Here is a 56362-nt window from a genome sequence, read left to right on the forward strand (position 1 = left end):
CTATCCGGGCAACAACAACTCGTTCTTGATGGGTGGCCCCGACTACGTCACCGGCGTCAACAACATCCAGTACACCGCTCAGTTCGGAAACGGCGTGTCGGCCACCATCGGCCTCGATGATCCGACCCAGTACGGCCGTACCTCCCTGCTGAACCTCGGCGTGGCCGCCACACCCGCAGGGTTTGCATTGGGTGCTGTCCAGGCCACGGCCGCTGGTGCTAACGCCTACGGCGGAACGCATGCTCCCGACATCGTCGGCAACATCCGCGTCGACCAGGCCTGGGGTCTGTTCCAGATTTCGGGTGCTGCGCATCTCGTGAACGCTTCCTACAACATCCTCAACGTTGGCGGCACTCCGAACAATCTGTCGGAAATCTCCGGTCACCCCGACGACAAGTGGGGCGGTGCGGTGATGGCAGCCTTGCAGATCAAGAACCTGCCGACCGGCGCGGGTGACGACATCAAGATCGATGCCACCTACTCCAAGGGTATGACGAAGGCCGTGGTCGCCACGAGCGGTACCTCGCCGAACTTCGCGATGTTCGGTTCAACCGGCCTTGCGGGCGGTTACCAGAGCATCGGCTTCGGCCAAACGGCTGACGGGGTTTTCCTGCCCGGGTTTATTACCGGCGGTCTTACCGGCGACATCAAGCTGGTGGATGCATGGGGTATCCGTGGTGCGTTCAACCACAACTGGGATCCCTTCTGGTCGACCAGCCTCTGGGGCAGCTACGGTTCGGTGCGCTACGGCGGCGACGCTCTGGACATCCTTACCGCCAAGGGTCAGTTCTGCGCGAGTTTCAACTTCGGCAAGGTCGTGTCTGCAGACTATAGCTGCAACCCCGACTTCAACTTTGCCCAGGTTGGTGTGGTCACCCGCTGGACTCCCGTTAGGAACCTGACCTTCTCGGCTGAAGTCGGCGCGTTCTTCCTCGACCAGAAGTTCACGGGCTCTGCCATTCTGACGCCGGCGGCTCCGAAGCCGACCGCTGTGTACGAGTTCAGGGACCAGAGCACCGTCTTCCTGAACGTTCGCGCTCAGCGTAACTTCTGATCCTGAAAGACTTGAAACACTAGGAGAACCCCCGGCAGGCAACTGCCGGGGGTTTTTCATTGTGGGTATGGTTCGTGGCACGGACAAAGGGCGGCGCATGCCTTATCCGCGCTTCAGCACTTATTGCGAAAGATAGCTGCTGCCCGCAGGCTCGTTCTGGGCCCTGGCTCAATATTCAGGTCAAGTCGGGTTCGTTCCACGGCGTCATAATCGCTCAAACCCCTCATCTCAGGAATAAGCGCACTTGCGCTTATTCCGAAGGAGCCCGCGAGAAGCGGGCGTCTCGAAGGATGTAGGCCACAGACGGGGCCTCATGGTTCGAGACGCGCGTTCCAGGCTCCTCACCATGAGGGGCTTATGACGCAGTATGATTATTCGATGCTCGCGCCGCGATGCAGGTCGGCCTCGATCTGGAGCTTGGTCCCGCCGCCGAACCGCGCGCGATAGACCTGCATGTTCTCCATGATCCGTTGCACGTAGTTGCGCGTCTCGGAGAACGGGATCAGTTCGACCCAGTCGACGGCGTCGACCTTGGGATCGCGCGGATCGCCGTAACGCTCGATCCATTTCTTCACGCTGCCACGACCGGCATTGTAGCCGGCGAAGGTCAGGATGTAGGAGCCGCGATAGTCCTCGAGCAGCCCGCCGAGCTCGGCGGCGCCGAGCATGGCGTTGTAGACCGAATCGGTCTTCATCCGGTTCAGATCGAAGCTGACGCCGGCCCGCTTGCAAACGTAGCGTCCGGCATCCGGCGTCACCTGCATCAGCCCGTAGGCCTGGGCCGGCGAGACCACGGCCGGATTGAAGGCGCTTTCCTGCCGCGCGATCGAGTAGATGACGCTTCGCTCGACCTCGGGGCCAAGCTGCTTGAACGAAGGGATGCCCATGACGGGATAGGCGTAGTGCTCGAACGGCAGGCCGCGGTTGAGCGCGGCCTTGCCAAGCAGCAGCATGCCGCGGGCATCGTTGTAGCGCGCCGTGAGTTCGCCGATGCCGGCCACGGCATCCGGATCGCCGTTCTCACCCATGTCGCCGAAAATCGGAAGCGCAAGTTCGCGCTCATCGAGCTCATAGAGCAACTGGACGGCGCGAACGATCTCCAGTCGTTCGGCTCCGCGGCCCCGCGGCGCGCCATTCAGATCGAGCTGCGGCAGGCCGAGTTTTGCGCGTGCCAACTGGCCGTAATAGCTCGTCGATTGCTCGGCGGCGCGGCCGTACGCTGCGCGCGCTTCCTGGGCGCGGCCCGCGGCTTCCGCGGCGCGGCCCTGCCAGTAGCCGGCGCGCGCGAGCGCGGTCGGGTTTGCGCTGCCGACGCCGATGCGGGCGAAGTGCTGGGCGGCGATGGCTGGATCCTTCAGGAAGCGCAACGCGATCCAGCCCGCGGTGAATTCCTGCTCGGTTTTGTAGATGTCACGCGTCGGCAGCGCCGCATCCCGCGCGATCAGGTAGGCGTTGCGATACTCGCCGACATCAATCATCTTGCGCGCCAGGAGGCGCCGCTCGATCCACCATTCGTTAAGATTGTGCAGGCGATTGGGATCTTTCGGCGCGCTCAGCATGAGCTGCGCGGCTTCGTTGAACTTGTCTTCGCGGCGAAGCAGTTGGATTCTTGCGAAGAGATAGCCGGTTTCGCCATGCAATTCGCGCGGCACCGCCTCGAGCAGGGCCCTGAGGTTGGAGGCCTTCTTGTTGGCCGCAATGCGCGCCTTGGCGAGCGCGACATGACCTGAGCCGAGCCGTTTCGCGGCGCGCATGCCTCCGGCTTCCTGTTCGGTGCCGTAAAGCAAAGATTCCATCCGCGCCTTGTGGTCGCCCGCGGTCAGTAGCGCACCGAACATATCGAGCGCCGCGTTCTCGGTATCTTCCGACATGCCATCGCGGCGCCAGGACTCGCGGACCAGCCGTTCGGCATTGTTGCGATCGCCGCGCGCGAGCATCGCCTTCGCCAGCACGAACTTGCCCTTGCCCGAGATCGGCGATTGGTTTTCAAACCAGGACCAGACCGCCGCATCGTCGCGGCGGTCGTCCCAAAGGGCCGCCTCGATGCGCCGGCGCAGAAAGGTTTGCGAGGGCCAGCTCGGATTGGCGGAAATGAACGCACGATAGCGTTCGACCGAGGCGTTGTTGTTGTCGCTGCGCAGGATCAGCCATTCTGCAAGCTTGCGGGCGACAGGGTCCGAGATCGTGGCCTGCACTTGCGTCGCATCGCCGTGCTTCTGCTTGCGCACCAATTCGATGACGTTCTCCAGCGCGTCCTTGTCGGCCTGAGACGTCGAGGAGGTCGCGGCCACTGCGGCTGGGGCGTGTCTGCGCGGCGGCGGCGCGACAGCATGCTGGCGGGTCGCAGGCGCCAGAACAGGCGGCGGCGGGGCCGGCGCTGCATGGGTCGGCGCAGCCGGGGTGCTGGTATTGGCTGTCGGCGCGGACTTGGGCAGGGACTTGGGAACGACGTTGCGGGCAATCGGTCGCGGCTTCGGGACGGGAACTTTTGACTTGGCCCAGCTTTCCAGAGGGAAGGAAGTCAGTCCGACCGCCAGCGCCAGGCCTGTGGCCAGTGCGGTCGATCGCAACGCGGCGGCGCGGGCGGAAGGGATCACGGCTTTCCTCTGCGGCGGCGAATCATTCAATCGCTCCAGCCTTGGTCTATTTTGATTGAATATGTGGACAAAATGCTAAAAACGTCGCGGTGGACCTGTTTGCGCCATCACCACGGCAAAATCGCGGCTATCAGCGTTCGAGGATGGCAGATATTGGCCCGCGGCAGGAAAGAGCGTCGGAACAAGGCGCTAGCGCCTGATGCACGGCCCTTTCGCCTGGTCGCCAGACCCGATATGAATTGAAATCCAGTTTCGGTCGTGCCGTTTCTTAAGCGTTTGGAGGAAGTCCATGGCAGCCAAGACAAAATTCCGGGGGTCGTTTACCGCCTTGGTCACGCCATTCAAGAACGGCTCGGTCGACGAGGCCGCCTTCCGCGGCTTGGTGAACTGGCAGATCGCCGAAGGCACCCACGGCTTGGTCCCGGTGGGCACGACCGGTGAAAGCCCGACGCTGAGCCATGACGAGCACAAGCGCGTGGTCGAATGGTGCATCGACGAGGCCAAGGGCAAGGTGCCGGTGATTGCCGGCGCGGGTTCCAACTCGACCAAGGAAGCGGTCGAGCTTGCCGAGCATGCGGAGAAGGCGGGAGCAGATGCGGTGCTGGTGGTGACGCCGTACTACAACAAGCCCACCCAGGAAGGCATGTACCAGCACTTCAAGGCGATCAACGATGCCATCGGCATTCCGATCATCATCTACAACATTCCCGGCCGTTCCGTGATCGACATGTCGGTCGAGACCATGACGCGGCTGTTCGCGCTGAAAAACATCGCCGGCGTGAAGGATGCGACCGCCAGCATGGTGCGGGTATCGCAGCAGCGCGCGGCGATGGGCGAGGACTTCAACCAATTGTCGGGCGAGGACGCCACCATCCTCGGCTACATGGCGCATGGCGGCCATGGCTGCATCTCGGTCACGTCCAACGTCGCGCCGCGGCTGTGCTCGGAATTTCACGCGGCATGGCAGAAAGGCGATCACGCCACCGCGCTCAAACTGCATGACAAGCTGATGCCGCTGCACAACAACCTCTTCATCGAAAGCAATCCGGCGCCGGTGAAATACGCGCTCTCGCTGCTCGGCAAGATCGACGAGAAGCTGCGGCTGCCGATGGTGCCGGTGTCCGAGCCGACGCGCGTCGCCGTGCGCAGCGCCATGGTCCATGCCGGCCTGATCAACTAGGGCGGTTCCGCTTCGCCTGAAGAACGAAGAGGGGAAGCCAGCATGCTGAAGGAATTCCGCGAATTCGCGATGAAGGGTAACGTCGTCGACCTTGCGGTTGGCGTCATCATCGGTGCGGCCTTCGGCGCGATCGTGACCTCGTTGGTCGGCGACGTCATCATGCCGGTGATCGGCGCGATCACCGGCGGTCTTGATTTCTCCAACTATTTCACGCCACTGTCGAAGGCGGTAAACGCCAGCAACCTGGCGGACGCCAAAAAGCAAGGCGCCGTGCTGGCTTGGGGCAATTTCCTTACGCTGACGCTGAACTTCCTCATCATCGCCTTCGTGCTGTTCGTCGTCATTCGCGCGATGAACAAGCTGAAGCGCAAGGACGAAGCCGCGCCCGCGCCGCCGAAGCTGACCAAGCAGGAAGAACTGCTGATCGAGATCCGCGATCTCCTCAAGAAGGGCTAGTGCCGCCGATTTGAGGTCCCCACAATGTTTGCCGCGTGTCCGCGTGGGGACCTCAAATCGAAAAGCGGCACTAGCGATCATAAGTTTGCTAGTGCCCTTTGTCTTCCGAAGTTCGTATAAGGGCTCAGCAATCACTGTACGAACTTCGGAAGAGGGCACTAGCCGTGGCCGAAAAAAAAGAACGCCCGACCAAGGTCGTCGCCGAAAACCGCAAGGCCCGATTCAATTATGCAATCGAGGACACGGTCGAGGCTGGCATCGCGCTGACCGGCACCGAAGTGAAGTCGATCCGCAATGGCAAGACCACCATTGCGGAGTCCTATGCGGATTCCAAGGACGGCGAGATCTGGCTGATCAACGCCAATATTCCGGAATATCTGCAGGCCAACCGCTTCAACCACGAGCCGAAACGGCCGCGCAAATTGCTGTTGCACCGAAAGCAGATCAACAAGCTGATGGGCGCAGTCGATCGCGAAGGCATGACGCTGATTCCGCTAAAACTCTATTTCAACGAGCGCGGCCGCGCCAAGCTGTTGCTGGCGATCGCCAAGGGCAAGAAACTGCACGACAAGCGCGAGAGCGAAAAGAAGCGCGACTGGGGCCGGGAAAAAGGCCGCCTGATGCGGGCGAGAGGATAGGGGTGAATAGCGAATAGGGAAATTCTCTGAAGCCGACCCTTCCATTCGCTATTCGCGAACGAGAGGAAGACGAGATGGCTCAATCCAATCTGCATGAAGTCGACTGGAGCAAGATCCCTCCGCCGGTCGACGACGGCGCGTCTGCGCATCTCGTCGGCATGGCGATTCCGCCGGTCACGCTGCTGGCCACCGATGATAGTTCGGTGACGCTCTCGGCGCTTCCCGGCCGCACCGTGGTGTTCGCCTATCCCCGCACCGGGTCGCCGGGCAAGATCAGCCTGGTCGACGACTGGGACATGATCCCTGGCGCGCGGGGCTGCACGCCGCAAACCTGCTCGTTCCGCGATCTGTTTGCGGAATTGAAAGCGGCCGGCACCAGGCAGGTGTTCGGTCTATCAACCCAGGACAACGTCTACCAGACCGAGATGGCGTCACGGCTGCATTTGCCGTTTCCGGTTCTGTCGGATGAAAAGCTTAGGCTCACCCGCGCCCTGAACTTGCCGACCATGGAAGTGGCGGGACTGACGTTGATCAAGCGGCTGGCGCTGATCGTCGACGATGGGCGCATTGCTCACGTGTTCTATCCAGTTTTCCCGCCCGACCGGAACGCCGCCGACGTACTGGCATGGCTGAGGGAAAATCCGCGGTAGGCATTTTGTAGGGTGGGCAAAGGCGCTCTTGCGCCGTGCCCACCATCTATCGAACCGCGACACTGATGGTGGGCACGCTTCGCTTTGCCCACCCTACGATTCTACGACTCCAAATCGTTCCGCACTTTTGCAAACACGTCGCGAAACATCTCCGGTGTCAGCACCCGTGTGTTGGTGTTGTAGCGCGAGCAGTGATAGCTGTCGTAGAGTCTGATCGCGCCGGCTTTATGCACGGCGCCGTGCGCAAAGGGGGCGGCGCCATTGCGCAGGCCGAGCGCCTTCAGGGTCGAGTCATGTGCAATGCGGCCGAGCAGCACGATCGCGCGCAGTTTGGGCATGGTCGCAATTGTCGTCGCCAGAAATTGCCGGCAGGTGCTGATCTCGACCGGCAGCGGCTTGTTTTGCGGCGGCACGCAGCGCACCGCGTTGCTGATCCGGCAGTTGACGAGCTTCAGTCCGTCGTCCGGTCGCGCCTGGTAGACGCCCTTCGCAAAGCCGTATTCCAGCAAGGTCGCATACAAGAGATCGCCGGCGTAATCGCCGGTGAACGGGCGTCCGGTCCGGTTGGCGCCCTGCAGGCCCGGCGCCAGCCCGACAATCAACAGTTGCGCGGAGGCATCGCCGAACGAAGCGACCGGCGAGTTGTGCCAGCCCGGCTCGCGGGCACGTGCCTGCGCGCGAAATTCGGCGAGCCTCGGGCAGAGCGGGCAGTTGCGGTCGGGTTCGGCAGCCGCAGGGGCGGGGAGATTAGCCATCAGTCCAATGCGTTTTCGAGCGAAATTGAGTCACGGACCTGATCCGGCGTCGATACCGGTTCGCGTCAGATGCGCGCGCCAAAACAAAAAGCCCCGGTTCTGTTTTCAATCAGAACCGAGGCTCTAGCAGTGTACTGGCTCATGCTCAATCGTCGAAATCGTCGTCGCCGGCCCGTGGCGCCACGGTGGTCGCGCGCTGCAGGAATTGCGGCGAGTGGTGACGCGGCTCGCGCGGGGCAGGGCGCTCGGAGGGATCACGGCCCAGCTTTGATTGCAGTTCGACGAGATCGGTGAAGACATCGGCCTGGCGGCGCAGTTCGTCGGCGATCATCGGCGGCTGGCTCGAAATGGTCGAAACGACCGTGACGCGAACGCCGCGGCGCTGCACCGCTTCCACCAGCGAGCGGAAATCGCCGTCGCCCGAAAACAACACGATCTGATCGACATGCTCGGCGAGTTCCATGGCATCGACGGCGAGTTCGATATCCATATTGCCTTTCACCTTGCGGCGGCCGGATGCGTCGATGAATTCCTTCGTTGCCTTGGTGACGACGGTGTAGCCGTTGTAGTCGAGCCAGTCGATCAATGGACGGATCGAGGAGTATTCCTGATCCTCGATGATTGCCGTGTAGTAAAACGCACGCAACAGCGTTCCCCGGCTCTGAAATTCCTTGAGAAGGCGCTTGTAATCGATGTCGAAGCCGAGCGTCTTGGCCGTTGCGTAGAGGTTGGCGCCATCGATGAAGAGCGCAATCTTGTTGGAAGCTGGTGACATCAAATGGTTCTCACGTTGTTGTTAGCTTTTCTAGCGCAGCGGCTAACGACCGCGCGCACTTTCCGGTTCTGTTGCCTAAAGTTCGGTGAATCGTGCCCCACGACAGTCACCACTGCAATTATGGTGAGGCGAGGGCGAAAAACCTATACTTTGGACAGTGCAATGAAGAGATTTACTTGTCCTGTACGGCAACCCTGCCGCGTCTGGACGCTCCGGCCGTTCCTGTCCCCGTTCCGGCCCCAGAGTTGGCGTACCAGAGCCCATTGGGAAGGCAAATCACAATTTAGTCTTGCGAAACGGCCTCAGCCGCTATAACTAGCGCCGATAACCGACATATTGGCCCCCATTAACGGAGCGACAGTCTATGGCGCGCGTCACCGTGGAAGATTGCATTGACAAGGTCGACAACCGGTTCGACCTGGTCCTGCTGGCGGCGCATCGCGCCCGTATGATTTCGTCCGGATCGCAACTCACGGTTGATCGCGATAACGACAAAAATCCGGTCGTTTCGCTGCGGGAAATCGCCGATTCCACGATTTCCCCGGAAGACCTCCGCGAGGAACTGGTTCATTCCCTGCAGAAATTCGTCGAGGTCGACGAGCCTGAGCCCGATACCGTGCCTTTGATCGGCTCGGCCGGTGCCAGCGTGGATGCCGACGACACCGAGGTTGCGGTCGAGCGCATGACCGAAGAAGAGCTCCTCAAGGGGCTGGAAGGCCTGGCGCCGCCGGAAGAGCAGCCCGAAGAGGACGAGTAACCCGGAACCTTCTGGTCCGTCCCGAACTCCCGATCTGTCAAAGGCCCGGACGTCAGTCCGGGCCTTTGCTTTTGTTGACATTTTTGCGGTTACAATGCGTCCTTGGCCGGCGCGGCCGAAAACGGCTGACCAGGCGGGCTGACAGGACGTCGGGTTGGGCGTTGGACGGCCGCAGGCCCAAGCGAAATTGAACCGTATCGCGGCCAGCGCGGCGTGCATCGCCGTTCGAAAACGCATTAGATACGTAAACGAGATACATAACGGCGGGACCCGTCCGGGTCTGTTGGAAGAAGGTAGTGATGTGATGGCGTATTGGCGCCGCAGCTCCCGGCAAATGCAGGCCGCGACCGGCCAGGTCGCGGTGGCGCCGGGGTCGCCCGTGGCGGAGAAGCCGAAATCGCCGCGTTCGCGCATGATGCGGCAGTACGATCTGGTCGAGCGCGTCCGCACGTATAATCCGGATACCAACGAAGACCTGCTCAATCGCGCCTATGTCTACGCCATGAAGGCGCATGGCACGCAGACGCGCGCGTCCGGCGATCCCTATTTCTCGCATCCGCTCGAGGTCGCGGCGATCCTGACCAATCTTAAGCTCGACGACGCCACCATCGTCGCGGCGCTGCTGCACGATACCATCGAGGATACCGAAGCGACGCGTGCCGAGATCGACAATATCTTCGGCCACGAGATCGGCGCGCTGGTCGAAGGGCTCACCAAGCTGAAGCGGCTGGAGCTGGTCTCGCGCGAAGCCAAGCAGGCCGAGAACCTGCGCAAGCTCTTGCTGGCGATCGCCGACGACGTCCGCGTGCTCCTGATCAAGCTCGCCGATCGCCTGCACAACATGCGCACGCTGGAATTCGTGCCGCACGCCTCGCGCCGTCGCATTGCCGAGGAAACGCTGGACATCTATGCGCCGCTCGCCGGCCGCATGGGTATGCATGAGATGCGCGAGGAACTGGAAGATCTATCCTTCCACGTGCTCGATCCCGAAGCCTATGCGGTGGTGAAGCAGCGGCTCGACGCGCTTGCCGACCGCAACCGCAACCTGATCGGCGAGATCGAAAGCCAGCTCTCCAAGAACCTGCAGAAGAACGGGATCACTGCGCGCGTCTATGGCCGCCGCAAGCAGCCGTTCTCGATCTGGACCAAAATGGAGCGAAAGTCGGTCGGCTTCGAGCAACTGTCCGACATCTACGGCTTCCGCATCATTCTGGGCGACGCCGAGTCTTGCTACCGCGCGCTTGGCGTGGTGCATACCACCTGGCCGGTGGTGCCAGGGCGCTTCAAGGACTACATCTCGACGCCGAAGCAGAACGACTATCGCTCGCTGCACACCACCGTGATCGGACCCGGCAACCAGCGTGTCGAGCTGCAGATCCGCACCGAGGAAATGAACCAGATCGCCGAATTCGGCATTGCCGCACATGCCTTCTACAAGGAGGGCATGGGCTCGCCGACCGAGCGGCTGGAGCATGAATCCAACGCCTTTGCCTGGCTGCGTCACACCGTCGGCATCCTCTCCGAAAGCGCCAATCCGGAAGAGTTTCTGGAGCACACCAAGCTCGAATTGTTCCACGACCAGGTGTTCTGCTTCACCCCGAAGGGCAAACTGATCGCGCTGCCGCGGGAAGCCAATGTGATCGACTTCGCGTATGCCGTGCATACCGATGTCGGCAATTCGGCGGTCGGCTGCAAGATCAACGGCAAGTTCGCGCCGCTGTCGTCCGAATTGCAGAACGGCGACGAGGTCGAGGTGTTGACCTCGCAGGCGCAGTCGGCGCCGCCCTCGGCATGGGAATCGCTAGCGGTCACCGGCAAGGCCCGCGCCGCGATCCGCCGTGCCACGCGTACCGCGGTGCGCGATCAATATGCGGGACTTGGCCGCCGCATCGTCGACCGCCTGTTTGCCCGCGCCAAGATCGAATACGCCGACGACAAGCTGAAGGGTGCATTGCCGCGCCTGGCGCGCGCCTCGATCGAAGACGTGATGGCCTCGGTCGGACGGGGTGAACTGAAGGCCTCCGACGTCGCCCGCGCGATGTACCCGGACTACAAGGAAGAGCGGTTGGTGAAATACGGGGCCAAGAAGAGCCTCGCGGTGAAATTGAAGCTGAAGTCGCCACCGCATCCGGCGCGCAGCACCTCCGTGATCCCGGTACGTGGCATCAATTCGGATTTGCCGGTGAAATTTGCGCCGAACGGCGGTGCGGTTCCGGGCGATCGCATCGTCGGCATCGTCACGCCGGGTGAGGGGATCACGATCTATCCGATCCAGTCGCCTGCGCTGAAGGATTTCGAGGAGGAGCCGGAGCGCTGGCTCGACGTGCGCTGGGATATCGATGAAGCCATGCCGCAGCGTTTCCCGGCGCGGATCCTGGTGCACAACGTCAACGAGCCCGGCAGCCTCGCCCAGGTCGCCACCGTGATCGCCGAGCACGACGGCAATATCGACAATATCAGCATGTCGCGCCGCTCGCCCGATTTCACCGAGCTGACCATCGATCTCGAGGTCTATGACCTCAAGCATCTCAGTGCAATTATCGCTCAATTGCGTGCCAAGGCCGTCGTCGCCAAGGTCGAGCGCGTCAATGGGTAGACTTTCCTGCGTCGTCGCCCCTCATGGTGAGGAGGCGCACTTGCGCCGTCTACGGACGACGCTTAGCGTCGCCGCGAGAACCATGAGGCCACAGTAGGGCCCGCATCCTTCGAGACGCGGCGAAGACGCCGCTCCTCAGGATGAGGGATCGTCCACCAGAGAATGCCCGCGAGTCCCAAAATGCCCAATCCCCCGCTTCGCCTCGGCGTCAATGTCGATCACGTCGCCACCTTGCGCAACGCGCGGCGCGGCGAGCGGCCGGATCCGGTGCGCGCCGCGCTGCTCGCGATCGAGGCGGGCGCCGACGGCATCACCGCGCATCTGCGTGAGGACCGCCGCCACATCCGCGACAGCGACATGGCCCGGCTGAAGGCCGAAATATCAAAACCGCTGAATTTCGAGATGGCGGCTACGGAAGACATGCTGCGGATTTCGCTCGCGACAAAACCCCACGCCGTATGCCTGGTGCCGGAGCGCCGTGAAGAACTCACCACCGAGGGTGGATTGGACGTGGTCGGCCAGCACAACGTGCTGGCCCCGTTCATCGCGCGGCTCAACGATGCCGGCATCCGGGTGTCGCTGTTCATCGCCGCCGACCCGCCGCAGATCGAGATGGCGGCAAAGTTGCGCGCGCCCGTGATCGAGATCCACACCGGCGGCTGGTGCGACGCCGTGGTCGACGGCCACGCTGACAAGGCCGAGGCGGAGTGGCGGCGAATCGTCGAGGGCGCCGCCCTGGCGCGGGCGGCGGGGCTGGAGGTCCATGCCGGCCACGGCCTCGACTACCAGACCGCGGAGACGATTTCAGCGCTGCCCGAGATCGCCGAGCTCAACATCGGCTATTTCATGATGGGGGAGGCCCTGTTCGTCGGCCTTGGCGAGACTGTGCGGCAGATGCGCTCCGCAATGGACCGCGGCCGCCAGAAAGTCGCGGGCCGACCATGATCATCGGCATCGGTTCCGACCTGATCGACATCACGCGGGTTGCCAAGGTGATCGAGCGCCACGGCGACCGCTTCCTCGACCGCATCTTCACCGACGTCGAGCGCGCCAAGGCGGCGCGCCGCGCCAACAGTGAAAAAATGGTGGTCGCAACCTATGCCAAGCGGTTCGCGGCCAAGGAGGCCTGTTCCAAGGCGCTCGGCACCGGCATCCGGCGCGGCGTCTGGTGGCGGGACATGGGGGTGGTGAACATGCCGGGGGGACGGCCGACCATGAAACTTACCGGCGGCGCGCTGACCCGGCTCGAAGCGCTGACGCCGGAAGGCTTCGAGGCGCGAATCGATCTGTCGATCACCGATGACTGGCCGCTGGCGCAGGCCTTCGTCATAATTTCGGCGGTCGCACCCGGCAAATCATGAGCCGCGCAGGCGTTTGCGCCGGGGAAGCGGGAAAACTAAAAATCATTGATGTATCAATGGATTATAAAGTTTTGACAAGGCGCTTGATTGCGCGCCCACCAACAACCGTCTAAAAACGCCGCCAACGACCTGTTCGAGCCAGGGCCGATTCCGGTTACCGTCGGAATTGGCTCTCAACATCAGTTATCTAGACCATTTTCCTGACGCGAACGTATTTGGCGATTCGCGTGCGGAAAACGTTCTGCCACCGTGTGGGCTGGGGCCCGCGGGAATTGGGAAAGCGATGAGCGTGACATCCGGCACAAAATCTGAAAGCGGCTTGGGTGAAACCATCCGCGTCGTCATCCATGCTCTCCTGATCGCGCTCGTGATCCGCACCTTCCTGTTCCAGCCGTTCAACATCCCCTCGGGATCGATGAAGGCGACGCTTCTGGTCGGCGATTACCTGTTCGTCTCGAAATATTCCTACGGCTACAGCCACTATTCCATTCCATTGTCGCCGCCACTGTTCTCGGGCCGCATCTTCGGCTCGGAGCCGAACCGCGGCGACATCGTCGTGTTCCGCCTGCCGAAGGACGACTCCACCGATTACATCAAGCGCGTGATCGGCTTGCCGGGCGACCGCATCCAGATGCGGGAAGGACTGCTCCACATCAACGACAAGCCGGTCAAGCGCGAGCGGCTTTCCGACTTCATCGGCGAGGACCCCTGCGGCTCCGACGCCACTGCGCGCGTCAAGCGCTGGAAGGAAACGCTGCCGAACGGCGTCAGCTATGAATCGCTCGATTGCGTCGACAACGGTTTCTACGACAACACCAACGTCTATACCGTGCCCCCCGGCCACTTCTTCATGATGGGCGACAACCGCGACAACTCCACCGATAGCCGCGTGCTGTCGGCGGTGGGCTACGTGCCGTTCGAAAACATCGTCGGCCGGGCACAGATGATCTTCTTCTCCATTGCCGAGGGCGAACACGCCTGGATGTTCTGGCGCTGGCCGACTGCGGTGCGCTGGAATCGCCTATTCACAATTGTGCGATGAACGACGAGACAGCGACCATTCCCGACACATCGGCCTCGGGCGAGCCGGGCCAGCAGGCGGATGCGCCCCGCGAAGCTGCGCCGAAGAAGAAGCGCGGCAAGGCCGGCGCGAAGGCTGCGGCTGCCGCGATCGAGGGACGCATCGGCTACAAATTTTCCGATCCGGCGCTGCTGACGACCGCCTTTACCCATGTCTCGGCCTTGAAGCCCGCGACCCGACATCGCGCCGACAGTTATCAGCGGCTGGAATTCCTCGGCGACCACGTGCTCGGGCTGATTATCTCCGACATGCTATATCGCGCCTATCCGAGGGCGGACGAAGGCGAATTGTCCAAACGTCTCGCCGACCTCGTGCGCAAGGAAAGCTGCGCCGACGTCGCCAAGTCGCTCGGGCTGCTCGACGACATCAAGCTCGGCGCGGTGGGCGCAGGGGCGGGCGCGCGCCTGCGCAAATCCGTTCTCGGCGATATCTGCGAGGCGGTGATCGGGGCGATCTATCTCGACGGCGGCTATGCGGCGGCCTCGCAATTCGTCGAGCGCAACTGGCTGGAGCGGATGCGCAAACCGCGCCGGCCGCTGCGCGATCCCAAGACGGTGCTGCAGGAATGGGCCCAGAGCAAGGGCTTGCCGACGCCGGTCTATCGCGAGATCGAGCGCACCGGGCCGCATCACGACCCGCAGTTCCGCGTCGCTGTCGACTTGCCGGGGCTGGCGCCCGCCGAAGGCGTCGGCGGCTCCAAGCGCGCAGCCGAGAAGGTCGCAGCCTCCGTGATGATCGAACGCGAAGGCGTCGGCAGCAATGACAGTTGAACCCGCACCCGGCTCGTCCAGCGAGACCCGCTGCGGTTTCGTCGCGCTGATCGGCGCCCCCAACGTCGGCAAATCCACCCTTGTCAATGCGCTGGTTGGCTCCAAGGTCACCATCGTCTCGCGCAAGGTGCAGACGACGCGCGCGCTGATCCGCGGTATCGTGATCGAGGACAATGCGCAGATCATTCTGGTCGACACGCCCGGCATCTTCTTGCCGAAGCGGCGGCTGGACCGGGCCATGGTGTCGACCGCCTGGAGCGGGGCCCACGATGCCGACCTGGTCTGCGTGCTGCTCGACGCCAAGGCCGGAATCGATGAGGAGGCCGACGCGATCCTGAACAAGCTTGCGACGGTTGCGCACCCGAAAATCCTGGTGCTGAACAAGATTGACCTGATCCCGCGCGAAAAACTGCTGGCGCTGGCGCAGGCCGCCAATGAGCGGATGAAGTTCGAGCACACCTTCATGATCTCGGCACTGTCGGGCGACGGTGTCGCCGACCTGCGCAAGACGCTCGCGAAGAGCGTGCCGCCGGGTCCATTTCACTATCCCGAGGACCAGATGTCGGATGCGCCGCTGCGGCATCTGGCGGCGGAAATCACCCGGGAAAAGATCTACCGCCAGCTCCACCAGGAACTGCCGTATCAATCGACCGTTGAGACCGATAGCTGGACCGAGCGCAAGGACAAGTCGGTCCGGATCGAACAGACGATCTTTGTCGAGCGCGAGAGCCAGCGCAAGATCGTGCTCGGCAAGGGCGGCGCCACCATCAAGTCGATCGGCGCGGAGTCGCGGAAGGAACTCGCCGAAATTGTCGGCGTCCCCGTGCACCTGTTCCTGTTCGTCAAGGTGCGCGAGAACTGGGGCGACGACCCCGACCGCTACAGGGAAATGGGGCTGGAATTCCCCAAGGAATGATCGAGGAACGTCATTGCGGGCGCGGCGAAGCAAGCCACAGATGCAATGATGGATTGCTTCGTCGCTTTCGCTCCTCGCAATGACGGCTAGAACGCAACTCATGATGACGCAACAACAAACAAGCCCGATTAACGTACCCCGGAACGTAGTGTGGTTTGAGGCTCTGCTGTACATGTCGCTGACGCTGGATGCAGTGTCGGTGGCGTTCCAGGACCGTACGCCGAAGGCCGACGTGACGGCGCAGACGATCCAGATGATCGGCATCGCGACCATGATGGCGGCCGGCCTCATCCTGCTGTTGGTCTACTTCGTCTGGCTCGCGGCCCAGCGCCGCAAGAACTGGCCGCGCTGGGTCTTGGTGGCAGCCCTCGTGCTGACGGTGATTTCGCTTGCGCAAATGATCGGCGAAAAGGGCATTCAGTTCGACAGCGGCATCGAAGTGATCTCCTGCGTGCTGACTGCGGCGGGGCTGTATTTTTCGTTCACCGGCGATGCGGTCGGCTGGTTCAACGAGTGAGCGTAGGACCGCGTAGGGTGGGCAAAGGCGCTCCGCGCCGTGCCCACCATCTATCCACCGGTTCGTCGTGAATGGTGGGCACGCGGAGCCTGTCATCGGGCGCGCATTTCGCGCGACCCGTTGGCTTTGCCCACCCTACAAGCTCTGAAATCCTGTAAACTCCCGCCCATGGAATGGACCGACGAAGGCATCGTGCTGGGCGTACGGCGGCATGGCGAATCCTCCGCCATCGTCGAGCTCTTGACGCGTGGCCATGGCCGTCATCTCGGTCTGGTGCGCGGAGGTGCCTCCTCGCGGATGCGGCCGCTGCTGCAGCCTGGCAACAGCGTCACCGCCGTGTGGCGGGCGCGGCTCGACGAGCATCTCGGTACCTACGCCATCGAAGGCACGCGGCTGCGCGCCGCGACGCTGCTCGCGTCCTCGCATGCGGTCTATGGCGTTACCCATCTGGCCGCGCTGGCGCGGCTGCTGCCGGAGCGCGACCCGCACGAGGACATTTACGAGATGCTCGACCGCACCCTGGACGATTTCGACGACGCCGGCGGCGCGGCGGCGCACCTGATCCGGTTCGAGCTCGCGATGCTCGCCGAGCTCGGCTTCGGCCTCGATCTGGAAAACTGTGCCGCGACTGGCGCAACCTCCGACCTGATCTACGTCTCGCCGAAATCCGGCGGCGCCGTCTCGCGGGAGGCCGGCGAGCCCTATCGGGATCGCCTGCTGCGGTTGCCCGCCTTCCTGCGCGAAGGCGAGGGCGGGGCGAACAGTTGGTCGGACCAGGACCTGCAGGACGGTTTTCGCCTGACCGGCCTGTTCCTGCTCCGCCACGTGCTGGAGCCGCGCGGGCAGGTCCATTCCGACGCGAGGGACGGGTTCATCAATGCGGTGACGCGGCATCGGGCGCGAATCAGTTCGTCGGCCTGACCGCTCCCTCAGCCCGTCGTTCCTGCGAACGCAGGAACCCATACGCCGCGGCCTATCAATTGGCGCTGGAGCCTCCGCCATTTTTCGCCACAAACACCTGTGGTTATGGGCCCCTGCATTCGCAGGGGCGACGGAGGGCGCGTTTCGCGTCTTGCCCGATTCACCGCAAAAGTTTAACGCCTCCCCATGGGAAAACGACAGCTACCGCCGGAAGAACCGGCCGAAATCCACGAGGTCATGCTGCGCGATGCGCTGGAAGAGCGCTATCTCGCCTACGCGCTCTCGACCATTATGCACCGCGCTTTGCCGGACGCCCGCGACGGGCTGAAGCCGGTGCACCGGCGCATTCTCTACGGCATGCGCCTGCTCAGGCTCGACCCCGGCACGCCGTTCAAGAAATCGGCAAAAATCGTCGGCGACGTGATGGGCTCGTTCCATCCGCATGGCGACCAGGCGATCTACGACGCCATGGTGCGTCTCGCCCAGGATTTTGCCTCGCGCTACCCGCTGGTCGACGGCCAGGGCAATTTCGGCAATATCGACGGCGATAACCCGGCCGCCTACCGCTACACCGAAGCGCGCATGACCGAGGTCGCGCGGCTCCTGCTCGACGGCATCGATGAGGATGGCGTCGAGTTCCGCGCCAATTACGACGGCCAGAGCAAGGAACCGGTCGTTCTGCCCGGCGGCTTCCCAAACCTACTCGCCAACGGCGCGCAGGGCATTGCGGTCGGCATGGCCACCTCGATCCCGCCGCACAATGTCGCCGAGCTCTGCGACGCGGCGCTGCATCTGATCGACAAGCCTGAGGCGAAGTCGAAGTCGCTCCTGAGATGGGTCAAGGGTCCGGATTTCCCGACCGGTGGCATCGTGATCGATTCCAAGGAAAGCATCGCGGAGGCCTACACCACCGGGCGCGGCTCGTTCCGCACCCGCGCCAAATGGACTCAGGAGGAGGGCGCGCGCGGCACGTGGGTCGTGGTCATCACCGAGATCCCGTGGCTGGTGCAGAAATCCCGGCTGGTCGAAAAGATTGCCGAACTGCTCAACGAGAAGAAGCTGCCGCTGGTCGGCGACGTCAGGGATGAATCGGCCGAGGATGTTCGCCTCGTGATCGAGCCGAAATCCCGCGCCGTCGATCCCGCGCTGATGATGGAATCGCTGTTCCGGCTCACCGAGCTCGAGAGCAAGATTTCGCTGAACCTCAATGTGCTGATCAAGGGCAAGATCCCCAAGGTGGTGGGGCTTGCCGAGTGCCTGCGCGAATGGCTCGACCATCTGCGCGACGTGCTGGTGCGCCGCTCCAACTATCGCAAGACCCAGATCGAGAACCGGCTCGAAATACTCGGCGGCTACCTGATTGCCTATCTAAACATCGACAAGGTGATCAAGATCATCCGTACCGAGGACGAGCCGAAGCCGGCGCTGATCAAGGCGTTCAAGCTGACGGAAGTCCAGGCCGATGCGATCCTCAACATGCGGCTGCGCTCCTTGCGCAAGCTCGAGGAGTTCGAAATCCGCACCGAGGACAAGAACCTTCGCAACGAATTGAAGGGCATCAAGTCGCTGCTCGGGTCCGAAGCCGAGCAATGGTCCAAGGTCGGCGAACAGGTTCGGAAGGTGCGCGACATCTTTGGGCCGAAGACACCGCTCGGCAAGCGCCGCACGCAATTCGCCGACGCGCCCGAGCATGATCTTGCCGCGATCGAGGAAGCCTTTGTGGAACGCGAGCCAGTGACGGTCGTGATCTCGGAAAAGGGCTGGGTGCGTACACTGAAGGGCCATGTCGAGGATATCTCGGGCCTTGCCTTCAAGACCGACGACAAACTCGACCACGCCTTCTTCGCCGAGACCACGTCGAAGCTTCTGCTCTTCGCCACCAACGGCAAATTCTATTCGCTCGATGTGGCAAAATTGCCCGGCGGACGCGGCCATGGCGAGCCGATCCGCATGTTCATCGACCTCGAGCAGGACGCCGCGATCGTCTCGCTGTTCGTCAACAAGGGCGAGCGAAAGTTCCTGATCGCGAGCAGTGAGGGGCAGGGCTTTGTCGTCAAGGAAGAGGATTGCGTCAGCAATACCCGTAAGGGCAAGCAGGTGCTCAACGTCACCATGCCGAACGAGGCTTGCGCGATCGCAACCGTGCAAGGCGATACCGTTGCCGCGATCGGCACCAACCACAAGATGGTGCTGTTCCCGCTCGATCAGGTGCCGGAGATGGCGCGCGGCCGCGGCGTGCGGCTGCAGAAATATTCCAGCGCCAAATTGTCCGACGTCGCAGTGTTCGAGTTCAAGGCCGGGCTGACCTGGAAGGATTCGGCCGGCCGCGAGCAGAGCATGAGCGCCAAGGAACTGGCCGACTGGCGCGGCAACCGCGCCGACGCCGGCCGTCTCGCGCACGGCCTGCCGAAGTCGAACAAGTTTTTGCGCGGCGTAGAGTAGGAGAGAAGTAGGGTGGGCAAAGGCGCACTAGCACCGTGCCCACCGTTAGTCGGCACCCTCATTGCGAATGGTGGGCACGCTTCGCTTTGCCCACCCTACGATTCCGGCCGTAATAGTATTCGAGAATCCGCGCGCTATATAAGTCGTCGTCGAACCGAGACGAGTTGGAATTGGCGCACCATCACGACCATCACGATCATTCTCACCCACACGGTCACGCCGGCCACAGCCACGCGCCGGATAGTTTTGGCTGGGCGTTCGCCATCGGCGCCACGCTCAACACTGCGTTCGTCATTGCGGAGCTGATCTTCGGCTACGCCGCCAATTCGCTGGCGCTGATCTCTGACGCTGTTCACAATCTGTCCGACGTGATCGCACTGCTGCTGGCGTGGGGCGCCTCATGGCTGGCGCAGAAGCAGCCGACCCAGCGGCACACTTACGGTTATCGCCGGGCCTCGATCCTGGCGGCCCTCTTCAATGCCGGCCTGCTGCTGGTCGCCGTCGGCGGCATCGTCGTCGAGGCGGTCAATCGCTTTTATGCCCCGGCGCCGGTCGCGGGCATGACCGTCGTGCTGGTCGCCGCGCTCGGCGTCGCCATCAATGGTTTTACCGCACTTCTGTTCATGCGCGGCCGCCACGGCGATCTCAACATTCGCGGCGCCTATCTGCACATGGCGGCCGATGCGGGCGTTTCTCTTGGGGTGGTGGTCGCCGCCGGCATCATCATGCTGACCGGTTGGCTGTGGCTTGATCCAGCGATCAGCCTTGTCATTGCGGCTGTGGTGTTCTGGAGCGGATGGGGTCTGGCCCGCGACAGCGTCAATCTCGCGCTCGACGGCGTGCCGCGCGGCATCGAGCTTTCGGATGTGAAGGATTACCTTGGCGGGCTGGAAGGCGTCGTCGAGGTACACGACCTCCACGTCTGGGCCATGAGCACCAACGAGACCGCGTTGACGGCTCATCTGGTGCGGCCGGGCGGAACGGACGACGCGTTCCTGCACCGCGTGTGCGAGGAACTATCGAACCGCTTCAACATCCACCATTCCACGCTGCAGATCGAAGTCGGCCCCGACGTGTGCAAACTGGCACCGGCGCAGGTGGTTTAGCTGGTTTGCAGCAGCCGCCTCGCCGGTGAACGGAGCGCAAGCAGTGGTACAGCGATCAGGCCACTGACGAGCAAAAACCAGTCCTGTGGCACATGGAGCAGGATGGCTGCACTGCCTCCGATCAGCGACCAGACAACCGGAATGACAAGCAACCATCGCGACAGTGGCGGCACGGTCGCAAGCAACATTCCGAAGGTAAAGATCGTCACCGGACAGGGCGTCAGGCCGAACATGGGCACTGCCGGGTAGGTATGCCCGGCCACTCTGCCGATCAGGGGGTACAGGGCGGCCGCGTAAGTTACGAAGGCAAGGCCCAGCCACGCGAGGGGGCCAGACTCAATCGTGAAGTGAATTCGGCCGCGGAGGTAACCTTCGTAAAAGAAGTAGCCGCCTTGAATGACGAATAGTGCAGCGAAGAGATACGCTGCCTTGTTGATGCTGGCGAAGAAGAACGCGTGATAGGCGATTGCCGTCCATAGCCACATTGCCGCGAGAATGCCGGCGATTGCCCTATCGCCGCCGCGTGGTTTCCAGAACAGGAGCGCTACGGCGACGCCACCGAGCAAGTAGGCGCCGATCTGGGCCGGCCAGATTGCATGATTGTATCTTGCGAAGACCAATAGAAACTGGTCCGGCGTGAACGGCAGCATGTCGAGCCTCGCTGGCGCCAGACACTGTATCCGCAGCGGACACCGTGCGATTTGATCTGCCGCAAACGCCTTGCGGTGAACGATCTTCTCGTGCGCGACAGTCGATCAGGCAACCCCCACTAGCCGCAGCGCCACACCCGCCGCGCACGACCCCGCCAGCACCCACAACATCCCGACGTTAAGCCGGAAGATCGCCGTCGCCGCGGCGGCCGCCAGCACGAACGCTGCGACATCGAGACTTCCCCATACCGGCATGTCGAACGAAAGCCCCAGCGAGCGAACCGGCGTGGTCTGCCGGAATAGCGTGTGCAATCCGAACCAGATCGAGAGATTGAGGATCACGCCAACGACAGCAGCGGTGATGGCAGAGAGCGCGCCCGCGGGCCCCTTGTTGCCGCGTAGCGTCTCGATGTAGGGCGCGCCGAGAAAGATCCAGAGGAAGCAGGGGATGAAGGTGACCCAGGTCGCCAACAATCCGCCCAGCGTCGCGGCCAGCATCGGCGACAGCGTGCCGGGGTCGCGATAGGCGGCCATGAAGCCGACGAATTGCAGCACCATGATCAAGGGCCCCGGCGTGGTCTCGGCCATGCCGAGGCCATCCAGCATCTCGCGTGGCTGTAGCCAGTGATAATGCTCGACCGCCTGCTGGGCGACATAGGCCAGCACCGCATAGGCGCCGCCGAACGTCACCATCGCCATCTTGGAAAAGAACAGCGCGATCTGGCTGAACACATTGGCCTGTCCAAGCCCGATCAGCAGCGCCGCGACCGGCACCACCCACAGCAACAACCATATCGAGCTTACGCGCAGCGCGCGCGCCACGCTGGGGCGGACATGGTCGGGCAGTTCCTCGCCGAGCAGGCTGTCGACCGCCGCGGATTGCTTGCCGCCGCCGTGTTCGATGGCGGCAAACTCCGGCCGGCCGCTGCGCGCGCCGAAATAGCCGATCACGCCGGCCGCGATGATGATGACCGGGAAGGGGACGTTGAAAAAGAAGATCGCGACAAATGCGATCGCCGCGAGCGCGATCATCACGCGGTTGCGTAGGGACCGCTTGCCGACCCGGACGACCGCATGGACCACGATCGCCAGCACTGCAGCCTTCAGCCCGAAGAACAGCGCCTCGATGAAGCCGACGTTGCCATAGGCCGCATAGATGTAGCTCAAGCCCATGATGGCGATGATGCCGGGCAGGATGAATAGCCCGCCCGCCATGATGCCGCCGGCGGTACGATGCAACAGCCAGCCGATATAGGTCGCGAGTTGCTGCGCCTCCGGGCCCGGCAACAGCATGCAATAGTTCAGCGCATGCAGAAACCGCCCTTCGGAGATCCAGTTCTTTTCCTCGACCAGGATGCGGTGCATCACCGCGATCTGCCCGGCCGGGCCGCCAAAACTCAGTATGGCGACCCGCAGCCAGACCCGGAAGGCCTCGCCGAAGCTGATGCCGTGACCGGTTTCCCTGACGACATCGGCTTCGGCCGCCTTGTTCATCGCCGCGTCCATTACGGTTTCGCCTTGTTGGTCGGCCAATTGTGGGTCTCGCCGGTCGCGTCCCGGCACCATCGGTAGAACGCGTCGTACAGCGTCATGCCGGCTTCCAACTGCTCGAGATCATCATCGAACATGCGCGACAGCCCGAGCGAAGCCGCGAGCAGGCCGGGCGCTTCCGGTGACAGGTCGAGCCGCCCGGTGTCAGCGCCGCGGACCATTGTCGCCAGCCGCAGCAAGGGCGGCGTCGCGAGCCCGAATTCCTCGATCATGACGTCAAACGTGCAGAGTTCGCCGCGATGGCTCCAGAATACGTTCTCGACGTCGAAGGGGGCGGCGTTGAAACGCTCGCTGACTCCCAGCACTTCCGGCGGTGTCACGAAGAGGAATACCGCGTTGGGATCGACGAACCTGCGGATCAGCCACGGGCAGGCGATGCGGTCGATCTTTGGCCGCGCGCGGGTGACCCAGACGGTGCGACCCTGCGCGTCGCGCGCGGGGAGTTTTGCCGCCGGCACCAGCGGCAGCTTGGCGGCCTTCCAGCCTTCGAAACCGCCTTCCAGCGCTTCGGCCGAGACGTGGAGATGGCGCAGCCAGGCTGCGGTGCCTTGCGCCAGTTTCTGGCCGCGCAGGCAGACGACGATCGCCGAGCGGCCGGAGAACTCCTCGCCCCAATCGGCAGCTTCTTCGTGGTTGCGTCTGACGGCGCCCGGAATCAGCCGCTGGTCGGCGGCAAAATCCTCGTCGGTGCGCACATCGATCAGGGCCGGCATGTTCGCCGTGCCGATCAATTTTGAAAGCTTGTCGGGAGATATCGTGGTGTAGGATGACATGGCTGCGCCCTCGTCAAAAGAAACGGGACGCGATACTTGGGCATGTCGCCTCGTGGGGAGATCGCAACATCCCCATGCGCGGAATTAAGCGCCTGTGGCTTCCGCTGTCAACCAGCTCTCGCGGGAACCGTAGGATGGGTATCGCTTCCGCTCCACCCATCCTACGCAAGGGCGCTTGCGAAACCTCATATTCGGTTCTAGCTTTCCCCGTCGGGGACGAAGCAGGCTCCCCGTCAGACGGTCCGCCGTCCAAGCTCTGCGCACACTCGATTACGTCGAGGATGGCGCATGGATGCTGGGATGACCGATATCGCGACCGAACCAAAACCCTCAACCGCCAACGCGCTGATCCGGCTGCTCTATGTCGCACGCGGCCTGCGCGGTTTCGGCGACGGCTTTGCCATCATCATCTTGCCGGCCTACATGACCGCGCTGGGGTACGACGCTATCGCCGTCGGTATCGTCGCGACAGCGTCGCTGTTGGGAACGGCGCTGCTGACACTGATCACCGGCTGGATCGCGCCGCGCCATGACCTCCGGCCGCTGCTGATCGCGGGCGCCAGCCTGATGGCAGCGACCGGCATCGCCTTTCCCGCTGTCGAGCATTTTGTGCTGATTGCGCTGGTCGCATTTATCGGCACCATCAACGCTTCCGGCGGCGATCTCGGTGTGCTGGTGCCGCTCGAGCATGCGGTGCTGGCGCACAGCGTCACCGATGAGCGCCGCACCCAGGTGTTCGCGCGCTACAGCCTGATCGGCGCGCTCTGCACCGCTGCGGGTTCGCTTGCGGCCTCGCTGCCCGATCTCCTCGTCGCCGGCGGCAGCACGCAACTCGCCGCATTCCGTCTGATGTTCTACGCCTATGCCGCGCTGGGCATCGCCTGCGCGGCGCTCTATCGCTACGTCCCGCATCAGCGCGGCGAGGAGCGGGCGCCACAGACGCCGCTCGGGCCTTCGCGCGGCACGGTCTACAAGCTCGCAGCGCTGTTCAGTATCGATTCATTTGCCGGCGGTTTCGTCGCGCAGTCCCTTCTGGTGCTGTGGCTGTTTGAGCGCTTTGATCTGTCGCTGTCTGCAGCCGGCGTATTTTTCTTCTGGTCGAGCACGCTGAGCGCGTTCTCCTATCCGGTCGCGGCCTGGATCGCCAGGCGGATCGGGCTGGTCAACACGATGGTGTTCACGCATATCCCATCCAGCATCTTCCTGATCCTCGCGGCGTTTGCGCCGAACCTCTACGTCGCGCTCGGCTTGCTGCTGTTGCGCTCCGCGCTGTCGCAGATGGACGTGCCGACTCGCACCTCCTATGTAATGGCCGTGGTGACGCCGGCCGAACGGCCCGCGGCCGCCAGCGTCACCGCCGTGCCGCGCAGCCTCGCATCTGCCGTCAGCCCGGCAATCTCGGGCGCGCTCTTGATGACGTCGTTTACGGGGTTGCCGCTGGTGGTTTGCGGCACGCTCAAGATCGCCTACGACCTCGCTTTGCTGTTCTCGTTCCGCCATATCAAGCCGCCCGAGGAGCAGGGACGGTGACGCGCTTTCAGGCGATGCGGCGACCGGCGCGTCAACGCGGTTCGCGGGACTACCAGGGCGATCGCCGCCCGTCGGGCAGGGGGTCCATCACGCGTCGCTCATCCCGGACATGCGACCATTGCGCCAGCTTGATCTCCGGCGTTTCGGGGGTGTTGCCCCCTTCCGAGTGATAGGCAAGTTTCTGGCTTGCTTGCACCTGGTATTTGGCGGCTTGCGCCAGCCAATACCACTTCTTGTCGGGTTCGTTGAGCGCGCGTTGACGGCACTCGGCTTCCAATTCGCGTAAGCGGATCGCTTCCTTCATAACCACTTCCAGAGCCTGCAGGCTCCAACCTGCCGGAGCCTCGAAACCACCGGAAACCGGGGTTCCGGTCAGCTTCTCATGACAAAAACTTCTTGCCGGTAAGCTATGCCGGTCCGACGCAATTGATTGAAATTTAGGAACGGATTGAAGCGATAATTCGCGGATCTGATCGACTGTACCTCTAATCGTCGCCAGATTGGTCACGAATGCCGCCTGCCGGCGCCGACCGCGGCGCCGCCCTTGTTCCCGTTCCGCCGCATCAAGCCGCCAAAGGAAGCTTGACGTCCGCGCGATCAATGCTGCGCGACGGCCGTCTTGTCGAGCGCGGCGCGGACGTTGCGTGCCAGCTTCAGGGCGTCGTCGTTGGCCCAGAAATGAATGAAGAACATCCGCGGCTCTTCTGCAAGCATGTGGCTATGGATCGCGGTGACCTCGATATCGCCGGCGCGAAGTGTCCGAATCAAGGGATTGACCTCGTTGCCGGTCACGAGGAAGTCGCCGGTTATGGCGGCCTTGCCGCCACCGGTCGGCTGAAAGTTGATGGCGTTGGCGCCGCCGAGCGGCGTGTTGACCTGCATTCCGCCTTCCTTGGCCGGATCACGCCTCGGAATGCCGTACTGGTAGACACCGCCAGCCGCCGTGCCCTTGGCGCCCATCGCCTCGTCGAGCTTTGCGGTGTCGAGATCAATCGCAGGCGTAGCGGTGGCGGTGGTGGGCGGTGGATCGAACGGCGTCTTGCTTGCCGATGAAAGCGCTGCACGGATCGCGGTTGCCATTTTCTCGGGATCGCCGTGTCCGGCCACATGCATGTAGAAGGTCGCGGGAGAGGCGCGGAGAATGTGATTGTGGATGGCAGTGATATCCAATCCGCTGTCCAGCAGCTTCGTCATGACCGGGGTAATCTCGGTCTCGAGCAACACCAGATCGCCCATCAGCATGGCCTCTCCGTGCATGGGAGCGAAGGCGACCCAGCCTCCGAGCGCCAATGCTGGCTTGATCGCGACGCCGTCCAGCGTGACGTGCAGATCTGATCGCGGCAGCCCGTAACGATGCACTTCACCACTCACCGTGGCGGTCTTGCCGAGGGCGGCATCCACCTTCTTCCAGTCGATAGCATCGGCGCGGGCAGCATGCGACAGCAGCAGTGCGGCGCCGAGCGCGAGTAATATGAGCCGGTGTTTCATGGTGTTCTCCTTCTTGCGCGAGCCCCAAAGATCGACCGGATAGCGCGCGGCATCCCGCAAGCGTGATGCAGCGCGGCCGAGTGTCGGGGTATGGATGAGAGAATATTTGGGCATGCCTTGCGCCTCCGGAAAACCGGGACGCGATACTTGGGCATGTCGCCTCGTGGGGGGATCGCAAAACCCCCATGGCCGCATTCAGCCACACTGACGCGGAGTGTCAACGCGGTCACGCGCTGACATCAGCAGACTCACGCTCAATTGACCGGACGCGATCGAGCCGTTTTTCGCTCCCCGCTGCTATCAGATGATCAGCACCGCACCCGAGACCAGCAGCAATACCAGCACCACCTTCCGGAACGCCGCCTCATCCAGCCGGCCGTACAGCTTGAGCCCAGCCCAGGTGCCGGCGAACAAGGCTGGCAGTCCAATCAGAAACAGTTTGATCGTGTCAGGCGTGATCGCGCCCCTGGCTCCGATCCACAGGGCGCTCATGGCGAAGATCGCAACGGCCACCGGCTGAAACACCGTGCGCTGCACGTCCTTGGGCCAGCCGCGCAGGCCGCACCAGATCGTCACCAAAATTCCGGCAAGCCCGGTGATGCCGCCGAGCACGCCGTTGAGGAAACCGACGGCGGCGTCGGCAGCGGCGCCGCCCGCTTTCACCGCAGGGATGGCCGGTCGCAGCAGCGCGTAGAGGCTGTAGAGCACGAGGAACGCGCCGACGCCCGCGCGCACATGGGCAGGGTTCGCCCAGGTCAGAATGCCGACGCCGATGGGAACGCCGAGCGCGGCGCCGGCGACGAACGGCCAGAGCCGTCGCCAGTCGAGCGCGCCGCGCAGCTTCCAGACCGAATAGCCCTGCACGAGCAACCCGAACGCGATGATCAGCGTCGCCGCTTGCAGCGGAGTGAGGATGTAGAGCCAGATCGCGGAGACGACGAGGCCGAAGGCGAAGCCGGAGAGACCTGCGACCAGAGCGCCGACGAAGGTCGCGAGAAGGAACAGCGGCAGTTCGAGTGTCGTTCCATCCATGTGCCCGCTCCATACAAAGCGAGCAGCGCTTGAACGGGATCGCCATTTGACGGGGAGGCTGCGATTTCCCCGCGGGGCAGGCTAAGCCCGTCGTGGCCTCGCGCGCAAGACGGGAGATCGACGTGGGCTGCTGACAGTTGCCGCCATTTGCGTGCAGTTCGCGCGGCGCAAGACAAAAAGATTCATCCAAGCGTCGTCGAGCCTCGCGTACGCAATTTCCCGTACCATATGATCGCGCGATGGAGGCGGACGACAGGGGGCGGCGTTGGGTGAATGGATCGGGGTGGCAATCGCGCTGATCTCGAGCAGCCTCGGCGGCAGCGCCGCGGCGATTACGCGCTATCTCGCCGGCAACACAGATCCGATCACGCTTGCGATCCTGCGATGGGGGATCGGCTTCTGCTGCGTGCTGCCGGCGGCGCTGCTTATGAAGGCGCAATGGCCGAAGCGCGCGGACTGGCCCGCCGTCGCCGCCCTCGGCTTCTGCTTCTTCGGCGTGTTTTTCGTTCTCTACAATATTGCCATGACGTTCACGACCGCGGCGCGCGCCTCGCTCGCGCTGGCGACGCTGCCGCTGCACACCATGGTGGTCGGTGCTCTGCTCGGCATCGAGCCGCTGACGAAACGGAAGTCGATCGGGGTCTGCATCGCGGTGCTGGGTGTCGCCGCCGCGCTCGCAACGGGATTGTCGGCCGCGCCGGCGGGCGCGTGGCGCGGCGAACTGATCATGACCGGCGCCGTTCTGTGCATGGCGTTCTACAATGTCTGGTCCCGGCCGTTTATCCAGCGATCCAGCGCGCTCGGTTTCCTCACCGTGGGCATGGGCACCGGCGCAGCGGCCCTGATCCTGGTCGGAGCGTTGACCGGCAGCGTCGCATCACTCGGCCAGTTCGGAACACCGCAATGGATCGCGGGGCTTTATCTCGGCGTCGCCGGCGGGGCGCTCGCCTTCATCCTGTGGGTGCTCGCGCTCGAGCGGGCGTCGCCGACGCGCGTGGCCAACACCATGACCGTCAACCCGGTTGCCGCCGGCCTGCTTGCCACCCAGCTCGTCGGCGAGCCGATCACGCTCAACCTCATTGTCGGGCTGGTCGCCGTGTTTGCGGGCATATGGATCGCGACGTCGGAGAACAGGAAGCCGTAGGCTCACGTCTCAACTGGCAGGTTCGGCGATCCCTTGCGCAGCAGGAACAGCGCCAGCAGCGCCGAGATGCTGAGTGCCGAGGATACGAGCAGCACTCGCGCGCCCATGACCTCGATCAATAGGCCGAACAGCAGGGGGGCCGCGGCCTGCGCCATCCGTGCCGGTGCGCCGATGATGCCGAGGCGATAGCCGTAATTCTCCGGGCCGAAAACCGCGAGCGGCAGCGTGCCGCGTGCGATGGTCAGGATGCCATTGCCGGAGCCGTGGAACAGCGCGAACACGCTGGCCGCGCCGCCGCCGGCCAGGCCGAGGATGGCGGCGCCGATCGGGTGGGTAGTGCAGGCAAGCCTGGTCGAGACCAGCGGATGGTAGCGGCTGAGAAAGCCCGCCTCGAAGATCCTCGCGGCCACCTGCGCCGGGCCGATCAGCGCGCCGGCGAACACCGCCTGCGCGGTGGTCGCGCCGGCCGCTTCCATGATGCGCGGCAGATGCGCCGCCATCGCGCCGGTGACGGTCCAGGCCGCGGCGAACACGAAGGCGAGCACGATCATGGTGCGGTCGATCGGGATATGCGGCTTGACGGCTGCCGCCACCGCCGCCTTCGCCCCTTTCACGGCCGGCAGCATCAGGAGGTTGAGCGGCAGGCCGATCAGAATGTGCGCCGCCGCCCAGGCAAAGCAGGTGTTGCGCCATCCGATGGTTTCCAGCCCCCACGCCGACAACGGCCATCCCACGGTCGAGGCAAAGCCGGCCAGCAGCGTGATGCCGGTGATCGAGCGGCGCGCGGCATCGCCGTAGATGCGGCCGAGTGCGGCGAAGGCGGCGTCATAGAGGCCGGCACCCATGCCGACGCCGAGCAGCAGCCAGGCGATGACGAGCATGGGGATGGATGAAGTGAAGCCGAGCAGCGCCAGCCCTGCCGCCAGGACCAGGTTGGACAGCGACAGCACCGACCGGCCGCCGACCAGGTCGATCTGCCGTCCGACACGCGGGCCGATCAGGGCCGAAATCACCAGCGAGGCGGAGAAAGCGGTAAATATCCAGGTCGAGGATATGCCGAGATCGCGCGCAATGGGGTCAGCGAGGATCGCCGGCAGATAGTAGCTCGAAGCCCAGGCCAGGGTCTGTGTCGTGCCGAGGGCGAGAATGATGGGAAGCTGGTTCACTGGACCGTTTCTCTTCTTGACCACAGCAGCGCCAGCGGCCCGAGCAGGGTGCCCGCTGCCAGCACCGCGAACGCCGCCATCCGTGCCGAGGCATCTTGCGGCCCGCCGGTTACATCCAGCGCGACGCCGAGCTGCCCTACGCACATCGTAACGATGACGGATCGGCCTTCCAGCGAAATTCTATTCACTCCTCATGCCGAGGACGCGCAACCGCATCCCGATTTGCCTTGTTGCTTTGCTTTTTCATCCGCGACGCAACATGCGTCAACATCCGATATTGCGGGGCCGCCACAGCAATTGCCGGCATCTGGCGCGAGCGAGCGGCTGCAGACGCCGGTCTCGGGCAGCACCAGTTCGACCCGCTCTGCGGCAGCTCGGTCGCCGGCGATGTCGGCCGCTATCGAGCGCACCTGTTCGTACCCGGTGAGCATCAGGAAGGTCGGCGCGCGGCCGTAAGCTTTCATGCCGGCGAAATAGAAGCCCGGCTCGTCCTGCGCCAGTTCGCGGGCGCCGTGCGGCCGCACCGTGCCGCAGCTATGCTCGTTCGGATCGATCAGCGGCGCCAGCGCAATCGGACATTCGATCGCAGGATCGAGCCGGATGCGCAACTCGCGCACGAAATCGAGATCGGGGCGGAAACCCGTCGCGACGATCAGTTCATCGACCACGGCCTGCCGGGCGCTGCAGCCGGACAGGGCACCGACGACGAGGCGCGGACCGTCGGCCACGAGGTGCGAAACGCGAAATTCGCTTTCGACCTTGATGCGGCCTGCCGTCACCAACGCGGCAAAGGCCGCGCCCAATTCACCGCGAGCCACCAGCTTGTCGTTCGCGCCGCCACCGAAAGCCTTGGCCGGATCGCTGCCGCGCAGCAGCCAGATCGGCCGGGTGCCCGGCGCCTGGTCCGCAAGCTTCGCCAGATCGATCAGCGTGCCGATCGCCGAATGCCCCGCGCCCAGCACCGCGATGGTCTTGCCGGCGTAGCGCGCGCGCTCCTTGCCCAGGACGTCGGGCATCCCATAGGCAATCTTGTCGGAGGTATCAGCCTCGCCGATGGCGGAAAGGCCGTTGGCGCCTGCAGGGTTCGGCGAATGCCAGGTGCCGGAAGAGTCGATGATCGCGTCGGCCTTGACGACTTTCGGACCTTGTCCGTTCTGGTAGCGAATTTCGAACGGCGCCTTTTCGCGGCCCTTGGTCTTCATCTTGTCGAAGCCGGCCCGGCTGATCGCGGTGACGCGGCTCGAGGTGCGGATGTGGGGCTCGAGCGCCGAGTGGGCCGCAAGCGGTTCGAGATAATGCTCGACCATTTCCGCGCCGGTCGGATACTGATCCGGTTCGGGAGAATTCCATCCCGTTGTCGCCAGCAGCCGCGTCGCCGCCTTGTCGACATTGTATTCCCAGGGTGAGAACAGTTGCACGTGGCCCCACTGCCGCATGGCGTGGCCGACCTTGCCGCCGGCTTCCAGCACGATCGGCTGCAGCCCGCGCTCCAGCACATGGGCCGCGGCGGCAAGGCCGACCGGCCCGGCTCCGATGATCGCGACAGTCCGGGTTTCACTCATGGCATTCTCCCATAAAACTAGAAATATCGAAATACAGGTCGAAAAAGCGCAACGCACTAAGCCGCGGTCTTGGCATTGGTCTCGGCATTGATCTTGGCGTCGGCGGATTCGGCGCTTTCCGTGCAGCATTCGGCGACCAAGAAACCCACCAGCTCCCGCATCACCTCGTAGTTGGCGTGGCAGATCAGCGTGGTCGCATCGCGCACCTGGGTGACGAGGCCGGCCACCACCAGCGCCTTGATATGGTGGGAGAGGGTCGAGGGCGCGATTTTCAGCTTCTCCTGCAGGCGGCCGACGGCAAGTCCGGCGCCGCCGGCGCGGATCAGCGCACGATAGATCTTGAGCCGGGTCGGATTGCCCAGCGCTTCCAGATGGGCGGCGGCGTCATTGAGTTTCATGACTGCACGATCACACGGATATCACGGCCGGTCAACGGTATTTCCAGAATTATCGAAATAGCGAGCGGCCGAAGTGGCAACAGTAAAAGTTGACACGCCCCGATATATCGATAAGTCTGGATATATGGAATCCGAACAAGCCATTCTGGCGCTGGCGGCGCTGGCGCAATCGACCCGGCTCGACGTGTTTCGGCTATTGGCGAAACACGAGCCGGAGGGATTGCCTGCAGGTGACATCGCCAAGGCGCTCGCCGTACCGCAAAACACCATGTCCTCGCATCTGGCGATCTTGTCGCGTGCGGGGCTGGTGACAGCGCGCCGCTTCAGCCGCTCGATTGTCTACCGCGCCGATCTGAAGGCCTTTCAGTCCGTCGTGCTGTTCATGCTCAGGGATTGTTGCGACGGGCGGCCCGAAATCTGCGGTCCATTGATCGAAGACCTCACGCCTTGCTGCAACCCGAAGCCGAGGACGAAAGCGCATGTCTGAACGCATCTACAATGTACTCTTCCTGTGCACCGGAAACACTGCCCGTTCGATCCTGGCGGAATCGATCCTGCGCAAGGACGGCCGCCGCAATTTTCGCGCCTACTCCGCCGGCAGCCAGCCGAAGGGGACAGTCAATCCGTTTGCGATCAAGGTTCTCAACCGCCTCGATTACCCCACCGACGAATTGCGTTCGAAGAGCTGGGCAGAGTTCGCGCGCGCCGATGCTCCCGTGATGGATTTCGTCTTTACGGTCTGCGACAACGCCGCCGGCGAATCCTGCCCGATCTGGCCGGGACAGCCGATGACGGCACATTGGGGCATCGAGGACCCCGCCGCCGTCGAGGGCACCGATATCGAGAAGGAAGCCGCATTCGTCGAGGCTTTCCGCTATCTCAAGAATCGAATTGGCGCTTTTGCGAGCTTGCCGCTCGCAAGCATCGACAAGTTGTCGCTCGGGACCAAGCTGCGCGACATCGGCCGCAGCGACGGCGCGACCTCGGGCCATGAGAAGGCGAGCTGATGTCTGACTTCGATCTGCCACGCCGGCTCGCCGCCGAAGCGCTCGGGACCGCATTGTTGGTCGCGACCGTAGTCGGCTCCGGGATCATGGCCGAGACCTTGACCAAGGACGGCGCGCTGGCGCTGCTCGGCAACACGCTGCCGACCGGTGCCATCCTGGTCGTCCTCATCACCATTCTCGGTCCCATTTCCGGGGCCCATTTCAATCCGGCGGTATCGCTGGTCTTTGCGATCAGGCGCGAGCTGACGCCGCGCGAGGCGCTGCTCTACATCGCTGCGCAAATCGCGGGCGGGATTGCCGGAACCATGCTGGCGCATGCGATGTTCGCGCTGCCGCTGCTCGATGCCTCGCTGAAAATGCGAACCGGCGGCGCGCAATGGCTGGCCGAAGCCGTCGCCGCCTTCGGCCTGGTTGCGACCATTCTGGCCGGTATCCGGTTCAACCGCGCCGCGGTGCCGTGGCTGGTCGGCCTCTACATCACGGCGGCTTACTGGTTCACGGCGTCGACGTCGTTCGCCAATCCCGCCGTTGCCATTGCGCGCTCGCTGACCAATACGTTTTCGGGCATTCGCCCCACAGATCTTCCGGGCTTCATCGCGGCGGAAACCTGCGGCGCCATCATCGCGTTGATCTTCATGGGCTGGCTGCTCTGTGAAAGCGACAAGGCGCGCGCAGTGTTGAAGGAGGCGCAACCATGAGCGTCACGATCTATCACAACCCCGCCTGCGGCACCTCGCGCAACACGCTGGCGATGATCCGGCAGAGCGGCGAAGAGCCCGAGGTGATCGAGTACCTAAAGACGCCGCCGAGCCGCGCCCGGCTGGTCGAACTGATTGCCGCGCTCGGAATTTCGCCGCGCGAGCTGCTTCGCGAAAAAGGCACGCCCTATGCCGAGCTTGGCCTGGCCGACCCGAAATGGAGCGACGACGAGCTGATCGATCTCATGCTGAAACATCCGATCCTGATCAACCGGCCGATCGTGGCGACGCCAAAGGGCGTCCGCTTGTGCCGGCCCTCGGAGCTGGTGCTCGATCTCCTCGATAACCCGGTCGAATCCTTCGTCAAGGAAGACGGCGAGGCGGTGACGTGCGCGAAGCGTTAGAGTTGTTCGTGTCCCGGACGCGGTGCAGTGTGTAACGCTGCTCCGCAGACCCGGGACGCAAGCCGCAGAGTGTGGACCCCGGATCAGCAGCGCACCACGCCGCATGCCATAGCGCGTCGAAGACGCGCGTAAACGCGCTTATGGCGCTGCGCAGCATCCGGGGAACGCGGGCTGCCAGCCTTTCGCTCGCCCCGATTGCACGGCATAATAGCCGCATGGAGCTCACCCCCCGTCTGCGCCTGATGAACTGGCTGGTCGGCCAGGGCCTCACCGGCCTGCCTCAGAACGACCTGATCCGCGGTTTCTGCGAACGCTGCTGTGCCGAGGGGCTTGGCATCTCGCGCGGCATGGTCTTCATCGACACGCTGCACCCGATTTTCGAAGGCCGCGGCTTTCGCTGGAACGACGCCGAGACCAACGAAAGCGACGCGTTCGAATATGGCTCGACCAACGAGGGCGAAGCCGCGGAGGCATGGCGGAGTTCGATCTTCTACTACATGCTCCAAAACGGCCATGAAGAGCTGCCGCTCGACCTCGCCAATCGCACCTCCTACAACTTCAAATTCATGGGCGAGCTCGCCGAGAAAGGCCACAAGCATCTGGTCGCCTATGTGCACCAGTTCGGCGAGGCCGGCACCATGGGACAGATGGACTGCGTCTATTCCTATTGGGTGACACGGCGCGACGAGGGCTTTGGCGCGCAGGGGCTCGCCGCGCTCCGCGAGCTCGTGCCGACGCTGGGGCTGGCGATCAAATCCGCGGCTCAGGCTGACATCACCAAGACGCTGGGCCGGGTCTATCTCGGTCGCGACACCGCCGAGCAGGTGCTGCGCGGCCGCATCACGCGCGGCGTCACCGAGCGGATCAACACGGTGCTGTGGTTCTCCGATCTGCGCGGCTCGACGGCGATCAGCGAGAGCATCGATCCCGGCGAGATCATCCCGTTCCTCAACGATTATGCGCAGGCCTCGATCGACGCCATTCATGATGCCGGCGGCGAGGTGCTGAAGCTGATCGGCGATGGCGTGCTGGCGATGTTCACCCATGAGAACATGGCGAAGGCAAACCGCGCCGCGCTGCGCGCCGAATATCGCTTCCGCCGCAACATGAGGACGCTGAACGCCCGCCGCACCGCCGAGAGCCGGCCGGTCACATCGGCCCATGTCGGCCTGCATGTCGGCGAGGTCTTTTACGGGAATATCGGCAGCGACGACCGGCTCGACTTCACGGTGGTGGGACCCGCCGTCAACGAGGTCAGCCGCATCGCCTCGATGTGCCGCTCGGTCGACCGCGAATTGCTGATGTCCTCGGCGTTCCGCGGAGGTCTCGATGCGGCAGGGCGAAACTACCTGGTGTCGACCGGCCGCTACGCACTGCGCGGCATCGGCCGCGCGCAGGATCTCTACACGCTCGATCCAGATATTGCCGCGGACGAGGTGGTGGCCGGGAAGTACGAGCGGTATCTGGCCTCCTGAGACGGCCCGCAAACCAAAGCGTGAATGGCAAATGCCATCCAGCTCCTTGAACAATGCCCTGCGCTTCACAAATCCCGGACATGAAGACGGTATTGATCTCGGGTGCAGGAATCGCCGGACCGACGCTGGCGTTTTGGCTGCGAGCGGCCGGATTACAGCCCACGCTGGTCGAGCGCGCGCCTGAGCTGCGCAGCGGCGGCTATGTTATCGACTTCTGGGGGCTTGGATACGACATTGCCGAGCGCATGGGGCTGATAAGGGAGATCAACCGCGCCGGCTACCATGTGCAGGAGCTGCGGATTGTCGACGACAGGGGGCAACGCGTAACCGGATTTGGAACCAAGGTGTTCTCCGAGTTGACGGGCGATCGTTACGTGACGCTTCGGCGTAGCGATCTCTCGCGACTGCTGTTCGAGAAGATCAGGGGGACCACGGAAGTCATCTTTGACAGCGAGATCGTCAACCTCGAGCAGCAGCCAGACGGCGCGCAGGTGCGATTGAAGCATGCGGGCGAACGACGGTTCGATCTGGTGATCGGCGCCGATGGCCTGCATTCGGGCGTTCGCGGGCTGGCATTCGGGCCGCAGCATCAGTTCGAGAAACATCTCGGCTATGTCGTCGCGGCGTTCGAGGTCCACGGCTATCGTCCTCGCGACGAGGACGTATATCTGATGTACGGAAGGCCCGGGCGCATGCTGGGCCGCTTCACATTGCACGATGATCGAATGCTGTTCCTTTTCGTTTTCGCCGCGAAAGGCGGTTCACTGCCGAGCACGCTGGACCTGCAGAAGGCCATGCTGCGCAAGACCTATCGCGAAGGGAAGTGGGAATGTCCGCAGGTTCTGCAGCGGCTGGAGGAAACGGACGAGCTCTATTTCGATCGCGTCAGCCAAATCCGGATGGAGAGTTGGTCGCGAGGTCGCGTTGCGCTCGCCGGCGACGCCGCGTTTTGCGTGTCGCTGTTGGCCGGACAGGGCTCGGCGCTTGCCATGATTTCAGCCTACGTGCTGGCCGGCGAACTGGCCAGCGCCGACGGACGTCACGAAGAAGCCTTCAGCAACTACGAAGCGCGGTTGCGGAATTACATCCACGGCAAGCAGCAGGGCGCCGAGCGCTTCGCTTCGGCTTTTGCACCGAGAACCGCGGCAGGCCTGTGGTTTCGCAATCAGGTGATAAGGGCGTTTGCCATCCCCGGCCTAGCCCGGCTTGTGGCCGGCAGGGACATTGTCGACACCCTGCAACTTCCCGATTACCGGTGGCCGCTGTTGCAGGAGCTTCCGTCGGGCGCGCGGGCGTTGGCGTGAAATCGCTTCATGGCTTGGTCGCCCGGATCGAGTAAAGCGCTACGGCCACCAGCGAAAACACCATCAGAACTACGCCAAGCGCGAATAGCGCATCGTGGGAAATCGTCGCCGCGAGCCAGACGCCGATCGCGGCCGTCATCATCTGCGAGAAGCCGATGAGCGCCGATGCCGCGCCCGCTTTGTCGCCGAACGGGGACAGCGCCTGCGCCGTGCCTAACGGGCTAACGATGCCCATGCCGAGCAGGAACACGCTCATGGCCGCAAGAAACGGCAGGAAGGAGGGGGTGTATAGCGAGACCAGCAGCATCGCGAGGCTGCCGGCGGCGGCGGCGAACAGCCCGCCCCGGATCGGACGGTCGAGCCCATAGCGTGGCGCCAGCCGGGTCGCGAGCATACCGGCGGCGAACACGATCAGCACCGTGCCCGCAAAGAACAGGCCGAGTTGAATAGGCGTGAAATGCATCGCTTCGATCAGCACGCGGGGCGCCGCCGAGAAAATCGAGAACAGCGCGCCCAGAATCAGGCTGACGGTTGCCGCCGGCACCACGAAGCGGCGGTCGCGCAGCAGGGCGAGGTAGGTTTTTGCGATCGCCTGCGGATCGAGCGGGGTGCGTGTTGCGAGGTGGGTCTCGCCAAACGCCATGCCGTAGGCGAGGGCGCCGAGCCCGGCGAAAGCCGCGAGAAATGCGAATTCGGAGCGCCAGCCGAACGTGTGGTCGAGCGCGCCACCCAGTAGCGGCGAGAAGCCGGGTGCTGCCGCCATCGCGATCATGATCAGCGCCATCGCGCGGGCGAGTGCCGCGCCGGAGAACAGGTCGCGGGCAATGGCGCGGGACAGCACCGAGGTGGCGCAGGCGCCGGCCGCCTGGATGACACGGCCAATCAGCAGACTCGGCAAGTCATTGGCGAGGCCGCACCAGACGCTGCCGGCGAGAAAGATTGCAAATCCGGCCAAGACCGGCCAACGGCGGCCATAGCGGTCCGAGATCGGCCCGACCACGAGTTGGCCGATCGCGAACACCGCGAGGAAGACCGTGATCGCTGCGGTGACCGCCGCGCTCGTGACGTTGAGCGACGCCGCCATCTGCGGCAGCGACGGGAGCAGGATGTTGGTGGCGAGCGTTCCCGTTGCGGCGAGGCCTGCCAGGACAGCGATCTGCAGAACAGTGGAAGAAGCTTCCGAACGAGGGCGGGTGTCGATTGCTGCAGTCTGGTCGGCCATGAGGGTTCCCGCTTTTACATGAGATGATATATATCATATAAAGCGGCATGGGAAAGCACCAATGGGCTCCGGGCAATTAGAAAGAAATGCTGGCAAAAACCGTCATTGCGAGTGAGCGACGTGCCCCGGACGCGGCGCAGCACGAAGGGATGCGCTGCAGAGCCGGGGCCAATCTTTCCGCGGCGTGGGTCCCGGCTCTGCGGTGGAGCGCTGAAGGAACGCTGCACCGCGTCCGGGACACGAGCAGCACTTCCTCGGCTAGCACGCCGCCGGCTCGCCCACCATCTCCGGCTGCCGTGCCAGCGAGACCACCGGCGACAGCAGGATCACCAGCGCTTGGGCCGCGAAGATGGCGGCTGCCAGATAGAGGCAGGCTTCCGCGCCATAGAGCCCGCCGACGGCTGCGCCCAGCGCCGAGCCGAGCGGGCGAGCGCCATAGCTCATGATGTTGATGGCGGAGACGCGCCCGAGCAGCGAGGGCGGCGTCACCGATTGGCGCAGCGTGGTGGTCGAGATCACCCAGAGGATCGGGCCGGCGCCGAGCAGGAAGAAGCTCAGCCCCGCGAGCCACGGCGTCGGCACGATCGTCGTCAGCGCCATCACGGTGGCGGCAACGAAACCGGTCACCGGCCCGAGCCCGATCACGGTGCCGAAGGCCAGCCGCTGCATCACCCGCGTGGCCGCGAGCGCGCCGGCCACCATGCCGACGCCGTACATCGCAAGCGTCACGCCGACGCCGGTGGCTGATAGGCCGAGATGGCGAACGGCGTAGGGCACGAACACGGCCAGCAGCAGGAACGACGCCGTGTTGAAGATGAACTGCGTGATGAACACGGGCCGCAGCAGCGCGTGATGCAACACGAACGCGGCACCTTCCCTGATCTCCTGCAAGGGATGGCGGCGGGGGGCAGGGGCGCGTGCCGGTTCATAGATGCCCGACAGCAAGACGACGGCCATCACCGACAATGCGGCGGCAAAGCCGAAGGCAGGCGCAGCCCCGACCCATCCGACCAGCACGCCGCCGAGCGCCGGACCGCTCGCAAACGCCACCGTGCGCGCCAGTTCGATGCGCGCGTTCGCCGCGGGCAATTGCTCCGAATTGACCAGCGATGGCACCAAAGCCGGCGCGGCGACGCTGTAGGCTACGGTGCCGCATACGGCGACGAAGCCGAGTAGCGAGAGCAGCGGCAGCGTTATTGCGCCGAGCCAGATCAGCAGCAGCGTCGCGGCAAGCGCGGCCGCCCGCAGCGCTTCGGAGGCCGCCATCACCCAGCGCCGCGAGATGCGGTCGGCAAGGAGACCGGCTGGAATCGCAAACAGGATGAAGGGCAGGGTCAGCGCGGTCTGCAATAGCCCGGTCTGGCCTTCGCCCGTGCCGAGCAGCAGCACCGCGACGATGGGCGCTGCGGCCAGCGCAATCTGCTCGGCCGATTGCGCGGCGAGGTTCGACCAGGCCAGACGGTTGAAGGTCGCGGGCAGGCGCGGTGTCGGATCGGGTGACATGACGGTATTCCCTGGAAGATTCGATTCTCACCTCATTGTCTGGTCTGAGGACGATCGAACCCACCCGTTTCCCGACAAGCCCCTCTACAAACAAAAGCCTCCACACGCGCACGTGTGGAGGCATACCGGTTTGCGTGAGGGGCTGCCGTCATTCCGGGGCGATGCGAAGCATCGAACCCGGAATCTCGAGATTCCGGGTTCGCTTCGCGCCCCGGAATGACGATGGCGAGTGGATGCCCGGCAAACAGTTGGATCGAGCCAATCCGCAGAAGTTATTTCGTGAATTGGCATCAAACGTCGAACAGGAAATCGTGCTTTGTGAGTTCATGGGGCCGTACGTTGGTAAGTTCGATCCGGTCATCACCGACCTGGACCACCGTGTTCCCATGGTCGCCCCAGATCCTCACGTCGCGAAAGTCCAAACGGCCGGCATTCTCAAACACCAGCATGTCGACGCCCGGATCGAAGTCGGTGATCTCAGCTTTGGTGGATCCGAAATCAAACACAAAGCGATCCGCGCCGTCATTCCCTGTCATCGTCTGCTTGCCGGTTCCGGCGAACAGATAATCGCCCTGCGGACCGCCGATCAATGTGTCGTTGCCATCGGAGCCGATGACGATCTGGCGGGCTTCGGGGTCTTCGGACTCCACGCCACCGGCAAGGCCGGTGTGCCGCGTATAGGTGACGAAGACATCGTCCTGGATATGCTTGGTGTCGGTATTGCGCAGGATGATATCTGCCAGCGTCGTGCCTTTGATCTCTGCCAACGTCTTGGAATCGAATCCCTGATTCTCGAACCAGAACCGGTCGCCGTCGCGCAACGCCTCGAACTGCATCGTAATGATGGCCTGGAAGGTTTCGCCGACCAGCGCGCCAGCGACATGATTTTCTGACAAGCCGCCGGTCCACAGGCCGACGTTGTCGACATTGCCGTAAGCCGCTTTCAGTCCGGCCAGCGTTTCCGGGTCGCTCGTGATCTGGCTGAAATCCGTGTAGGGGTCGAGGCCGAGTGCTTCACGGGTCTGGTTGAGCGTGCCGAGGCCAAGGTCGCGCGCGCGCTGGATGTTGATCGCGGCGAGATCGAGAGACACCGGTGGATCGAAAAGGAAGTTACGCAGGTCGTCGACGATGCGCGCGTCGAGTGCTTGTGATGGATCGGCGGCCAGGTGGCGCAATTGTCCGTCGGCGCCGCCATTGTCGTTGAAGTTTGCAGCCGGCTGGAAAAATACATCCTTCAGGTCTTCCTCGGAGCCCGCGATGACTTCGCCGTTCTCCGCAAGGCCTTCGGTTTCGCCTGACACGATCGAATGTCCGAAGCGGAACGCCGCAGCGACGAATTCCAGCGTGAGGTGGGGATCGACATTGGGGTCATAGCCGTCGTAGGGCGTGAGCGCGTTCTTGCCAAGTAGGTTTGGCAGGAACTCCGAATAGGTGATGTTGGCGATTTCCGCCGTCACGATAGCGCGGGCGTGATTGTAGAGCTGGTCGCCGCTCCAGTTCGGGTGCTCAAGATGCAGTTTGTCGACCCAATAATTGTGTTCGCGCACGAATAGCGTTTGCAGCGCGGTGAGCGCCGGATTTTCTGCGGCACGGACGTCTCCTGCCACGACCATGCCGTCGACGATCGGCAGGTTGTTGCCAGCCGACGTCAACATGTGGCCGTCGGCGGTGCGCAGGCTGGCCGCGGTCGCGGCGTTGGACCCATAAACCATAGAGGCGTCCAGCCAGGCGGTATTGGAGTTGACCGCCATCGCGGGATTGGACGTGCCCGCACCGGTCGTGGGATCGATGACCGCGCGGGTGATCGGGATGATGGTGCCGGCGGGAAGCACGGGATCGCCGCCGGGGACGACGACGCTGATATCGTTGACGCCATCCGTCCGGGTCAGCGTCATGTCATGATCGATGAATTGACCCCATGCGTACATGAAGGCGGACACACCTTCCGGGTTCGCCACATCAGGGTCGCCGGCGCCGACGACAAGATTGCTGATGGTGCGGGGATTGTTGCCGCCGAGCGGGACGGAGATGCCGTCGGCAAAATGCGCCTCGCCGATACGTGCGAATTCGGTGCCGGCGGCGTTGAGGGTGGAATCCGATTGATTGTTCTGCGAACCGTCGAAGCTGCGGTACTCGAGTTTTACCGGCTTGGGATCCGGGTAGCACGGCGAGCCGTGAGGGCCATGTGGACCATGGTCCTCACCCGGGCCATGCGAGCCGTGCGGTCGGTGCGGCACATGAAAATGGCCGAGAAAATCGCCGAAGTGAAAATCGTCGTCTCTGTCTTGGTGTGCCTCCCAAGCCCGCTTGAACTGACGCATCTGGATGCTCCCTCAGTTGCAATTGCGAATTAGTTGCAATTGGTTGTCACGAATGCGAGGCATTTGCAATAAGGAAGTGCGGGCTGCCCGCAGCCCGCGCGCTTCCCTACAACTGACAGGAGAGAGGGACTCCAGGAAAAAGGCCCGCCGCGCGAATGGCGGCAGGCCTCGATTTGAACGGCGTTCTGGCTGCTTCTGCTTGATTACGACTTCGGCCCGAGCGTCGCCTTGCCGGTTCCCGAGATCGTCGCCGGCGGCGTAGCTAGCTCATCTTCATCAGCATCTATAGCAGCGGGCAATTCGGCAGGACTGGCGAGTTGCTGCGCGGCCAGCGCGTTGGTCAGGCTGGTCAGCGCGTCGGGGCCGGCGGCGAAGCCGCCCTCGGCGAGGATCTTGTCGATGATCGGCTTGAACGCCGAGACCGACAGCAACTGCGCGGCAAGGCCGTCACCCAGACCAAGCCCGTTGCCATGGCCGTTCATCGCGCCATTGCCGCCGCCACGGCCGAGCAGGCCGCCGGTGTCGAAGATCCGGATGTCGGAAATCTTCTCGATCGGCTTGACCGCTTCGGCCAGCGCGTTCGGGATGATGTTGATGCGCGCCATGGTGAGATCGTAGTCGACCATCGCCTGAGAGAGCTTGTTGCGCGCTTCCGCCTTCAAGGCCGCCACCTCGGCCTCGGCCTGGCCGAGCGATTTGACGCCGAGTGCGCGGGTGGTTGCCGCCTCGGCGTCGGCCTTGGCCAGCATGGTGATGGCTTCCGCCTTGTTGTTCGCAGCCTGGTTCTCGGCTTCCGCCATCACGGTGATCGGCATCGCCTCGGTCTCGGCAGCCTTGCGCGCCGCGATCACGTTGATGATCTTGTCGCGTTCGGCGATTTCGACGGCTTTGGCGGTGGTGACCTTTTCCTCGGCCGCAATTGCCAGCGCACGCGCGGTCTCGGCGACGGTCTGCGCTTCCGACTGTTCCTTGCTTTTGGTCGCAACCGCGATCGCGCTTTCCTGCGCGACGATCTGCAGGTCGCGCTCCATTTCAGTGTTGCGGCGCTTCACCGCGAGGTCGGCCTCGATCTTTCTGGTGTCGCGCAACTGATTGGCTTCGGTCTGCTTGTTGGCGACCGCCAGTTCCTGCTGGATGCGGTATTCGGCCTCGTTCTGCAGCGCGGTCTGCTCGACCTGCGCAGTCTGCGCGCGCATCGCGGCGGTCTTGTTGGCGATGTCGCGCTGTTGGGCCAGCTCCGCCTCGCGCTTGGTGGCCTCGATCGTCAGCGTGGTCTGGCGGGCGACGAGGTCCTGCTGCGCGATGTTGACCTCGGTGGTGCGCACGATCTGGTTGCGCTCCTGTTCGCGCTCGCGCGTGATCTTGGTCAGCGTCGTCAGACCGTGGGCGTCGAAGAAGTTGCTCGGGTTGAAATGTTTGATGTCGCTCTGGTCGAGACGGGTCAGCGACACCGATTCGAGCTCAAGGCCGTTGTTCTGGATGTCGGCGCCGACGGCGTCCTGCACCGATTTCACGAACGTCGCGCGCTGCTCCTGCAGCTCCTCGAGGTTCATGGTGGCGGCCACCGAACGCAGGCCGTCGACGAATTTGGCCTCGATCAGTTCGCGCAGCTCGCCTGCATTTTGGGTGCGGCTGCCGAGCGTTTGCGCGGCAAGCGCGATCGAGGAAGTATCGGGTTTGACGCGCAGATAGAACTCGGCGCCGATATCGACGCGCATGCGGTCCTTGGTGATCATCGAGTCCGGGCCGCCGCGGGTGACCTCCAGCCGCAGCGTCTTCAGATTGACCGCGGCGACGGAGTGGAACACCGGAAGGACGATCGAGCCGCCGTCGAGCACGACCTTCTGGCCGCCGAGTCCGGTGCGGACATAGGCTTCATCACGGGTCGAGCGGCGGTACAGTTTGGCAAGCAGTAAACCGATAACAAGAACGGCGATAACGCCAATCGTGACGGGTATTGCAAGTTCCCACATGTTCAAGCCCTGTCTGAACGTTGTTGCGCAATGAGGTCGGCTGGTGCGGAAATGGCGATAAAGCTTTTGGCGTCACGGTCGACCAGCAAAACGCTGGCGCCGACCGGGAGGGGTACGGATTCGGGACTGGCGCGCGCCACCAGAGAGTGCCAGTTACCGAAGACATCCTTGAGACGGACGCGGCCGGGCAGTCCCTGGTCGAGCGGGCCGATCGAAACCTCGGCGACATGGCCGATGAAATCGGCCTCGTCCACCGCATAGGTCTCGTCGCGAGGGATGATCTTGGCGATGCCGCGGCTGGTGACGCGGATGGCCGGAATGCTGCAGGCCGCCGCGGCGAGCGCCGCGATCGAGATGGGGACCGAGATCCCCACGCCGTGCGCCAACCCTTGCAGGAAGAATCCCGCGATCGAGAACGTGCCGAGCGCGAGAATGATCAGGATCAAAAGCGGTAGACGCCCCGCATTGATCCAGAGGAACAGGCCGCCGAGGCCATTGGCGTGGTCGGACTCGACGGTGACTTCCTTGCCGAGCAGTTCGCTGATCGAGAAGCCGACCAGCGTCGCCAGCAGTTCGATGCCACCGAGCGCCAGCATGATTGCGGCGGCAATTGCGAAGGGACGTACGTCGGGCGCCAGCAGGAGGTCGGACACGGCACTCATTGCTGCGATTTGATCCTTTCAAGCCGCGCCGCGATTTCCTTCTCGCGATGCAACCGGTCGAGTTCGTCGAGCTCCTTGTCGCCGGGCACGCTTGCAGCCGGCACGCCGGTGACGCGTGCGATCGCCGCCATCGCCCGATCGGGACTCACGGTCTTGGTCGCGCCGGCCGCGCGTCCGGTTTCGTGCGGCGCGTGTTTTTCGAGGCTCGCCTCGAGATCGGCGAGGCGGGTCTCGGCTTCACGCCGCGCGCCAAGCATCGCCTGCAACGCCTTGGTCTGCTCGTCGATTTCGAGTTCGATGAAATCCATCGCGCGCTCCAGCGCGGTACCCTGCGATTCCAGATCAATTTGCCGTGCAACGCCGGCGCGGGCGAGATCTTCGCGGTTCTCTGCAACCGCAAGACGAATCTTGTCGGTCAGCGCGGCGATTTCGCCGTCGAGCTCCTCGCGCCGGCGCTTGAGGCGGAACTCCTCGGCGCGGGACTTGCCGAGTGCGTGGCGCGCTTCGTCGGCGCCGGCGTCGATTTCGCGGATCGCCTGCTTGACCAGCGCGACCTTGTTGCTGTTCTCGGCATTGTCGATCGTCTCACTGGCAATGGCGGCAAGAAGTCTGCCCATACGCGCAAGGATACCTTCGTGAACCATGGTCTTCTCCTCCGGCTGTGGTGATTTCGATTTGACGGCGATGTGGATTTCGTAAGCCCGGCCGTCCGAAACCAAATGAGCCGGGAAAGGGCTATCCCAGCCGGCAAGATAGCCGGGGATTTCAAACGGCACCAAGACACGTCCGTGGACAGTGCTAATGGTCAGTGAAGTTGGTCCCTTGATCGCAAACAACTTGTCGTCGAGCGGGATTTTGCGCGTTGCCGAGCCGGCGACGTAACTGGCGCGGTCGCGCAGACCAAGCGTCACGAGACGCGCGGGCAGTCCCGTCTCGATGCGGATCCGCTCATAGGCCTGGGCGTGGAGGGTAACGAGGTTGGCGCCGACCGGGGCAACCTCGGCGAGGATCGCCATCATCCGGTCATAGGCGGCAAAGGTCGCTTCTATGGCGGCGATGCCGGCCTCGTCGGGGGCGAGGGCGTATCGCAGCGTGGCCGTCGGAGTTTCGATCGGAACCTTTATCATGCGGGTCAGCGTAAAGTACTTCCTCAGTGCTTTAGGCGATCTGCGGTATCATTTTCGTGATCTCCAGATGCAACTGCACATGATTGCCAGATGCAGTTGCAAATGAGTTGCAATAAGAACGAAGATCGGCCATCTTCCTGAAATGGATGCGCGCACGCCCGAGTTGGGACCGGAAGCCAAGGGTTTGGTGATGGCTGACACGACCGCCACCGGTTGGCGCGCTGACGCCGCCGCCGACGCGCGGCGGAGCTTGCCCGAGGTCAATTCCACGATCCTGGTGCCCTTTGGCGGGCATTGGTCGCGCCGGCTGCTGGCCTTCCTCGGCCCGGGCTATCTGGTTTCGGTCGGCTACATGGACCCCGGCAACTGGGCCACCGACCTCGCGGGCGGTTCGAAGTTCGGCTACACGCTGCTCGCGGTCATCCTGCTGTCGAACCTGATGGCGATCCTGTTGCAGGCGCTCGCCGCGCGGCTTGGCATCGTCACCGACCGCGATCTGGCGCAGGCCTGCCGCGCCAGCTTCTCGCGGCCCGTGAACTTCCTGCTCTGGGTGGTCTGCGAGGCGGCGATCATCGCCTGCGATCTTGCCGAGGTGATCGGCACCGCGATCGCGCTCAACCTGTTGTTCGGCATTCCCCTGATCTGGGGCGCGCTGATAACGGCGCTCGATGCCTTCCTGCTGCTCCTCCTGATGAACAAGGGTTTTCGCTTCCTCGAAGCCTTCGTCATCTCGCTGCTGATTGTGATCGCGGTCTGCTTTTCGATTCAGATCGTGGCTGCGGCGCCGCCGGTAGCTGCCGTCCTGAAGGGGTTTGTGCCGTCGCCCGAGATCGTCACCAATCCGGAGATGCTCTACATCGCCATCGGCATCATCGGCGCCACCGTGATGCCGCATAATCTCTACCTGCACTCTTCGATCGTGCAGACCCGCGCCTATGAACGCAACGACAAGGGGCGCCGCGAGGCGATCAAATGGGCGACGACGGACTCGACCATCGCGCTGATGCTGGCGCTGTTCATCAATGCCGCGATCCTGATCGTCGCCGCTTCCACCTTCCATGCGACCGGCCGCACGGAAGTGGCCGAAATCGGCCAGGCATATGAACTGCTGTCGCCGCTGCTCGGCCTCGGCATTGCCTCGACCCTGTTTGCGGTGGCGCTGCTCGCCTCCGGCCTGAACTCGACCGTCACCGCGACGCTGGCGGGCCAGATCGTGATGGAGGGCTTTCTGCACCTGCGGCTGCCGAACTGGGCGCGGCGGCTCGTCACCCGCGGCATCGCCATCGTTCCGGTCGTGATCGTCACCGCGCTCTATGGCGAGCGCGGCACCGGCCAACTCCTGGTGTTCAGCCAGGTCGTGCTGTCGATGCAATTGCCGTTCGCGGTGATCCCGCTGGTGAAATTCGTTTCCGACCGCCGCAAGATGGGCAAGTTCGTCATCCCGCGCGCGGTAGCTGCCGTGGCGTGGATCGTGGCCGGAATCATCGTCGCGCTGAACGTGAAGTTGTTGTTCGAGACGTTTTTCGGCTAGTGCCGCACAGTAGGTATTGCCCTCATGGTGAGGAGCGCGCACTTGCGCGCGTCTCGAACCATGAGGCCCCGTCAGTGCCATTCATCCTTCGAGACGCCGCTGCGCGGCTCCTCAGGATGAGGTTTGGCCCTCTTCAATCCTGCGGCTCGGACAGCATTTCGCCCATCGCATCCACCCGCAGCCAGCCTGACGGCGCCAGTCGCTGCTGCGGCAGGAAGCGGCCCTTGTAGTCCATCTTCTTGGAGCCTTCGATCCAGTAGCCGAGATAGACGTAAGGCAGCCCAAGCCGGCGCGCGCGGGTGATGTGGTCGAGGATCATGAAGGTGCCGAGCGAGCGGCTCGCCTGCGACGGCTCGAAGAACGAGTACACCATCGACAGCCCGTCGCTGAGCACATCCGTCAGCGCCACCGCGATCAGCTCCTCGCCGCGGCCGGTGATGCCGGTGTCGACGCCGCGCTTGCGGTATTCGATGATGCGGGTCTCGACATGGCTGTCTTCCACCATCATCGCGTAGTCGAGCACGGTCATGTCGGCCATGCCGCCATGGCGGTGGCGCCTGTCGAGATAGGCGCGGAACACGGAGTATTGCTCCGACGTCGGCACCGCGCTGCGCTGCTCGCCGACGATGTCGGCATTGCGCGCCAACACCTTCTTGAAGTTGCGCGAGGGGCGGAATTCGTTGGCGATGACGCGCACGGAGACGCAGGCCCGGCACTGGTCGCAGGCCGGGCGGTAGGCGATCGACTGGCTGCGGCGGAAGCCGCCATGGGTCAGGAGGTCGTTGAGGTCGCCGGCCTTGTCGCCGACCAGATGCGTGAACACCTTGCGCTCGTGCCGGCCCGGCAGATAGGGGCAGGGCGAGGGCGCCGTCAGGTAGAATTGCGGGGTATCACGCGAGTGTTGGGTCACGTCGGGTCGTCACGCCTCCGAAACAAGTCAACCATAGCGCTTTCCAACGCAGTAGACACGGTTCGCGTTAAGAAAACGCATCGGAACAAAAAAGCGCCGGCCCGGCCCCGATTCATCTTGGGGCCCCGACCGGCTCTAACATCGCGCCCCGAAGGCGGACGGTCAAATAGTTTGCTGCTCGCTCAATAGCTGCTGCGCGCCGAGGGGACTACCTGGGTACGAACCGAGCTGTTAATGACCACGGTTCCCAGGATGATGTCGTGCAGCAGCCGGCGGCGGCCGTTGAACAGGCCGACCAGCAGCACCAGCGGCGTCAGGAATGAGATCGAGACCCAGTACAGCACGGCATGGCAGGCACCGAGCACGAAATAGCCCGGTTCGCCGTACCAGGTGCGCAGCTCCAGATCCATCGCGCGCATGCCGAGCGTCGCCGAATGCGGGCCGCCGATCGAGGTCCCGTAATAGACGATCGCCCACACGATGGTGGCGGGCCAAGCCAGCCAGAACAGCATCCAGCCGAGCCCGAGCGTGATGATGCCGAACAGGCCGATGAAGATGTAGCCGAGGATGACGGGCACCGACAGCACGACGAGATCGATCAGGAACGCAAATACCCGCCGCGTCAGCACGCCGCGAAACAGTTCCGGCTGCGAATAGGGATCGAACGCATGCGGCGGCACTCCACCGTCGTTCCGCCAGCCGCCGCCAGCATTTTGAGCGCCGCCGCCAGTATTGCCAGAGCCGCTATAAGACATGGTCCGTCCTCCAGGCCGATTTCCCTGACGACACATGGGAACCGGCCGCGCGCTCGCCAAGGGCCTGCGACCATTAACAGCGCGCAATATTGTCGGGTTGCCGCGGTGGACGCACAACTTCTCCGTCGTCCCTGCGAACGCATACGCCGCGGCTCATCAATGGGACGATGGGGCCAGTTGTCTTCGCCACCACGTGCAGGAAACTGTAGGGTGTGCGAAGCGTGCCCACCATTCCGTCCGGAAGCCTTGGTGGTGGGCACGGCGCAAGAGCGCCTTTGCCCACCCTACGAGTCCGCCTTCAGCTTCTCCGCGGCCTTCGGCGCAAAGTACGTCAAGATGCCATCCGCGCCGGCGCGCTTGAAGCCGAGCAAGCTTTCCATCATGGCGCGGTCGCCGTCGATCCAGCCATTGGCCGCGGCTCCGGCGATCATCGCGTATTCGCCGGAGACCTGGTAGACGAAGGTCGGCATCGCAAACGTGTCTTTCACGCGCCGCACGACGTCGAGATAGGGCATGCCGGGCTTCACCATCACCATGTCGGCGCCTTCGGCGATGTCGAGCTCGACCTCGCGCAGCGCTTCGTCGGAATTGGCGCTGTCCATCTGGTAAGTGCGCTTGTCGCCGGTCAGCGTTTTGGCGGAGCCGATGGCGTCGCGGAACGGGCCGTAGAAGGCGGAGGCGTATTTCGCCGCATAGGACATGATCTGCACGTCCAGAAAACCTGCCTCGTCCAGCGCCGCGCGGATCGCGCCGACGCGGCCGTCCATCATGTCGGATGGCGCGATGACGTCGCAGCCGGCTTCCGCCTGCACCAGCGCCTGTTTCACCAGTACCGCCACCGTTTCGTCGTTGAGGATTTTGCCATCCTCGATCAGTCCATCATGGCCGTGGCTGGTGAATGGATCGAGCGCGACGTCGCACAGCACGCCGATCTCGGGAAATTCCTTCTTGATCGCGCGCACCGACTGGCAGACTAGATTGTTCGGGTTCAGCGCCTCGGAGCCGTGCTCGTCGCGGAGCGACGGCTCGGTATAGGGAAACAGCGCGATGCAGGGGATGTTCAGTTTTGCCGCGCGCTCGGCGTCGCGCACCGCCTGATCGACGGTGAGGCGGTCGACGCCGGGCATCGAGGCCACCGGCGTGCGCGTGTTGTGGCCGTCGACCACGAACATCGGCCAGATCAAGTCGTCCGTGGTCAGCACGTTTTCGCGCACCAGCCGCCGCGCCCATTCCGCCTTGCGGTTGCGGCGGAGGCGGATGGTCAGGTCGAGCGGGGTGGAGGCGAGGGCGGTCTGCCGCCGCGGCGCGTCGCGCATTTCGATCGGACGCCCGAACTTGATCGCCATGTGAACGGTACTCCTTGAGGCGGCGGGAAGGTTTTGATTTGTTCCAATTCTAGCACCTTGCCGCTGCCCCGTCACCGAGCCTTGATCTATCTCATCAGCAATTGATTTTGCCGTCCCGCCGGGCCAAGACATCAGGCCATGAGAAGATTCCAGCACGCATTGCGCCCCGGTTGCGAGGCCAGCCCCCAGATCACCTTCCGGGTTGGCTTCCATGTCTGACGTTTCGGCGCGCGATCAGGGGCGGGACAATGCCAGGGACAATGCGATGTCCATGGCGGCGATGTCCTCGGAGCGGATCGAGCCCGACGACAATGTGTGGACGCGTCGGCTGGTGCTGTTCCTGCGCATCATGGCGGTCGTGTCGATCATGAAGGGCCTGTACCACTGGGCGCAGGTCACAGGTTTCATCGGCGGCGAGGAAGAGGCGTTCGAAAACCAGTCGATGGCCTGGCAGACCGCGACCGTCTATTTCGCCGTCATCGAACTCGTCGGCGCCGTCGGCCTGTGGCTCGCGACGCCTTGGGGCGCCGTGGTGTGGCTCACCACTGTCGTGTCGATGGCGGTGATCGAGCTGATGTTTCCAGGCATCTACGGCGGCAGCCTGACGGTGGTAGGGCTCGAAGCCATGATGCTGGCCGCCTATCTCGCGCTCGCCTGGATGGCCGCGCGCGAGCGCCCGCCGTAGGATCCTGTGGCGCGTCCGGTGGCCTCATGGTTCGCTCGGCGATGCGCAGCATCGTCCGAAGACGCGCGGCCCTGCCGCGCTCCTCACCATGAGGACGAAGCTAGACCTCATCCTGAGGAGCGGCCGTCGCTTCAACGTGTCAGTTTTCCGCCATAATCCATCCGCGTGCAGAATCCGCGACGCGATCCCGTACAATTTTCAAAAAGTTTTCCCGTAACGATTTGGTCACCGTTAAAGGCCGTAAAGGGTTCCACCACACATCTTACGCGAGCGTTTCGATTTCAGACGCACCTGTTTCCGAATGCGACAAGGCTTGCAGACGAAGCGTGAACAGGACGCTTCCAGCGTCAATGAAATGTTGCAAAAAGCCTTGATCCATGGGGCTTAATCCACGATTCACTCTGTTAAATTCATGATCTCTTTATTGTCTTATTTAAGCGGATCTTCAAACCGCCCCCTTAAGTTGAAGCTATCAGGCGGGACAGAAGTTTCGTCGAAATAAGTCGAAAAACGACGACAGGGGAAGTGTCATGATCAAAGCCGTTGCAACGGCGGTGGAAACCGCTGAACGCTCTGCCGGTCAAACTCCGGTGCAGCCGCTCTATCTGGAAGCGTTGACTTTGGTGGAACGGCTGCATCGCCGGCTGCTCGACGTCATCAAGGACGAATTCGATCGCCGCGGCCGCGCCGACATCAATTCGGTGCAGGCATTGCTGCTCTATAACATCGGCGACAAGGAGCTGACCGCGGGCGAGCTGCGTACGCGCGGCTATTACCTCGGCTCCAACGTCTCCTATAACCTCAAGAAGCTCGTCGAGCTCGGCTTCCTCGATCATCAGCGCTCGCGCGTCGATCGTCGCTCGGTCCGCATTCGCCTCACCGCGCAGGGCCAGGAAATCCGCAAGATCGTCGATGCGCTCTACCAGAAGCACGTCAAGACGGTGGAGCAGGTCGGCGGCATCTCGAATGAGGAGTTCGCGACGCTGAACAAGTCGCTGCACCGCCTCGAGCGGTTCTGGACCGACCAGATCCTGTATCGGCTCTGAGAATTCGTAAGCGCCAAGCCGGCCACCTAGAAGACCGGCCGCCAACAAGCGGACAAATGAACTGGCAGGGCGGTAAACCCTGCCCAAAAGCGCATCGGCGCCGGTGTTCCGGCGCTGGTGCGCTTCGTTTTTGAGGGAAAATCCTCTGCATTTCCGGGCAGCTATCGCTGTTTCCTAAAGAGAAATTGCGATTTCTCGCTTTGGAACCAACTTCTTCTCGTTGTGGAACCATCTTCGCGCCTGCGAATTATCGGCCCGGCCACAAAACAGGTGGGGCATGCTGGTCGAGCGCGGAATTCAGGTCATGAATTTTGAAGTGGTGGGCGATGCCTACGCGATCGCCTCAAACTACCTTCGCAAGACTGGCGCCATTGCCGATACCTTGGTCACCGACGAGCGATTGCTCGCAATCATCGTGAAGATGTTCCGGCGCGGCGAATTCAACAGGCTCAGGCTCGCCAACAAGGCGATCGCCACGTTCGAAGCAGGCGCATTGGCCTGACGATCACCCGCTCACGCAAATCAGGAGAAATCCATGGAAGCCGCGATCGAACGGATCATGCAGACCTATGACCTGCTTCTGAACTGCAGCGCCGCTGCCAGCGACGAGGCGCGCGCCAAGGTCACGGCCTATCTCACCACGCTGGTCGAGGCGGGCGAGACGGATCCGCACCGGCTGACGGTGTACGGGCTCACCTATCTACGCCAGCTCGACGGCAGCAACGATCCGGTGAAGGCGGGGTATACGGGATTGTAACGAAAGACGCCTTGCCGCCGCGGCTTGACGCGAGCGTAGACCCGGCGCCTCCGAAGCAAGTCTTGCTGCCTCGCGCGCGCCACCATAGATTTGCGTCTCTGATCGACGGAGGCTCGCCATGACCTCACTCACTCGTCGTTTGTTTCTGTCGCTGGCGGCGGGCCTTGTGCCGGCTTCGGCCATCGCCCATCACGGTTGGGGCGGCTACGACACGTCGAAATCGTTCACCGTCACCGGCAAGATCCTGAAATCCACCTTCGAGAATCCGCATTGCGGGATCGAGATGGAGGTCGACGGCAAGCACTGGCACTTCGTCCTGGCGCCGCCGTCGCGCATGCAGGCGCGTGGCGCAACGCGCGAGCTGATCGCGCCCGGCAAGACCTGCACCGTGTTCGGCTATCCGCACACCAGCAAGCCGGACGAGGCGCGGATCGAATATATCGTGCTCGACGGCAAGCGTATCGAGTTGCGGTAGGGCAGTGGAACATCAGCCGGCCGCATCGATATTCCTGGCCCTGCAGGAAAGCGCGCTGGGTCATGCGATGCGCTCTTCGCCGGCGCTCTATCCCGCGGTCGAGATTCTGCACATTTTCGGCTTCGTGATCCTGGTGGGATCGATCCTGGCGCTCGACTTGAGGCTGCTGGGACTCGGGCGCACGCTTGCCATTCAACCGATGGCGCAATTGCTGCTACCCTTGTCGCGTGCAGGCTTTCTGCTCGCGATCACCATGGGCTTTTTGCTGTTCAGCGCCGATGCTTCGCATGTCGTGAAAAATCCTGCGTTCCAGGCCAAGGTACTGCTGATTGCGGCAGCGCTCGTCAACATCGTGATCGCGCATGCCGTTCCATGGCGTCATGTTGAACACTGGGGCGACAAGGCGTCCGGCGCAGCCAAGGTGACTGCACTGCTATCGATCCTGCTGTGGCTCGGCGTCATCTGCGCGGGGCGCCTGATTGCGTATTTCTAGCAAGGTCGCTTGCCATGTCCTGCATTCGTCTTGCCATCTTCGCGCTCCTCGTCGGTTTGTTCAGTTCGGCGGAGATCGCCACTGCCGAGGAGGCCGCCAACGCCTGGAGGGCGTTGCGCGCCGGGGGGCATGTCGCGCTGATGCGGCATACCGATGCACCGGGGGGCTTCGGCGATCCGCCCGGTTTCCGCGTTGAAGATTGTGCCACCCAGCGCAACCTAAGCGCCAAGGGGAGGGCGGACGCCGAGAAGATCGGTGCGCGGCTCAAGCGGGAAGGGATTGCGTTTGAAGCGATCCTGAGCTCGCCGTGGTGCCGATGCATCGACACCGCCAGATTGCTGAACTTGGGGACGGTCGAAACCGTTGCGACATTCGGTAATGTCGTGGTGCTGCGCGATCAACGAGAGACGCTGACGGCGGGCGCGCGTGAGCGCATCGCTAAATGGGCGTCGCGCGGAAACCTCCTCATTGTGACGCACGGCGCGAACATTTCGGCGCTCACCGGCGTCTCGCCGGCCAGCGGCGAAATCGTCGTCGTCAAAAGCGGAAGCGAACGCACTGAGCCTGCCGGCCGCCTGGTCCTCGATTGAGCCAATTCGAATTACCGTGCGTCCGCCCGCTCTGGTTCACTCTGCGGCCGGCAAAGGTCTCGCGCTGCCCGAAAGGCAAATCAGCTAGATGTTGTGTCCAGCCGGTCTCGCAAAAATTATCCGCTTTCGTCTCGAGGCAAATCAGTCACATATACCGTGCGTCTCACCCAATTGAGGGGCGGGTCGCGATCGTCACGAACGTGCGGTGAGATGCGATGGACGCGGAATGCGCAAGACGTAGGCGCAGGAAGCGTACGGCGAAGTCGTGTGGTTCGGGCGCCGCGGTGCTGGCGTTAAGCTGCGTGAAACTATTTGCGCAGCGACGGAGGCAAAAGAGCCGTTCTCCGGGGAGAGCACGAAGTAAGCCGTAAAGCCATTGCGCAGGGAAGGCCGGGATGCTCCCGCTGAACCTGTATGCTCGTGTGCGTGTTCTTGATGCGCAATGGCACACGAGACCGCGGGTGCAGCCAGCACCCGGTCTTCCCTGCGCCCTCTGTTTGGAGAGGGCGGGAAGTTGAGAGCAAACCTCGGGCGCCATGCGTCGCGAGATCGCGAAAGCGTATCTGCGTAGGATGGGTAGAGCGAAGCGAAACCCATCATCACGTGCGCCGGCATTGATGGGTATCGCTTCGCTCCACCCATCCTACGGGACCTCAAGAACCGCCACGCTCGAACAAGACCGGAGGAAGCCCCATGCTCACGGTTCATCATCTCAACGACTCCCGCTCTCAGCGAATTTTGTGGCTGCTGGAGGAACTCGGCACGCCCTATGAGCTGAAACGTTATCAGCGCAACGCCGAGACGCGGCTGGCGCCGCCGGAATTGAAAGAAGTTCATCCGCTCGGCAAATCGCCCGTCATCACGGACGGCGACATGACCATCGCCGAATCCGGCGCTGTCGTCGATTACATCATCCGCCGCTACGGCCAGGGAAAAGACAAGCCCGCGATGATGCCGGCGCCCGGCAGCGCGGACTACGAGGCCTACAACGAGTGGCTGCACTACTCGGAAGGCTCGGCGATGTTGCCGTTGATGCTGAACCTCTATGTCGGCCGGCTGAAGGAGGCGGGCGCGCCGCTGCATCCGCGCATCGAGGGTGAACTGGCGAACCACCTCGGCTATGTCGACCGCGCGCTGAATGGGCGGGAGTTCTTCGTCGGGGCGTCGCTGACCGGCGCCGACATCCAGATGAGTTTTGTCGGCGAGCTGGCAAAAGTGTTCGACAAGCTCGGGCCATATCGGAACCTGGCCGCTTGGCTGGAGCGCATGCATGCCCGCCCGGCGTTCCAGCGCTCGGTCGCCAAGGGCGGGCCGTACCGGTTTGCGTAACAACCCCGGATGTCGTCCCGGCGAACGCCGGGACCCAATACGCCGCGGCCGCGGGAAGGGGCACCTTGGCCGACGCCTTGCTGTTCCAGGTACCGCCGGGGGTTATGGGCCCCGGCTCAAGGCCGGGGCGACGAGGAATGGGGCTTCATCCCCACCATATCTTGCATAAATACCAGCCCTGTACCGCAAGTGCTTGGCCAATTCCGGCCGATGTGGTATCTCGCAGGCGTTTCTTTCGACCGCCACACCAGACCCGCCCGCTTCGCCCCTAAGGGCCTGCGGCGGTGGAGATATTTCGCCCAATGACCTCCTCGCCCACCAGCGCCAAGACCGGCTCCGCGCCCGACTCGTTCTTCACGGCCACGCTCCCCGAGGCCGACCCGGAAATCGCTGCCGCGATCAAGGGCGAACTCGGCCGCCAGCGGCACGAGATCGAGCTGATCGCCTCGGAAAACATCGTCAGCCGGGCCGTGCTGGAAGCGCAGGGTTCGGTGATGACCAACAAGTACGCGGAAGGCTATCCGGGCGCGCGTTACTATGGCGGCTGCGAATGGGTAGACGTCGCCGAGACGCTGGCGATCGAGCGCGCTAAAAAACTGTTCGGCGCTGGCTTTGCTAACGTCCAGCCCAATTCAGGCAGCCAGATGAACCAGGCGGCGTTCTTGGCGCTGCTGCAGCCTGGCGACACGTTCATGGGCCTCGACCTCGCCGCCGGTGGCCATCTCACGCACGGCTCGCCGGTCAACATGTCCGGCAAGTGGTTCAAGGCCGCGCACTATACGGTGCGGCGCGAGGACCAGATCATTGACATGGATGAGGTGGCGAAGCTGGCCGAGCAGGTGAAGCCGAAGCTGATCATCGCCGGCGGATCGGCCTATTCGCG

At 63.4% G+C, this 56362-nt stretch carries 56 protein-coding genes (2 of these 56 only partly in view); 34 read left to right on the forward strand and 22 right to left on the reverse strand.

Annotated elements, in window-relative coordinates; genetic code table 11:
• Positions 1 to 1054, forward strand: the 3' portion of a protein-coding gene (locus LMTR3_RS21560) for a porin (RefSeq protein WP_065747018.1). The gene continues 539 nt to the left of window position 1, outside the view; 1054 of the gene's 1593 nt are visible here — the last part of the coding sequence; the start codon falls outside the window, past its left edge; the stop codon is at positions 1052 to 1054.
• Positions 1055 to 1425: 371 nt separating this feature from the next.
• Here LMTR3_RS21560 and LMTR3_RS21565 read toward each other — a convergent pair whose 3' ends face one another.
• Positions 1426 to 3651, reverse strand: coding sequence for a lytic transglycosylase domain-containing protein (locus LMTR3_RS21565; protein ID WP_502686660.1), 2226 nt, complete (start codon positions 3649 to 3651; stop codon positions 1426 to 1428).
• Between the two features lie 289 nt (positions 3652 to 3940).
• Between LMTR3_RS21565 and dapA the strand changes: the two genes are divergently transcribed.
• From dapA to LMTR3_RS21585, 4 genes are all read left to right on the forward strand, one after another.
• Positions 3941 to 4831, forward strand: a complete 891-nt coding sequence (gene dapA / locus LMTR3_RS21570; protein ID WP_065747019.1) for a 4-hydroxy-tetrahydrodipicolinate synthase — start codon at positions 3941 to 3943, stop codon at positions 4829 to 4831.
• 42 nt (positions 4832 to 4873) lie between these two features.
• A complete protein-coding gene (mscL, locus tag LMTR3_RS21575; RefSeq protein WP_065747020.1) occupies positions 4874 to 5287 on the forward strand; it encodes a large conductance mechanosensitive channel protein MscL in 414 nt (137 codons plus the stop codon).
• A 164-nt stretch (positions 5288 to 5451) separates the two neighbouring features.
• Complete coding sequence (gene smpB, locus LMTR3_RS21580; RefSeq protein WP_065747021.1) at positions 5452 to 5925, forward strand: SsrA-binding protein SmpB; 474 nt, start codon at positions 5452 to 5454, stop codon at positions 5923 to 5925.
• A gap of 74 nt (positions 5926 to 5999) precedes the next feature.
• Positions 6000 to 6575: a peroxiredoxin gene (locus LMTR3_RS21585; protein WP_065747022.1), complete on the forward strand. Its 576-nt coding sequence runs from the start codon at positions 6000 to 6002 to the stop codon at positions 6573 to 6575.
• Positions 6576 to 6676: 101 nt separating this feature from the next.
• Here the strand turns inward: LMTR3_RS21585 and LMTR3_RS21590 are convergent, their stop codons facing one another.
• On the reverse strand, positions 6677 to 7330 hold the full coding sequence (locus tag LMTR3_RS21590; protein WP_065747023.1) for a uracil-DNA glycosylase: 654 nt from the start codon (positions 7328 to 7330) through the stop codon (positions 6677 to 6679).
• 145 nt (positions 7331 to 7475) lie between these two features.
• A complete protein-coding gene (locus tag LMTR3_RS21595; RefSeq protein ID WP_028345653.1) occupies positions 7476 to 8105 on the reverse strand; it encodes a LabA-like NYN domain-containing protein in 630 nt (209 codons plus the stop codon).
• A 364-nt stretch (positions 8106 to 8469) separates the two neighbouring features.
• Between LMTR3_RS21595 and rpoZ the strand changes: the two genes are divergently transcribed.
• From rpoZ to LMTR3_RS21650, 11 genes are all read left to right on the forward strand, one after another.
• Entirely contained in the window at positions 8470 to 8862 is a 393-nt protein-coding gene (gene rpoZ, locus LMTR3_RS21600) for a DNA-directed RNA polymerase subunit omega (RefSeq protein ID WP_024512695.1), read from the forward strand.
• A 304-nt stretch (positions 8863 to 9166) separates the two neighbouring features.
• Positions 9167 to 11458 carry a RelA/SpoT family protein gene (locus LMTR3_RS21605; RefSeq protein ID WP_065747024.1) on the forward strand — a complete coding sequence of 764 codons (2292 nt, stop codon included), beginning with the start codon at positions 9167 to 9169 and terminating at the stop codon, positions 11456 to 11458.
• A 180-nt stretch (positions 11459 to 11638) separates the two neighbouring features.
• Entirely contained in the window at positions 11639 to 12403 is a 765-nt protein-coding gene (locus tag LMTR3_RS21610) for a pyridoxine 5'-phosphate synthase (RefSeq protein WP_065747025.1), read from the forward strand.
• On the forward strand, positions 12400 to 12819 hold the full coding sequence (acpS, locus tag LMTR3_RS21615; RefSeq protein ID WP_065747026.1) for a holo-ACP synthase: 420 nt from the start codon (positions 12400 to 12402) through the stop codon (positions 12817 to 12819). The genes LMTR3_RS21610 and acpS overlap by 4 nt, the downstream gene beginning before the upstream one ends.
• Before the next feature lie 283 nt (positions 12820 to 13102).
• Positions 13103 to 13861 carry a signal peptidase I gene (lepB, locus tag LMTR3_RS21620; protein WP_057845708.1) on the forward strand — a complete coding sequence of 253 codons (759 nt, stop codon included), beginning with the start codon at positions 13103 to 13105 and terminating at the stop codon, positions 13859 to 13861.
• Entirely contained in the window at positions 13858 to 14670 is an 813-nt protein-coding gene (gene rnc / locus LMTR3_RS21625; protein ID WP_065747027.1) for a ribonuclease III, read from the forward strand. The genes lepB and rnc overlap by 4 nt, the downstream gene beginning before the upstream one ends.
• Positions 14660 to 15586 carry a GTPase Era gene (gene era, locus LMTR3_RS21630; protein ID WP_065747028.1) on the forward strand — a complete coding sequence of 309 codons (927 nt, stop codon included), beginning with the start codon at positions 14660 to 14662 and terminating at the stop codon, positions 15584 to 15586. The genes rnc and era overlap by 11 nt, the downstream gene beginning before the upstream one ends.
• Positions 15587 to 15713: 127 nt before the next feature.
• Positions 15714 to 16103, forward strand: a complete 390-nt coding sequence (locus LMTR3_RS21635) for a hypothetical protein (RefSeq protein WP_065747356.1) — start codon at positions 15714 to 15716, stop codon at positions 16101 to 16103.
• A 168-nt stretch (positions 16104 to 16271) separates the two neighbouring features.
• Complete coding sequence (gene recO / locus LMTR3_RS21640) at positions 16272 to 17024, forward strand: DNA repair protein RecO (protein ID WP_065747029.1); 753 nt, start codon at positions 16272 to 16274, stop codon at positions 17022 to 17024.
• 186 nt (positions 17025 to 17210) lie between these two features.
• On the forward strand, positions 17211 to 19466 hold the full coding sequence (gene parC / locus LMTR3_RS21645) for a DNA topoisomerase IV subunit A (protein WP_065747030.1): 2256 nt from the start codon (positions 17211 to 17213) through the stop codon (positions 19464 to 19466).
• 170 nt (positions 19467 to 19636) lie between these two features.
• Positions 19637 to 20572, forward strand: a complete 936-nt coding sequence (locus tag LMTR3_RS21650) for a cation diffusion facilitator family transporter (RefSeq protein WP_084029750.1) — start codon at positions 19637 to 19639, stop codon at positions 20570 to 20572.
• On the opposite strand, the gene LMTR3_RS21655 is transcribed toward LMTR3_RS21650, so the two are convergent.
• From LMTR3_RS21655 to LMTR3_RS21665, 3 genes are all read right to left on the reverse strand, one after another.
• The gene (locus tag LMTR3_RS21655; protein ID WP_065747032.1) at positions 20569 to 21222 is read right to left on the reverse strand and encodes a DUF6064 family protein; all 654 of its coding nucleotides are present in this window, start codon (positions 21220 to 21222) and stop codon (positions 20569 to 20571) included. The genes LMTR3_RS21650 and LMTR3_RS21655 overlap by 4 nt on opposite strands.
• 105 nt (positions 21223 to 21327) lie before the next feature.
• The gene (gene chrA / locus LMTR3_RS21660) at positions 21328 to 22716 is read right to left on the reverse strand and encodes a chromate efflux transporter (RefSeq protein ID WP_141686770.1); all 1389 of its coding nucleotides are present in this window, start codon (positions 22714 to 22716) and stop codon (positions 21328 to 21330) included.
• 11 nt (positions 22717 to 22727) lie between these two features.
• Positions 22728 to 23546 (reverse strand): chromate resistance protein ChrB domain-containing protein, encoded by an 819-nt coding sequence (locus LMTR3_RS21665; RefSeq protein ID WP_065747034.1) that lies wholly within the window; start codon positions 23544 to 23546, stop codon positions 22728 to 22730.
• Positions 23547 to 23846: 300 nt separating this feature from the next.
• Between LMTR3_RS21665 and LMTR3_RS21670 the strand changes: the two genes are divergently transcribed.
• A complete protein-coding gene (locus LMTR3_RS21670) occupies positions 23847 to 25076 on the forward strand; it encodes an MFS transporter (protein ID WP_065747357.1) in 1230 nt (409 codons plus the stop codon).
• Positions 25077 to 25125: 49 nt separating this feature from the next.
• Here LMTR3_RS21670 and LMTR3_RS37870 read toward each other — a convergent pair whose 3' ends face one another.
• The 3 genes from LMTR3_RS37870 to LMTR3_RS21685 form a co-directional block, all read right to left on the reverse strand.
• On the reverse strand, positions 25126 to 25584 hold the full coding sequence (locus LMTR3_RS37870; RefSeq protein ID WP_141686735.1) for a hypothetical protein: 459 nt from the start codon (positions 25582 to 25584) through the stop codon (positions 25126 to 25128).
• A gap of 89 nt (positions 25585 to 25673) precedes the next feature.
• Entirely contained in the window at positions 25674 to 26564 is an 891-nt protein-coding gene (locus tag LMTR3_RS21680; RefSeq protein ID WP_065747358.1) for a DUF1259 domain-containing protein, read from the reverse strand.
• 300 nt (positions 26565 to 26864) lie between these two features.
• Positions 26865 to 27596, reverse strand: a complete 732-nt coding sequence (locus tag LMTR3_RS21685; RefSeq protein ID WP_065747036.1) for a sulfite exporter TauE/SafE family protein — start codon at positions 27594 to 27596, stop codon at positions 26865 to 26867.
• A 265-nt stretch (positions 27597 to 27861) separates the two neighbouring features.
• Between LMTR3_RS21685 and LMTR3_RS21690 the strand changes: the two genes are divergently transcribed.
• On the forward strand, positions 27862 to 28740 hold the full coding sequence (locus LMTR3_RS21690; RefSeq protein ID WP_065747037.1) for a DMT family transporter: 879 nt from the start codon (positions 27862 to 27864) through the stop codon (positions 28738 to 28740).
• Between the two features lie 2 nt (positions 28741 to 28742).
• Here the strand turns inward: LMTR3_RS21690 and LMTR3_RS21695 are convergent, their stop codons facing one another.
• Genes LMTR3_RS21695 through LMTR3_RS21705 form a run of 4 tightly spaced genes read right to left on the reverse strand, consistent with a single transcriptional unit; the run spans position 28743 to position 31866 of the window.
• Positions 28743 to 29906 (reverse strand): MFS transporter, encoded by a 1164-nt coding sequence (locus LMTR3_RS21695; protein ID WP_065747038.1) that lies wholly within the window; start codon positions 29904 to 29906, stop codon positions 28743 to 28745.
• The gene (locus tag LMTR3_RS37875) at positions 29903 to 30094 is read right to left on the reverse strand and encodes a hypothetical protein (protein WP_283809316.1); all 192 of its coding nucleotides are present in this window, start codon (positions 30092 to 30094) and stop codon (positions 29903 to 29905) included. Before LMTR3_RS37875 ends, LMTR3_RS21695 begins: the two co-directional genes overlap by 4 nt.
• Positions 30095 to 30097: 3 nt before the next feature.
• A complete protein-coding gene (locus LMTR3_RS21700; RefSeq protein ID WP_065747039.1) occupies positions 30098 to 31468 on the reverse strand; it encodes an NAD(P)-binding domain-containing protein in 1371 nt (456 codons plus the stop codon).
• A 56-nt stretch (positions 31469 to 31524) separates the two neighbouring features.
• Positions 31525 to 31866 carry an ArsR/SmtB family transcription factor gene (locus LMTR3_RS21705; protein ID WP_065747040.1) on the reverse strand — a complete coding sequence of 114 codons (342 nt, stop codon included), beginning with the start codon at positions 31864 to 31866 and terminating at the stop codon, positions 31525 to 31527.
• A gap of 124 nt (positions 31867 to 31990) precedes the next feature.
• On the opposite strand from LMTR3_RS21705, the gene LMTR3_RS21710 reads away from it, so the two are divergent.
• From LMTR3_RS21710 to LMTR3_RS21735, 6 genes are all read left to right on the forward strand, one after another.
• Positions 31991 to 32353 (forward strand): ArsR/SmtB family transcription factor, encoded by a 363-nt coding sequence (locus tag LMTR3_RS21710; RefSeq protein WP_065747041.1) that lies wholly within the window; start codon positions 31991 to 31993, stop codon positions 32351 to 32353.
• Positions 32346 to 32873, forward strand: a complete 528-nt coding sequence (locus LMTR3_RS21715) for an arsenate reductase ArsC (RefSeq protein ID WP_065747042.1) — start codon at positions 32346 to 32348, stop codon at positions 32871 to 32873. The genes LMTR3_RS21710 and LMTR3_RS21715 overlap by 8 nt, the downstream gene beginning before the upstream one ends.
• The gene (locus LMTR3_RS21720) at positions 32873 to 33571 is read left to right on the forward strand and encodes an aquaporin (RefSeq protein WP_065747043.1); all 699 of its coding nucleotides are present in this window, start codon (positions 32873 to 32875) and stop codon (positions 33569 to 33571) included. The genes LMTR3_RS21715 and LMTR3_RS21720 overlap by 1 nt, the downstream gene beginning before the upstream one ends.
• Positions 33568 to 33975: an arsenate reductase (glutaredoxin) gene (arsC, locus tag LMTR3_RS21725; protein ID WP_065747044.1), complete on the forward strand. Its 408-nt coding sequence runs from the start codon at positions 33568 to 33570 to the stop codon at positions 33973 to 33975. Before LMTR3_RS21720 ends, arsC begins: the two co-directional genes overlap by 4 nt.
• 215 nt (positions 33976 to 34190) lie before the next feature.
• Complete coding sequence (locus tag LMTR3_RS21730; RefSeq protein WP_065747045.1) at positions 34191 to 35450, forward strand: adenylate/guanylate cyclase domain-containing protein; 1260 nt, start codon at positions 34191 to 34193, stop codon at positions 35448 to 35450.
• Positions 35451 to 35530: 80 nt separating this feature from the next.
• Entirely contained in the window at positions 35531 to 36754 is a 1224-nt protein-coding gene (locus tag LMTR3_RS21735; protein ID WP_065747046.1) for an FAD-binding domain, read from the forward strand.
• 7 nt (positions 36755 to 36761) lie between these two features.
• On the opposite strand, the gene LMTR3_RS21740 is transcribed toward LMTR3_RS21735, so the two are convergent.
• From LMTR3_RS21740 to LMTR3_RS21765, 6 genes are all read right to left on the reverse strand, one after another.
• Positions 36762 to 37976: a multidrug effflux MFS transporter gene (locus LMTR3_RS21740; RefSeq protein WP_065747047.1), complete on the reverse strand. Its 1215-nt coding sequence runs from the start codon at positions 37974 to 37976 to the stop codon at positions 36762 to 36764.
• Positions 37977 to 38234: 258 nt separating this feature from the next.
• Positions 38235 to 39479, reverse strand: a complete 1245-nt coding sequence (locus LMTR3_RS21745; RefSeq protein ID WP_065747048.1) for an MFS transporter — start codon at positions 39477 to 39479, stop codon at positions 38235 to 38237.
• Positions 39480 to 39769: 290 nt separating this feature from the next.
• Positions 39770 to 41800: a peroxidase family protein gene (locus tag LMTR3_RS21750; protein ID WP_065747049.1), complete on the reverse strand. Its 2031-nt coding sequence runs from the start codon at positions 41798 to 41800 to the stop codon at positions 39770 to 39772.
• 203 nt (positions 41801 to 42003) lie between these two features.
• Positions 42004 to 43773: a flotillin family protein gene (locus tag LMTR3_RS21755; protein ID WP_065747050.1), complete on the reverse strand. Its 1770-nt coding sequence runs from the start codon at positions 43771 to 43773 to the stop codon at positions 42004 to 42006.
• Between the two features lie 2 nt (positions 43774 to 43775).
• Entirely contained in the window at positions 43776 to 44435 is a 660-nt protein-coding gene (locus tag LMTR3_RS21760) for an OB-fold-containig protein (RefSeq protein ID WP_065747051.1), read from the reverse strand.
• Positions 44432 to 45562, reverse strand: a complete 1131-nt coding sequence (locus LMTR3_RS21765) for a PspA/IM30 family protein (RefSeq protein ID WP_065747052.1) — start codon at positions 45560 to 45562, stop codon at positions 44432 to 44434. Before LMTR3_RS21765 ends, LMTR3_RS21760 begins: the two co-directional genes overlap by 4 nt.
• A 142-nt stretch (positions 45563 to 45704) precedes the next feature.
• On the opposite strand from LMTR3_RS21765, the gene LMTR3_RS21770 reads away from it, so the two are divergent.
• Complete coding sequence (locus LMTR3_RS21770) at positions 45705 to 47093, forward strand: Nramp family divalent metal transporter (RefSeq protein WP_065747053.1); 1389 nt, start codon at positions 45705 to 45707, stop codon at positions 47091 to 47093.
• 133 nt (positions 47094 to 47226) lie between these two features.
• On the opposite strand, the gene LMTR3_RS21775 is transcribed toward LMTR3_RS21770, so the two are convergent.
• The 3 genes from LMTR3_RS21775 to hemB form a co-directional block, all read right to left on the reverse strand.
• A complete protein-coding gene (locus LMTR3_RS21775; RefSeq protein WP_065747054.1) occupies positions 47227 to 48003 on the reverse strand; it encodes an arginyltransferase in 777 nt (258 codons plus the stop codon).
• A gap of 182 nt (positions 48004 to 48185) precedes the next feature.
• Positions 48186 to 48758 carry an RDD family protein gene (locus LMTR3_RS21780; RefSeq protein WP_065747055.1) on the reverse strand — a complete coding sequence of 191 codons (573 nt, stop codon included), beginning with the start codon at positions 48756 to 48758 and terminating at the stop codon, positions 48186 to 48188.
• A 284-nt stretch (positions 48759 to 49042) separates the two neighbouring features.
• Positions 49043 to 50104: a porphobilinogen synthase gene (gene hemB, locus LMTR3_RS21785; protein ID WP_065747056.1), complete on the reverse strand. Its 1062-nt coding sequence runs from the start codon at positions 50102 to 50104 to the stop codon at positions 49043 to 49045.
• Positions 50105 to 50315: 211 nt separating this feature from the next.
• On the opposite strand from hemB, the gene LMTR3_RS21790 reads away from it, so the two are divergent.
• The 9 genes from LMTR3_RS21790 to glyA form a co-directional block, all read left to right on the forward strand.
• Positions 50316 to 50789: a DUF6163 family protein gene (locus tag LMTR3_RS21790; RefSeq protein WP_065747057.1), complete on the forward strand. Its 474-nt coding sequence runs from the start codon at positions 50316 to 50318 to the stop codon at positions 50787 to 50789.
• 530 nt (positions 50790 to 51319) lie between these two features.
• Entirely contained in the window at positions 51320 to 51835 is a 516-nt protein-coding gene (ldtR, locus tag LMTR3_RS21795; RefSeq protein ID WP_028345688.1) for a transcriptional regulator LdtR, read from the forward strand.
• Between the two features lie 277 nt (positions 51836 to 52112).
• Positions 52113 to 52337, forward strand: a complete 225-nt coding sequence (locus LMTR3_RS21800) for a hypothetical protein (RefSeq protein WP_065747058.1) — start codon at positions 52113 to 52115, stop codon at positions 52335 to 52337.
• A gap of 33 nt (positions 52338 to 52370) precedes the next feature.
• Positions 52371 to 52592 (forward strand): hypothetical protein, encoded by a 222-nt coding sequence (locus LMTR3_RS21805; protein ID WP_065747059.1) that lies wholly within the window; start codon positions 52371 to 52373, stop codon positions 52590 to 52592.
• Between the two features lie 118 nt (positions 52593 to 52710).
• Complete coding sequence (locus tag LMTR3_RS21810) at positions 52711 to 53067, forward strand: DUF6152 family protein (protein WP_065747060.1); 357 nt, start codon at positions 52711 to 52713, stop codon at positions 53065 to 53067.
• Between the two features lie 4 nt (positions 53068 to 53071).
• Positions 53072 to 53560 (forward strand): hypothetical protein, encoded by a 489-nt coding sequence (locus LMTR3_RS21815; protein WP_065747061.1) that lies wholly within the window; start codon positions 53072 to 53074, stop codon positions 53558 to 53560.
• Positions 53561 to 53574: 14 nt separating this feature from the next.
• Positions 53575 to 54150, forward strand: coding sequence for a histidine phosphatase family protein (locus LMTR3_RS21820; protein WP_065747062.1), 576 nt, complete (start codon positions 53575 to 53577; stop codon positions 54148 to 54150).
• Positions 54151 to 54843: 693 nt separating this feature from the next.
• Complete coding sequence (locus tag LMTR3_RS21825; protein WP_065747063.1) at positions 54844 to 55479, forward strand: glutathione S-transferase family protein; 636 nt, start codon at positions 54844 to 54846, stop codon at positions 55477 to 55479.
• Positions 55480 to 55781: 302 nt separating this feature from the next.
• Positions 55782 to 56362 carry the start of a serine hydroxymethyltransferase gene (gene glyA / locus LMTR3_RS21830; protein WP_065747064.1) on the forward strand. It continues 730 nt past the right edge of the window, so only the first 581 of its 1311 coding nucleotides appear in the window; its start codon is at positions 55782 to 55784; its stop codon lies off the right edge, out of view.

It is taken from the genome of Bradyrhizobium sp. LMTR 3 (genome assembly GCF_001693485.1).
In the GTDB taxonomy this organism is placed as follows: Bacteria; Pseudomonadota; Alphaproteobacteria; order Rhizobiales; family Xanthobacteraceae; genus Bradyrhizobium.

Excerpts from the sequence above, each read along its gene's own strand:
- LMTR3_RS21585 (WP_065747022.1), top strand. The coding sequence starts at position 6,000 with ATGGCTCAATCCAATCTGCATGAAGTCGACTGGAGCAAGATCCCTCCG.
- LMTR3_RS21730 (WP_065747045.1), top strand. The coding sequence starts at position 34,191 with ATGGAGCTCACCCCCCGTCTGCGCCTGATGAACTGGCTGGTCGGCCAG.
- LMTR3_RS21755 (WP_065747050.1), bottom strand. The coding sequence starts at position 43,773 with ATGTGGGAACTTGCAATACCCGTCACGATTGGCGTTATCGCCGTTCTT.
- dapA (WP_065747019.1), top strand. The coding sequence starts at position 3,941 with ATGGCAGCCAAGACAAAATTCCGGGGGTCGTTTACCGCCTTGGTCACG.
- LMTR3_RS21780 (WP_065747055.1), bottom strand. The coding sequence starts at position 48,758 with ATGTCTTATAGCGGCTCTGGCAATACTGGCGGCGGCGCTCAAAATGCT.
- LMTR3_RS21710 (WP_065747041.1), top strand. The coding sequence starts at position 31,991 with ATGGAATCCGAACAAGCCATTCTGGCGCTGGCGGCGCTGGCGCAATCG.
- LMTR3_RS21770 (WP_065747053.1), top strand. The coding sequence starts at position 45,705 with ATGGATGCGCGCACGCCCGAGTTGGGACCGGAAGCCAAGGGTTTGGTG.
- LMTR3_RS21595 (WP_028345653.1), bottom strand. The coding sequence starts at position 8,105 with ATGTCACCAGCTTCCAACAAGATTGCGCTCTTCATCGATGGCGCCAAC.
- chrA (WP_141686770.1), bottom strand. The coding sequence starts at position 22,716 with ATGAACAAGGCGGCCGAAGCCGATGTCGTCAGGGAAACCGGTCACGGC.
- LMTR3_RS21700 (WP_065747039.1), bottom strand. The coding sequence starts at position 31,468 with ATGAGTGAAACCCGGACTGTCGCGATCATCGGAGCCGGGCCGGTCGGC.
- rnc (WP_065747027.1), top strand. The coding sequence starts at position 13,858 with ATGAACGACGAGACAGCGACCATTCCCGACACATCGGCCTCGGGCGAG.
- LMTR3_RS21805 (WP_065747059.1), top strand. The coding sequence starts at position 52,371 with ATGGAAGCCGCGATCGAACGGATCATGCAGACCTATGACCTGCTTCTG.
- parC (WP_065747030.1), top strand. The coding sequence starts at position 17,211 with ATGGGAAAACGACAGCTACCGCCGGAAGAACCGGCCGAAATCCACGAG.
- hemB (WP_065747056.1), bottom strand. The coding sequence starts at position 50,104 with ATGGCGATCAAGTTCGGGCGTCCGATCGAAATGCGCGACGCGCCGCGG.
- LMTR3_RS21715 (WP_065747042.1), top strand. The coding sequence starts at position 32,346 with ATGTCTGAACGCATCTACAATGTACTCTTCCTGTGCACCGGAAACACT.
- LMTR3_RS21610 (WP_065747025.1), top strand. The coding sequence starts at position 11,639 with ATGCCCAATCCCCCGCTTCGCCTCGGCGTCAATGTCGATCACGTCGCC.
- LMTR3_RS21735 (WP_065747046.1), top strand. The coding sequence starts at position 35,531 with ATGAAGACGGTATTGATCTCGGGTGCAGGAATCGCCGGACCGACGCTG.
- era (WP_065747028.1), top strand. The coding sequence starts at position 14,660 with ATGACAGTTGAACCCGCACCCGGCTCGTCCAGCGAGACCCGCTGCGGT.
- LMTR3_RS21665 (WP_065747034.1), bottom strand. The coding sequence starts at position 23,546 with ATGTCATCCTACACCACGATATCTCCCGACAAGCTTTCAAAATTGATC.
- acpS (WP_065747026.1), top strand. The coding sequence starts at position 12,400 with ATGATCATCGGCATCGGTTCCGACCTGATCGACATCACGCGGGTTGCC.
- LMTR3_RS21590 (WP_065747023.1), bottom strand. The coding sequence starts at position 7,330 with ATGGCTAATCTCCCCGCCCCTGCGGCTGCCGAACCCGACCGCAACTGC.
- LMTR3_RS21705 (WP_065747040.1), bottom strand. The coding sequence starts at position 31,866 with ATGAAACTCAATGACGCCGCCGCCCATCTGGAAGCGCTGGGCAATCCG.
- LMTR3_RS21820 (WP_065747062.1), top strand. The coding sequence starts at position 53,575 with ATGTCCTGCATTCGTCTTGCCATCTTCGCGCTCCTCGTCGGTTTGTTC.
- LMTR3_RS21760 (WP_065747051.1), bottom strand. The coding sequence starts at position 44,435 with ATGAGTGCCGTGTCCGACCTCCTGCTGGCGCCCGACGTACGTCCCTTC.
- LMTR3_RS21740 (WP_065747047.1), bottom strand. The coding sequence starts at position 37,976 with ATGGCCGACCAGACTGCAGCAATCGACACCCGCCCTCGTTCGGAAGCT.
- recO (WP_065747029.1), top strand. The coding sequence starts at position 16,272 with ATGGAATGGACCGACGAAGGCATCGTGCTGGGCGTACGGCGGCATGGC.
- rpoZ (WP_024512695.1), top strand. The coding sequence starts at position 8,470 with ATGGCGCGCGTCACCGTGGAAGATTGCATTGACAAGGTCGACAACCGG.
- LMTR3_RS21790 (WP_065747057.1), top strand. The coding sequence starts at position 50,316 with ATGTCTGACGTTTCGGCGCGCGATCAGGGGCGGGACAATGCCAGGGAC.
- LMTR3_RS21765 (WP_065747052.1), bottom strand. The coding sequence starts at position 45,562 with ATGATAAAGGTTCCGATCGAAACTCCGACGGCCACGCTGCGATACGCC.
- LMTR3_RS21745 (WP_065747048.1), bottom strand. The coding sequence starts at position 39,479 with ATGTCACCCGATCCGACACCGCGCCTGCCCGCGACCTTCAACCGTCTG.
- LMTR3_RS21800 (WP_065747058.1), top strand. The coding sequence starts at position 52,113 with ATGCTGGTCGAGCGCGGAATTCAGGTCATGAATTTTGAAGTGGTGGGC.
- LMTR3_RS21720 (WP_065747043.1), top strand. The coding sequence starts at position 32,873 with ATGTCTGACTTCGATCTGCCACGCCGGCTCGCCGCCGAAGCGCTCGGG.
- LMTR3_RS21685 (WP_065747036.1), bottom strand. The coding sequence starts at position 27,596 with ATGGATGGAACGACACTCGAACTGCCGCTGTTCCTTCTCGCGACCTTC.
- LMTR3_RS21655 (WP_065747032.1), bottom strand. The coding sequence starts at position 21,222 with ATGCTGCCGTTCACGCCGGACCAGTTTCTATTGGTCTTCGCAAGATAC.
- LMTR3_RS21810 (WP_065747060.1), top strand. The coding sequence starts at position 52,711 with ATGACCTCACTCACTCGTCGTTTGTTTCTGTCGCTGGCGGCGGGCCTT.
- arsC (WP_065747044.1), top strand. The coding sequence starts at position 33,568 with ATGAGCGTCACGATCTATCACAACCCCGCCTGCGGCACCTCGCGCAAC.
- lepB (WP_057845708.1), top strand. The coding sequence starts at position 13,103 with ATGAGCGTGACATCCGGCACAAAATCTGAAAGCGGCTTGGGTGAAACC.
- LMTR3_RS21680 (WP_065747358.1), bottom strand. The coding sequence starts at position 26,564 with ATGAAACACCGGCTCATATTACTCGCGCTCGGCGCCGCACTGCTGCTG.
- LMTR3_RS21750 (WP_065747049.1), bottom strand. The coding sequence starts at position 41,800 with ATGCGTCAGTTCAAGCGGGCTTGGGAGGCACACCAAGACAGAGACGAC.
- LMTR3_RS21670 (WP_065747357.1), top strand. The coding sequence starts at position 23,847 with ATGACCGATATCGCGACCGAACCAAAACCCTCAACCGCCAACGCGCTG.
- ldtR (WP_028345688.1), top strand. The coding sequence starts at position 51,320 with ATGATCAAAGCCGTTGCAACGGCGGTGGAAACCGCTGAACGCTCTGCC.
- LMTR3_RS21825 (WP_065747063.1), top strand. The coding sequence starts at position 54,844 with ATGCTCACGGTTCATCATCTCAACGACTCCCGCTCTCAGCGAATTTTG.
- mscL (WP_065747020.1), top strand. The coding sequence starts at position 4,874 with ATGCTGAAGGAATTCCGCGAATTCGCGATGAAGGGTAACGTCGTCGAC.
- LMTR3_RS21605 (WP_065747024.1), top strand. The coding sequence starts at position 9,167 with ATGGCGTATTGGCGCCGCAGCTCCCGGCAAATGCAGGCCGCGACCGGC.